This is a genomic window from Marinobacter sp. B-21, assembly GCF_056857895.1.
In genome coordinates, this window is record NZ_JBSXNZ010000070.1 from 1 (window position 1) to 57,671 (window position 57,671).

At 57.2% G+C, this 57,671-nt stretch carries 48 protein-coding genes and 2 tRNA genes (1 of these 50 running past the window's edge); 15 read left to right on the forward strand and 35 right to left on the reverse strand.

All coding sequences use genetic code 11. From position 1 onward, the window contains the following. Window positions 1-167 precede the first annotated feature (167 nt). The 6 genes from AC13C0_RS09205 to AC13C0_RS09230 form a co-directional block, all read right to left on the reverse strand. A complete protein-coding gene (locus AC13C0_RS09205) occupies window positions 168-536 on the reverse strand; it encodes a DUF7352 domain-containing protein (protein ID WP_117616977.1) in 369 nt (122 codons plus the stop codon). A gap of 107 nt (window positions 537-643) precedes the next feature. Further along, window positions 644-1,546 carry a LysR family transcriptional regulator gene (locus AC13C0_RS09210; protein ID WP_482954301.1) on the reverse strand — a complete coding sequence of 301 codons (903 nt, stop codon included), beginning with the start codon at window positions 1,544-1,546 and terminating at the stop codon, window positions 644-646. Window positions 1,547-1,567: 21 nt separating this feature from the next. Beyond that, on the reverse strand, window positions 1,568-2,185 hold the full coding sequence (locus tag AC13C0_RS09215; protein WP_117616975.1) for a flavin reductase family protein: 618 nt from the start codon (window positions 2,183-2,185) through the stop codon (window positions 1,568-1,570). After that, window positions 2,185-3,381, reverse strand: a complete 1,197-nt coding sequence (locus tag AC13C0_RS09220; protein ID WP_482954302.1) for an MFS transporter — start codon at window positions 3,379-3,381, stop codon at window positions 2,185-2,187. Before AC13C0_RS09220 ends, AC13C0_RS09215 begins: the two co-directional genes overlap by 1 nt. A 3-nt stretch (window positions 3,382-3,384) precedes the next feature. Continuing rightward, entirely contained in the window at window positions 3,385-4,212 is an 828-nt protein-coding gene (locus tag AC13C0_RS09225; protein ID WP_117616973.1) for a CheR family methyltransferase, read from the reverse strand. 37 nt (window positions 4,213-4,249) lie between these two features. Next, a complete protein-coding gene (locus AC13C0_RS09230; RefSeq protein WP_117616972.1) occupies window positions 4,250-5,179 on the reverse strand; it encodes a chemotaxis protein CheV in 930 nt (309 codons plus the stop codon). Window positions 5,180-5,380: 201 nt separating this feature from the next. On the opposite strand from AC13C0_RS09230, the gene flgA reads away from it, so the two are divergent. From flgA to AC13C0_RS09245, 3 genes are all read left to right on the forward strand, one after another. Then, complete coding sequence (gene flgA / locus AC13C0_RS09235; protein ID WP_205422246.1) at window positions 5,381-6,082, forward strand: flagellar basal body P-ring formation chaperone FlgA; 702 nt, start codon at window positions 5,381-5,383, stop codon at window positions 6,080-6,082. A gap of 222 nt (window positions 6,083-6,304) precedes the next feature. After that, the gene (flgM, locus tag AC13C0_RS09240) at window positions 6,305-6,631 is read left to right on the forward strand and encodes a flagellar biosynthesis anti-sigma factor FlgM (protein ID WP_117616970.1); all 327 of its coding nucleotides are present in this window, start codon (window positions 6,305-6,307) and stop codon (window positions 6,629-6,631) included. 7 nt (window positions 6,632-6,638) lie between these two features. Beyond that, window positions 6,639-7,109 carry a flagella synthesis protein FlgN gene (locus tag AC13C0_RS09245; RefSeq protein ID WP_341581890.1) on the forward strand — a complete coding sequence of 157 codons (471 nt, stop codon included), beginning with the start codon at window positions 6,639-6,641 and terminating at the stop codon, window positions 7,107-7,109. Between the two features lie 31 nt (window positions 7,110-7,140). Here the strand turns inward: AC13C0_RS09245 and AC13C0_RS09250 are convergent, their stop codons facing one another. Beyond that, complete coding sequence (locus AC13C0_RS09250) at window positions 7,141-7,890, reverse strand: cyclic di-GMP-binding domain-containing protein, MshE-related (RefSeq protein WP_482954303.1); 750 nt, start codon at window positions 7,888-7,890, stop codon at window positions 7,141-7,143. A gap of 220 nt (window positions 7,891-8,110) precedes the next feature. On the opposite strand from AC13C0_RS09250, the gene AC13C0_RS09255 reads away from it, so the two are divergent. The 3 genes from AC13C0_RS09255 to AC13C0_RS09265 all read left to right on the forward strand — a co-directional run bounded on the left by AC13C0_RS09255 (window position 8,111) and on the right by AC13C0_RS09265 (window position 11,327). After that, entirely contained in the window at window positions 8,111-8,731 is a 621-nt protein-coding gene (locus AC13C0_RS09255; protein WP_117616967.1) for a peptidylprolyl isomerase, read from the forward strand. A gap of 4 nt (window positions 8,732-8,735) precedes the next feature. Then, window positions 8,736-10,625, forward strand: a complete 1,890-nt coding sequence (mnmC, locus tag AC13C0_RS09260) for a bifunctional tRNA (5-methylaminomethyl-2-thiouridine)(34)-methyltransferase MnmC2/FAD-dependent 5-carboxymethylaminomethyl-2-thiouridine(34) oxidoreductase MnmC1 (RefSeq protein WP_482954304.1) — start codon at window positions 8,736-8,738, stop codon at window positions 10,623-10,625. Between the two features lie 72 nt (window positions 10,626-10,697). Continuing rightward, entirely contained in the window at window positions 10,698-11,327 is a 630-nt protein-coding gene (locus tag AC13C0_RS09265; protein WP_117616965.1) for a CBS domain-containing protein, read from the forward strand. Window positions 11,328-11,338: 11 nt separating this feature from the next. Here the strand turns inward: AC13C0_RS09265 and AC13C0_RS09270 are convergent, their stop codons facing one another. The 5 genes from AC13C0_RS09270 to AC13C0_RS09290 all read right to left on the reverse strand — a co-directional run bounded on the left by AC13C0_RS09270 (window position 11,339) and on the right by AC13C0_RS09290 (window position 21,740). After that, complete coding sequence (locus AC13C0_RS09270; RefSeq protein ID WP_341581888.1) at window positions 11,339-14,089, reverse strand: hypothetical protein; 2,751 nt, start codon at window positions 14,087-14,089, stop codon at window positions 11,339-11,341. 137 nt (window positions 14,090-14,226) lie between these two features. Further along, window positions 14,227-16,263: an NAD-dependent DNA ligase LigA gene (gene ligA / locus AC13C0_RS09275; RefSeq protein WP_117616963.1), complete on the reverse strand. Its 2,037-nt coding sequence runs from the start codon at window positions 16,261-16,263 to the stop codon at window positions 14,227-14,229. 73 nt (window positions 16,264-16,336) lie between these two features. Next, window positions 16,337-17,434: a cell division protein ZipA gene (zipA, locus tag AC13C0_RS09280; protein ID WP_117616962.1), complete on the reverse strand. Its 1,098-nt coding sequence runs from the start codon at window positions 17,432-17,434 to the stop codon at window positions 16,337-16,339. A gap of 126 nt (window positions 17,435-17,560) precedes the next feature. Next, window positions 17,561-21,055 carry a chromosome segregation protein SMC gene (gene smc, locus AC13C0_RS09285; protein WP_117616961.1) on the reverse strand — a complete coding sequence of 1,165 codons (3,495 nt, stop codon included), beginning with the start codon at window positions 21,053-21,055 and terminating at the stop codon, window positions 17,561-17,563. Between the two features lies 1 nt (window position 21,056). After that, window positions 21,057-21,740 carry a GntR family transcriptional regulator gene (locus tag AC13C0_RS09290; protein WP_117616960.1) on the reverse strand — a complete coding sequence of 228 codons (684 nt, stop codon included), beginning with the start codon at window positions 21,738-21,740 and terminating at the stop codon, window positions 21,057-21,059. Between the two features lie 285 nt (window positions 21,741-22,025). Between AC13C0_RS09290 and AC13C0_RS09295 the strand changes: the two genes are divergently transcribed. Next, window positions 22,026-22,952: a GGDEF domain-containing protein gene (locus AC13C0_RS09295; RefSeq protein ID WP_117616959.1), complete on the forward strand. Its 927-nt coding sequence runs from the start codon at window positions 22,026-22,028 to the stop codon at window positions 22,950-22,952. 3 nt (window positions 22,953-22,955) lie between these two features. Here the strand turns inward: AC13C0_RS09295 and rluB are convergent, their stop codons facing one another. The 13 genes from rluB to sdhC form a co-directional block, all read right to left on the reverse strand. After that, window positions 22,956-23,960 (reverse strand): 23S rRNA pseudouridine(2605) synthase RluB, encoded by a 1,005-nt coding sequence (gene rluB, locus AC13C0_RS09300; RefSeq protein WP_117616958.1) that lies wholly within the window; start codon window positions 23,958-23,960, stop codon window positions 22,956-22,958. Between the two features lie 39 nt (window positions 23,961-23,999). After that, on the reverse strand, window positions 24,000-24,638 hold the full coding sequence (gene scpB, locus AC13C0_RS09305; RefSeq protein WP_117620231.1) for an SMC-Scp complex subunit ScpB: 639 nt from the start codon (window positions 24,636-24,638) through the stop codon (window positions 24,000-24,002). Between the two features lie 43 nt (window positions 24,639-24,681). Beyond that, window positions 24,682-25,515 (reverse strand): segregation and condensation protein A, encoded by an 834-nt coding sequence (locus AC13C0_RS09310; RefSeq protein ID WP_117616957.1) that lies wholly within the window; start codon window positions 25,513-25,515, stop codon window positions 24,682-24,684. Between the two features lie 60 nt (window positions 25,516-25,575). Next, entirely contained in the window at window positions 25,576-26,790 is a 1,215-nt protein-coding gene (locus AC13C0_RS09315) for a tryptophan--tRNA ligase (RefSeq protein ID WP_117616956.1), read from the reverse strand. A gap of 120 nt (window positions 26,791-26,910) precedes the next feature. Beyond that, window positions 26,911-27,783, reverse strand: coding sequence for a succinate--CoA ligase subunit alpha (gene sucD, locus AC13C0_RS09320; protein WP_117616955.1), 873 nt, complete (start codon window positions 27,781-27,783; stop codon window positions 26,911-26,913). Continuing rightward, on the reverse strand, window positions 27,783-28,949 hold the full coding sequence (gene sucC, locus AC13C0_RS09325) for an ADP-forming succinate--CoA ligase subunit beta (RefSeq protein WP_117616954.1): 1,167 nt from the start codon (window positions 28,947-28,949) through the stop codon (window positions 27,783-27,785). Before sucC ends, sucD begins: the two co-directional genes overlap by 1 nt. Window positions 28,950-28,985: 36 nt before the next feature. Then, the gene (gene lpdA / locus AC13C0_RS09330; RefSeq protein WP_117616953.1) at window positions 28,986-30,428 is read right to left on the reverse strand and encodes a dihydrolipoyl dehydrogenase; all 1,443 of its coding nucleotides are present in this window, start codon (window positions 30,426-30,428) and stop codon (window positions 28,986-28,988) included. Between the two features lie 35 nt (window positions 30,429-30,463). After that, window positions 30,464-31,693, reverse strand: a complete 1,230-nt coding sequence (gene odhB, locus AC13C0_RS09335; RefSeq protein WP_482954305.1) for a 2-oxoglutarate dehydrogenase complex dihydrolipoyllysine-residue succinyltransferase — start codon at window positions 31,691-31,693, stop codon at window positions 30,464-30,466. 25 nt (window positions 31,694-31,718) lie between these two features. Next, window positions 31,719-34,556, reverse strand: coding sequence for a 2-oxoglutarate dehydrogenase E1 component (locus tag AC13C0_RS09340; protein ID WP_117616951.1), 2,838 nt, complete (start codon window positions 34,554-34,556; stop codon window positions 31,719-31,721). Window positions 34,557-34,867: 311 nt separating this feature from the next. Next, window positions 34,868-35,572: a succinate dehydrogenase iron-sulfur subunit gene (locus tag AC13C0_RS09345; RefSeq protein WP_117616950.1), complete on the reverse strand. Its 705-nt coding sequence runs from the start codon at window positions 35,570-35,572 to the stop codon at window positions 34,868-34,870. Window positions 35,573-35,586: 14 nt separating this feature from the next. Next, window positions 35,587-37,359, reverse strand: a complete 1,773-nt coding sequence (gene sdhA / locus AC13C0_RS09350) for a succinate dehydrogenase flavoprotein subunit (protein WP_117616949.1) — start codon at window positions 37,357-37,359, stop codon at window positions 35,587-35,589. 3 nt (window positions 37,360-37,362) lie between these two features. Beyond that, window positions 37,363-37,707, reverse strand: coding sequence for a succinate dehydrogenase, hydrophobic membrane anchor protein (gene sdhD / locus AC13C0_RS09355; protein WP_117616948.1), 345 nt, complete (start codon window positions 37,705-37,707; stop codon window positions 37,363-37,365). Next, a complete protein-coding gene (sdhC, locus tag AC13C0_RS09360; protein WP_117616947.1) occupies window positions 37,701-38,075 on the reverse strand; it encodes a succinate dehydrogenase, cytochrome b556 subunit in 375 nt (124 codons plus the stop codon). The genes sdhD and sdhC overlap by 7 nt, the downstream gene beginning before the upstream one ends. A 477-nt stretch (window positions 38,076-38,552) precedes the next feature. Between sdhC and gltA the strand changes: the two genes are divergently transcribed. Beyond that, complete coding sequence (gene gltA / locus AC13C0_RS09365) at window positions 38,553-39,827, forward strand: citrate synthase (RefSeq protein WP_117616946.1); 1,275 nt, start codon at window positions 38,553-38,555, stop codon at window positions 39,825-39,827. Between the two features lie 117 nt (window positions 39,828-39,944). Continuing rightward, entirely contained in the window at window positions 39,945-40,817 is an 873-nt protein-coding gene (locus AC13C0_RS09370; RefSeq protein ID WP_117616945.1) for an NAD(P)-dependent oxidoreductase, read from the forward strand. Window positions 40,818-40,900: 83 nt separating this feature from the next. Here the strand turns inward: AC13C0_RS09370 and topA are convergent, their stop codons facing one another. From topA to fadB, 3 genes are all read right to left on the reverse strand, one after another. Further along, window positions 40,901-43,543 (reverse strand): type I DNA topoisomerase, encoded by a 2,643-nt coding sequence (gene topA, locus AC13C0_RS09375; protein WP_117616944.1) that lies wholly within the window; start codon window positions 43,541-43,543, stop codon window positions 40,901-40,903. A 248-nt stretch (window positions 43,544-43,791) separates the two neighbouring features. Continuing rightward, window positions 43,792-44,967: an acetyl-CoA C-acyltransferase FadA gene (gene fadA, locus AC13C0_RS09380; RefSeq protein ID WP_117616943.1), complete on the reverse strand. Its 1,176-nt coding sequence runs from the start codon at window positions 44,965-44,967 to the stop codon at window positions 43,792-43,794. 26 nt (window positions 44,968-44,993) lie between these two features. After that, window positions 44,994-47,141 (reverse strand): fatty acid oxidation complex subunit alpha FadB, encoded by a 2,148-nt coding sequence (fadB, locus tag AC13C0_RS09385; protein WP_117616942.1) that lies wholly within the window; start codon window positions 47,139-47,141, stop codon window positions 44,994-44,996. Between the two features lie 442 nt (window positions 47,142-47,583). Here fadB and AC13C0_RS09390 point away from each other — a divergent pair, with 442 nt between their 5' ends. After that, window positions 47,584-48,402, forward strand: a complete 819-nt coding sequence (locus tag AC13C0_RS09390; protein ID WP_117616941.1) for a hypothetical protein — start codon at window positions 47,584-47,586, stop codon at window positions 48,400-48,402. Window positions 48,403-48,558: 156 nt separating this feature from the next. Continuing rightward, a complete protein-coding gene (locus tag AC13C0_RS09395; protein ID WP_117616940.1) occupies window positions 48,559-48,990 on the forward strand; it encodes a universal stress protein in 432 nt (143 codons plus the stop codon). 58 nt (window positions 48,991-49,048) lie between these two features. On the opposite strand, the gene AC13C0_RS09400 is transcribed toward AC13C0_RS09395, so the two are convergent. The 6 genes from AC13C0_RS09400 to AC13C0_RS09425 form a co-directional block, all read right to left on the reverse strand. Continuing rightward, window positions 49,049-49,717 (reverse strand): DUF6901 family protein, encoded by a 669-nt coding sequence (locus tag AC13C0_RS09400; RefSeq protein ID WP_117616939.1) that lies wholly within the window; start codon window positions 49,715-49,717, stop codon window positions 49,049-49,051. Continuing rightward, window positions 49,714-51,666 carry an ATP-binding cassette domain-containing protein gene (locus AC13C0_RS09405; RefSeq protein ID WP_482954306.1) on the reverse strand — a complete coding sequence of 651 codons (1,953 nt, stop codon included), beginning with the start codon at window positions 51,664-51,666 and terminating at the stop codon, window positions 49,714-49,716. Before AC13C0_RS09405 ends, AC13C0_RS09400 begins: the two co-directional genes overlap by 4 nt. A gap of 2 nt (window positions 51,667-51,668) precedes the next feature. Further along, window positions 51,669-52,487, reverse strand: coding sequence for an MOSC domain-containing protein (locus tag AC13C0_RS09410; RefSeq protein ID WP_482954307.1), 819 nt, complete (start codon window positions 52,485-52,487; stop codon window positions 51,669-51,671). 136 nt (window positions 52,488-52,623) lie between these two features. Beyond that, window positions 52,624-52,699: transfer RNA gene (locus AC13C0_RS09415), tRNA-Gly, on the reverse strand. Window positions 52,700-52,757: 58 nt separating this feature from the next. Beyond that, window positions 52,758-53,474: a murein L,D-transpeptidase catalytic domain family protein gene (locus AC13C0_RS09420; RefSeq protein WP_117616936.1), complete on the reverse strand. Its 717-nt coding sequence runs from the start codon at window positions 53,472-53,474 to the stop codon at window positions 52,758-52,760. A 183-nt stretch (window positions 53,475-53,657) separates the two neighbouring features. Further along, window positions 53,658-54,260 carry a DUF924 family protein gene (locus AC13C0_RS09425; RefSeq protein WP_117616935.1) on the reverse strand — a complete coding sequence of 201 codons (603 nt, stop codon included), beginning with the start codon at window positions 54,258-54,260 and terminating at the stop codon, window positions 53,658-53,660. Window positions 54,261-54,361: 101 nt separating this feature from the next. On the opposite strand from AC13C0_RS09425, the gene AC13C0_RS09430 reads away from it, so the two are divergent. From AC13C0_RS09430 to AC13C0_RS09440, 3 genes are all read left to right on the forward strand, one after another. Further along, complete coding sequence (locus AC13C0_RS09430; RefSeq protein WP_117616934.1) at window positions 54,362-54,736, forward strand: sirohydrochlorin chelatase; 375 nt, start codon at window positions 54,362-54,364, stop codon at window positions 54,734-54,736. Between the two features lie 54 nt (window positions 54,737-54,790). Next, a complete protein-coding gene (locus tag AC13C0_RS09435) occupies window positions 54,791-55,708 on the forward strand; it encodes a TIGR01777 family oxidoreductase (RefSeq protein WP_117616933.1) in 918 nt (305 codons plus the stop codon). Between the two features lie 167 nt (window positions 55,709-55,875). Continuing rightward, a tRNA-Glu gene (locus AC13C0_RS09440) sits at window positions 55,876-55,951 on the forward strand. 46 nt (window positions 55,952-55,997) lie between these two features. Here the strand turns inward: AC13C0_RS09440 and ccoM are convergent. Continuing rightward, window positions 55,998-56,150: a cytochrome c oxidase subunit CcoM gene (gene ccoM, locus AC13C0_RS09445; protein ID WP_482954308.1), complete on the reverse strand. Its 153-nt coding sequence runs from the start codon at window positions 56,148-56,150 to the stop codon at window positions 55,998-56,000. Window positions 56,151-56,390: 240 nt separating this feature from the next. On the opposite strand from ccoM, the gene AC13C0_RS09450 reads away from it, so the two are divergent. Beyond that, window positions 56,391-57,671 carry the 5' portion of a bifunctional diguanylate cyclase/phosphodiesterase gene (locus AC13C0_RS09450; protein WP_117620230.1) on the forward strand. Its footprint extends 1,131 nt past the window's final position, so 1,281 of the gene's 2,412 nt are visible here — the first part of the coding sequence; it begins with the start codon at window positions 56,391-56,393; its stop codon lies off the right edge, out of view.

Here is a 57,671-nt window from a genome sequence, read left to right on the forward strand (position 1 = left end):
ATCGGCTCACGGTTTACGCTCCACGCTTCCTCTCCACAGTTGGTCGCCCTTCCGCAGTTGCGCTTCACTTCGTTCGCTGTGGCCAGCTTACGGGAGGACTTGCACCTCCAGGAGTGCGCCCATGCCGGGCGCACTAAAAAAGGGCTCCGAAAGGAGCCCAGGTATCGTCAAGAGATCGCTGTGGGTTGCCAGTTACGCCTGGTGAAGGCATCGTTGCTTGCCCCTTCACCCGTAGGACTGAATGTTGCCGAATCCTCGTCGGCCGGAACCGCAAACACGTGGTATGCCTCGGGACCAAACGGATCCAGCGCAGTGTCGACATACTCAAACCTATCCGGCACAGGCTCACCGGAGTACACGACGCGGAATCGCCGTTCCAGGGTCGGAGTGGTGACATTCAAGGGCTGCTCCACCCAGAGGTAGACGGCCTTGTGGGGCACGATGTACTCGCTGCGCACCACCCGATAACCTTCCCGGAGTGAGAGAGTGGTCGGCTCCTTGCCCGGTTCCAGACGGAATTTGTGGATGGTTTTCATAGCTGCTACTCCTCTTCGGGTTGCTGCCTTTCACAATTTCATAGTGGACGGGAACAGAGATCGATAAAATAAACTTTCCTGAGGTTTTTGCATCGCTTTTTTCGAGGTCATTTCAGGCCCTGGAAGTCGGAGTGGGCCTCACAGATAGCTCTAACACCCTCATGCGCAATTTTTCGGCCACGGGTAATTGCGAAAAGCTCATCCACGACGTCATCAATTGAGGCGATTTCCTCAACCTCATACTGTCGGCAGACCTCCTCCCGAATGACTGTCGGTGCCGCAAATACGCCATAGCCCTGGCTTCCGAATACTTTGATCAATGCGCTGTCGTCTACCTGCGCAACAAGCCTCATCCGCACGCCATTGAGGCTAAACCAGTTCATGAGACGTTCGAAGTAAGGTGCATCGGTGGCGTTGGCCAGCAGCGGCTGACCATTGAGGGATTCCGGGAACCCGTCTTTTAACCGGCCCGCCAATGCCGGCGCCGCAAACAGGCTCATGCTTGAGCCCGCCAACGGATGGACGGTGAGATTGCCCTCCTCCTGAAGCTTTGGCATGCGGTCTGTAAGGACCAGATCAAGCTCCTTGCGCTTGAGACTAAGGACCAGGTCCTCAGTGCGCCCTGTCTGGCATTCCAGTTGAATCGACCGCTCAACAGCCATCGCCGGTTGCAGGAGATAATAGGCAATCAGCTTGTGAATCGATGCGGAAATGCCGGCACGAAGCGTGAGGGGGCGCTCGGAAGGATCGAGCCGCAGGGTTTCAGTGAGCTCGCCGGTAAGCGCAAAAATGTCATCGGCATAACCAAGGATTAATCGCCCCAGATCAGTCAGAATCAGTTGTCGCCGTTCCCGTGAAAACAAACGGCCACCAACGGAGGCTTCGAACGTCGCAAGCTGACCGCTAAGGGTCTGTGGCGCCAGCTCCAGAACCTCGCTGGCCCGGGCAATGGAGCCCTCGCGACTGATCACCCAGAAATAATAGAGATGCCTTAGATTAAGCTGTCCCATTGCGACGCCCCTCGCCAGAATTCAGGAAGGCCTCGGAACCTTCAGTACTTCACCGAAGGTGACGTATTCGCTGCCGCCAAGGCGACCAAGCGGATCAATTGCAGAACCGTCAAACGTGAGCCGGCTCTTGTCGTCGTAACGGACCGCATCGTCGCTTACCCACACCCGATTTACCTTGCCGAACACCAGCGATTGCGGGCCGGCACCGATTTCCTTGATGTCATACAGCTCACAGGCAAAAGCGACGTGGCAGTCCTTGAGGCGCGGCAGCCTGCTCCCATCGAAGTCCGTCAACTCGAGGTCGAGATTGTTCAGCTCGGAGTCGCCATGGGGCAAGGTTCTGGATGACTCGGTTACTGCCGCCGCAAGCTCCCGGTGGGCAATATGAACCACGAAATGCTTTCGTTTTTCAATATTGACCCGGGTATCCTTTGAGGCCCTATCCGTGGGTTTTTTGCCGACCGAAATCATCAGCAACGGCGGATTGCTGGTGATGGGCGTAAAAAAGGAAAATGGCGCAAGATTGTAATCACCATCCGGGTTCTCACTCAACACCCAGGCGACGGGGCGTGGAATCACGGTCTGGGTCAGGATGTGATAGGCGTCTTTCGGGTCCATCCCCTCGAAATCGATAAGCATCAGTTTCTCCCGTTAACCGCGGCTTCAGGTGTACGCTCACGGATGAGCCACAGGGTCATAAGGATTCCGTGGAGGATAAGAAATGGCAGGGCGACCATAACAAGCCCGCCCCAGCCCAGCCAGCTCAGGATGGCACCGGCAGAGAGTGCAGCAGTGGCCTGGGAACCGAACACCATGATGTCGTTCAACCCCTGAACCCTGAAACGCTCTGCATCCTGGTACCCCCTGGGAAGTAGCGTTGTGCCACCTACAAAGAGGAAGTTCCAGCCCACACCCAGCAACAACAGGGCCCCAAGATAATGATGGAAACTGATGCCGCTGGCAGCGAGCACGATGCAACCCAGATAAGCGAGAAGCCCTGCCGCCATCATCAGAGGTATACTCACAACACGGGTCAGCCAGCCGCTGATGAGCGAGGGAAAGTACATGGCCATGATATGGAGCTGGATAACACGCTTGGCGTCGTTGAGATTATGCCCGGCCATCTCGGTCATGCTCAGCGGTGTGGCCGTCATGATGAAGCTCATCACCGCATAACCAATAGCAGCAGCGCTGATCGAGGCCCATACCAGTGGATTGGAAAGAATCTCACGCAAAGGGCGGCCACCGCCAGGATGTGTTTCCCGTACCAGTTCACCTTTTGCCCGGTAACCGGCGCCCAGTATAAGCAAGGCCGCGCTCTGCACAACCGTCAGACCAACCCAACTGATCAGAAACGGATACTGCTCAGCCGACCCACTGCCAATAGCGGCGACTTCGGGCCCTAGCCAGGCAGCAACCAACCCGCCAAGCAGCACCCGGGCTGCGGCAGAACCTGCCAGCCCCGGAGGCACAGACTCCATGGCTGCGAAACGGTATTGATGAACTACCGCCAATCCGGTGCCACCAACAACCGTCGCCAGGCACAAAAGCGAAAACAATCCGAGCCAGGATGCCAGTGCACCGAGCAATCCGGCCAGCATCCCCATGGTTGCGCCCAGCAGCATCACCCGCTTGCGGCCGAATCGTTCCATCAGCCAGGTGGCAGGCTTGATGGCCAGTACTGTCCCGACGACAACAAGACCGACAGGAAGTGTGGCGTATTCCGCTGCGGGTGCAAGCATACGGCCCTGGATGCTGCCAATGAAAACAATGAAGGGCGCTGTGCACATCGCCAGCGCCTGAGCCGCAACCAGCACCCAGACATTCATGGGCATGGTTTATTTTTTCCTGTAGATAATTCCGGGGTGGCACTGGACCATCTCGTAAAGGTGGGGCAAACCGTTAAGAGATTCAGAGGCACCAAGAACCAGATAACCTCCCGGATTAAGGGTGGCATGCATCCTGGTCAGGATGTCTTTCTTTGATTCCGCTGAGAAATAAATCAGAACGTTGCGACACATCACAATATCGAATTTGCCGAGCATGTATCGCTCCAGCAGGTTCAGCTCCTTGAACTCTACCATGGTCTTGATCTGCGGCTTGATTTGCCAGCCACCGTTCAGGGACGGCGTAAAGAACTGCTTCTGCCGCTCCGGTGATAACCCGCGACCAATGGCGATCATCTCGTATTCGCCCTTACGGGCAACCTCAAGCACGCTTTTGGAAATATCCGTTGCGGTGATTCTTACATCACGCAATTTGCCTGGCCGGAGCCTTCGGAACTCCTCCACAATCATCGCAATCGAGTAAGGTTCCTGCCCGGTTGAACAAGCGGCAGACCAGATTCGAAGCGGCTGGCTGGAATTGCGCTCGGCAAATTCGGGAAGCAGTTTCTCCTGAAGGATCCGGAACGGATGGTTATCACGGAACCACAGGGTTTCATTGGTGGTCATGGCGTCAATAACAACTTCACGCAAACCACCCCGGCCTGGCCGCTTGAGACGATCAAGGAGCTCACCGAGCGAGTTCAGGCTGTTCTCCTCGAGAATCCGGCGTAACCGGCTTTTCACCAGGTACTGCTTGTTCTCTCCCAGCAAAATCCCACAGGCATCCTGCAGGAACGACTTGAAGGCTTCATATTCCTGTGGCGTTATATCCGCTTTCATTGGATCTCTGTTCTGAGTGAATCTCTGAGCAGCTTCATCAACCCTGGTCGATGATTTCCATTACCCGCTCGGCGAGTTCGTCCGGACTGAACTTTGCCATGAAGTCGTCGGCACCGACCTTCTTGACCATGGCCTGATTAAAGACCCCACTGAGAGAGGTGTGCAGCATGATAAACATGTCGGCGAGGGCCGGATCACCCTTAAGCTTCGTCACCAGCGTATAGCCGTCCATCTCTGGCATTTCAACGTCGGAAATGATCAGGGAGAAATGATCCTTTGCCCGCGAACCGTCGGCAGTCACTTCCTTCAGGTATTGATAAGCCTGTTTGCCGTCATTCCTGGTGACGACTTCCATTCCGATAGCCGTCAGGCAACGCTCTATCTGGCGACGGGCCACGGACGAATCATCCACCACCAGGACGGGCAGGTGGCCGGGCACCCGATCGGCACTCTTGCTCAGCACGGCTTCGGTAACATCCTCACCGAGCGGAGAAACTTCTGCAAGAATCTTCTCTACATCAATGATTTCTACCAGCTTATCATCGATCTTGGTGACAGCGGTAAGGTAAACATCCCTTCCGGCACCCCTGGGCGGTGGCAGAATATCTTCCCAGTTCATGTTCATGATCCGGTCGACACCAGTAACGAGGAAGCCCTGGGTTTTACGGTTGTACTCGGTAATGATGACAAAACTGGTCGCCAGCTCTTCCTGTGGAATTCCGGGCAATCCAATGGACATGCTCAGATCAATAATCGGAATGGTTTCGCCCCGGATATGGGCGACCCCCCTGACGACGTTCCGGCTGTTGGGAATAGATGACAGCCTGGGACATTGCAAAACCTCCTTCACCTTGAAAACGTTAATGCCGTAAATCTGACGCCCTCTCAAGCGGAAAAGAAGGAGCTCAAGGCGATTCTGCCCTACCAGCTGCGTGCGCTGGTTTACGCTGTCCAATACCCCTGCCATTTTGTTTCTCCTGGCTGGCCGGCTTTCCGCCGGCATATATCTTGCTGTTCACTGAATATATCGCCGAATAATCGCCTGATCGACGGGAAACCGTCATCTCAGCGGCGGGTCAGCCAACTTAACGGCCATTTTCCCGGAACCCTTAGCATTGTTCGGGTTTTTCTGCCCTGATATTGACAAGCATAGGACAAACTCATACGTATGCGCATCACCAATTTTGCCCTACTCCTGCTAATGTCCAGCCTGAGCGGCCCATTGCTGGCCCAAACCACTGCCAAACAGATCCGGCAGGCCACCCTGGCGTTTCTGGACGACTTTGCCAACGAACAGGCCAGTGCGGGCTATACGGTTTCCTTTGAACCAGGGTCCATCGATAGCCGCCTCACCCTCGCCGGGTGCGAACGCCCCCTGAGTGTCGGGTTCAGCGGCGACCCCTGGAAGAGTACAAGCCCGTCCCTGCTGGTAGCCTGTGAGGGAAGCCGCCCCTGGCGAATGTTCGTTACGGCCTCCATCTCAATCCGTGGGCCCGCCCTGATTGCAACCCGCCCCCTGACTCGCGGTGAGCGGATTACCCCGGATCTGGTGACGCATCAGTCCGTGGAGATCAATGCCTCAAGGCGCGGAGCGATAACCGAGACCGCACAAGCGGTCGGAATGGAGGTTCGGCGATCCATAAATGCCGGCTCTTTGATCACTCCGGATATACTCTCTGCGCCGGATGCGGTAGAGCGTGGGGATCATGTTATCATTACTGCGAAAACCGGCGGATTTTCAGTGCGTTCCCGAGGTAAGGCTCTGGCCAACGCAGGCATAGGAGAGCAAGTTCTGGTCGAGAATCTGAGCTCCTCACGTACGGTAAAGGCGAACGTTGTTGCCCCCGGCCGTGTTGAGATCCAGATGTAGCCGCGCTTCGGCAGCACTTTGCCGGCACGGCAAGATTCTGCCAGGCCCGGTGACAGTAGTAGCGGGAGCAGTAGTGGTTGGGGGTGAAAAAATTTACCGGGTAAAAATATGTTAATCCGGAAGGCAAAAAGTTTCTAAAGGTTTCTGCGGTTCCGCCGTTAAGAAGACATAAACTCGAGTAAGCGCCGCAAACGTGTGCGCATCAGGCAAGCAGGTATCGATATGTCAGTTGACTTCAATGGAATTGGCCCCGGCCAGGTCAACACCCAGAGAACCACGGCCGACAAGGGCGCTGGCGCTCAGAGCAGCCAGCCGGCGACCAACGAGCAGGCAAAAACTCAGACCCGGGGAGCCCGGGGTGAAAACGTGAGCCTGAGCAGTCAGGCCAGGAATCTCAAACAGCTGGAACAGAAGCTGGGTGATTATCCTGAGATGGATGATGACCGTATTGAGCAGATCCGTTCCGCTCTCGAAAACGGGACCTACAAAATTGACGCCGAAAAACTGGCCCAGAAAATGCTTGAGATGGATGAAAGCATTTTCGGGTGAGTAAATCATGGCAGCAATCGATGATCTGAAGGCTCTTCTATCCCAGGATGTCAGCCAGCTGGACACACTCGCTGACATTCTCGGCAGGGAAAAAACCTGCCTTGCCACCTCCGATCTCCAGGCTCTGAACGAATTGACCAGAGAGAAAAACGATCTTCTCGGGGCCATTCGTGAGCGGGCAAAGCAGAAAATCCGGACGCTGGTTCAGATGGGCTATCGCCCCGAGAGCGGAGAGCCCTCCCGCTTTATTCGCAGTGCGGGCCTTTCTGAGCTTTATCAGCTCTGGCAGGAAGCGGACCAGAAACTGCGAGCCTGTCAGACCCTGAACCAGAACAACGGTCGGGTGATCACCCATCTGCAAAAACGCCTGACCCGGCTGGCCGACATTTTCCGGGGCGCCAATAGCCAGCAGAAGCTCTACGGAGCACGTGGTGAGCACACGACAGTTTCAAGCCGGACAGTGCTCGCAAGCGCCTGAAAACCGCGCTGGCCTTGGCCCATAACCGTTTCTATCGGGTGTAAATGGTCATCCGGGAGTCCGGGTGGAACCGGATATCCTGAATGGTCACGTTGCCCATTGACGCGCCCTGGCCTCCGGTAACACGGATATTGTCCATGCGGATTTCTTCAATACGTTCCGGAAAGGCCAGCATCAGCGCCCCGTCTTCCCGAACCGCGTAACGGGGCTCATCCTCCCGGTAGTGAACGCCGGAAATGGTAAGGTCTGAATCCAGGAAGTTCAGAACCGGCACGAAGATATTTGCCGTCAGTTTCATCCCCTCAATAACGTCAGCCGCCGGGCTTCCTCCCTGGCTGTCGCCACCGGCCGGATTCTCTGCCATCGCCCCGACCAGTCCGATCCGGTCTAGCAGGGTCGGATCACCCTGCCCCGATACGGCCGCCAGCTCGGTCTCGGTCAGCGGCGCAAGATTCCCTCTCTCATAGAGTTCGCCGGCTTCCAACGCCGACTGGGAGGTATCTGCACTGTTACTGGCCGCAAACGTCACCAGCGGCTGGAACGGAAGCGTAACCATGGTCACCAGGGCCGCCGCGTTACGATAGCGGGACTGGTGCTTGAGAACCCGGTGAAGTTCCTTATCCGTGATCCAACCGGCCTGAATGAGCACTTCACCGAGGCGTTGGCCGGTTTCGCGCTGAATTCTCAGGCCTTCATCCAGCTGGCCTTCAGACAGATACCCGCGATTGACAAGTAATCGCCCAAGGCGTGACTTTTCTTCAAATCCCTGGCGGATTCTCACCCAGTTTCTCCTTATTCAACAGTGAAAACCGTACAACCCTGCCCGGCGAATGTGATGCACTCATTCCTGCATCCGAAAAGGTTAGCTGATCACAATCAAATGTGCGTGGATACAGTCCCCGTTTTACAATCACGTTCTGCTAAGATCACGCACCGGAAAACAGAATTCACTGAATTGTCGCAGGAAAAGCCCCTGCGAATAACACAGAGAGCGGCCGAAAATGACAAATCTGGTAAAACCCTTGAAAAGTGTGACTCCCGTACTGTTGATACTTCTCTCTTTGCTTTTGCCCGCTGGCACTGCTCTGGCCCAGAGCAGTGGCCAACCAGCCGATGAACCGCTTCCGAAAGTCCGGATGGTGACCAGTGAAGGTGCCCTTGAACTGCAGCTCCGCCCGGATGTTGCCCCTGCAACCGTTGCCAACTTTCTGGAGTACGCACGGGCCGGATTCTTCGACGACACCATCTTTCATCGGGTCATTCCCGGCTTCATGATCCAAGGTGGCGGGTTTACCGATGACCTCTCCCGCAAACCGACCCGCGCCCCCATCAAGAACGAAGCCAGATCCACACTTCCCAACCTCCGTGGAACCATTGCCATGGCCCGGACCAGCTCTCCGGATTCCGCCACCTCACAGTTCTTCATCAATCTGTCAGACAACGATTTCCTCAATGCCGGCGTCCGTGGCCCTGGCTATGCCGTCTTCGGCAAGGTGACCGAGGGCATGGGTGCCGTTGATGCTATCGCCCGCAAGCAGACGACCCGGAAGCGGGGCATGGCCGATGTTCCGGTTGAAGCCGTGATCATTAAGAAGGTAACCGTGCTGGATACTGCTGACTGACACCATGCGCTCACCAATGCTGCCTCCCGGAATCGAGCCCGCAGAGCTGGCCTGGCGCGAGGGTGTGCCAGAGTCTGTCCGGTTTGGTGATGTCTACTTCAACCGTGACAACGGGCTGGAGGAAACGCGCCATGTGTTTCTTCGGCACAACAATTTGCCGGAGCGGTTTGCCAGTGTCGCCCAGGGCAGCCACTTTGTTATCGCGGAGAACGGGTTCGGGACCGGCCTGAATTTTCTGGCAGCGTGGCAGGCCTGGCAAAACCACGGCCCGGCGCATCAGGCAACCCTCCACTTTGTATCCGTTGAGCGATTCCCCCTGATCCGGGAGGATCTCACCCGCGCGCTGGCACTGTGGCCGGAGTTGCACCCCCTGGCTCGGGAGCTCATTCGAAAATACCCGCCACTGGTCCGGGGCGTCCACCGCCTGGTACTGGCACAGGGGCGGGTCCGCCTCACCCTCTGTTTCGGCGATATCGCCGACGCCTGGCAATCTCTCGATTTTCTTGCCGACGCCTGGTTCATGGACGGCTTTGCCCCTGCCCGCAATCCATCCATGTGGCTGGACGAGACGATCGACCAGGTCCGCGCCCACAGCAAGCCCGGCACCACCCTGGCGACCTTTACCTCCGTTGGCAGGGTTCGGCGCGCCCTGGCAGCGGCCGGATTCGACGTGCGGAAGACGCCCGGCTTTGGCCGCAAGCGGGATATGCTCCGGGGCGTGTTACCGGCAGACGGACAAACCGAAGTAAACCGGCCCGGTTCCATTGCAATCATCGGAGCGGGTATTGCGGGGTGCACCCTGGCAAGAAACCTGGCCGAACGGGGGGTCCCGGTTACCCTGTTTGATTCCGCCAACGGACCCGGCACCGAAGCCTCGGGCAATGTTCAGGGCGCCATGTACGTGAAGCTTGGTGTCGAGTTCAATGATCAGACCGAACTGGCATTGCAGGCGCTGACCTTTGCCCAGCGGTTCTACGAAACCTGGCGCGGAGAATACTGGCATCCGACTGGCCTGCTCCAGCTCGCTCAGACAGCCCAGGAAGCAGACCGGCAGCATCGGTTCCTACGGCGCAATCTCTACCCACGGGAGGTTCTGTATCCGGTGAACAGAGAGCAAGCCAGCGAGCTTTCCGGTGTGCCTACGGAATCTGGAGGCCTCTGGTTCCCCGGCAATGGCTGGCTCGAGCCAAAGAGGCTGTGCCAGGCGCTGGCCGACCATCCGATGATAACCCACGCGTGGGGTGTCAATGTAGACCGGTTGCTGCCCTGCAGTGGGAAATGGCACATCTCGGGTGCCGACGGAACGACCATCGTTGCCGACCGCGTAGTGATCTGCGCCGGACACCTCAGTGCCGGACTCATTCCGGTCGAGGGGAGATTCCGACTTAAAAGCATCCGGGGCCAGGTAACACACCTGCCGAAGACTGGCCTCCGGAATCCGCGGGTGGTCATTTGTGGCAACCGGTATATGAACCCTGCCTTGGGGCAAATCGCAGTAACCGGAGCCACCTTTGATCTGCATGATGCAAACCCTTTAACCACGAGCGAGAGCCATCAGGAAAATATCCGTGAACTCACGGCGATGTTGCCGGCCGTTCTGAAGCGAAAAGATGCTGAAAAACTGGACACCTCCAACCTGGATGGCCGGGTAGCCTTTCGCTGCACAACCCACGATTATCAGCCTGTGGCCGGCCCGGTTTTTAATGGACAGGACGATGAACTTGAGGACCTGTTTTTGTTGACAGGCCTTGGCAGCAAGGGTTTGACCTACGCCCCCTTACTGGCCGAATACCTGGCCGACCGACTGACGGGGCAGCCCGCGTGTCTGTCGGCAAGGCTCGAGCGGCGCCTGGAAACCCGACGCCTGTACCAGACGGATGTGGTGATTTCGTAATAAACCTGGTCTGGAGATTTCGGTCTGACTGCCGATAACCGATGATGATAAGGTGTTGTCAGGGAGAACCACATGTCCATTTTTGTCAGCGAACCCGGCCGGCCGCTCGGAACCCGGCTACCGGAAGCATTCCGGGCCCGGCGCGTGGGCGATGTCACCGAGCTGGCAGAAACCCAGGCTACGAATCCAGGCCGAAGTGAACCAACAGATTCGGAGTTTCAGCTCGCCGCCAATGCAGGCCGGCACAGAGCCCTTGAGGAATATGGCGCTGCCGCCGGAGAGCAACGGGAAGACCGCCCTTACCTTCCGGTATCGAGGATTTCTTCTCCTGCGCTCTATTCGGTGCCCGCTACTGCAACCATTTCCGAGGCGTTATCAGTGATGGACGAGCACCAGGTCAGTCACCTGGTGATTACGTCGGGAGACAACATTGCAGGCCTTGTGGATCTTCGCTGGCTGCTTGGCTGGCTCCGCGAACAGGAAGCCAATGCCATGAGCGAGAGCCTGCTGTATATCGAACTTCCTGCTTTCCTCACCGCGTCACCGGAGACAGACGCCCATCAGCTTGCGAGGCTGATGCTCGCCCACCAACTGAATGCCGCTCTGGTCGTCAACGCCAAGGGCGCCGCCGCCGGTATAGTCACCAGCACCGACTACCTTCGCCTGTACGCCAACGCAGGCCGGCACGAGGGAATCGTCTAGTTCCTGCCCGGCTAGTTCAGCGGTGTCAGGAGTTCGCCTTCAGGGCTGAACAACAACACGAACCAGTCGCTCCCCACCCGGGACAGGGCAACCACCTCGTCGTCCCGGAAATTCTCCAGATCCAGAATTTCCGAGTTATCCCCATCAAGCTGGTAACGCCAGTTATTCCTGAAGGTAGTGTCTTCGGTGTCGCTGCCTGCCTCCGGAACCAGCGATACCCGGGCCAAAATGCCCTGAGTTGTGCCGGAAACAACACCATCGTTGGCAAAATCGCCATCGGTGGAACCGGCAACGACCATGTCGCCATCAAACCCGGTAAGCCCCGAAAGCCGCACGTTCGCCTGATCATTCTCATCATTGAGGGAAAACACCCTGCCCGGGGTGCCGGTGGAGGAGTAGCCAAGAAGGAAACCGGCCGTGCTGGACAGTGGATCCCTCTCAAGAACGGGATCCTCTTCTTCCCGTTCCAGAACCGAGTAAAGACCATCACTGCTGCCGATCAGCCACAGAGCGCCGGCAAAAAACAGCCCGCCGGAGACGACCTCGTCGCCTTCTGTGCCAACCTGGTACACATTGAGTTCAGCGTTCGCACCGAAGGTATTGTAGAAGAAGGCATCAATACCTCCGATAACCGGAGCTCCTTCCACCGACCCGGCAGCGGAGCCGAACAGCAGCGGCATCACTGAATCGGCGCTGCCCCCGGCAACACTGTCGTCGGCTGCGGATCCGGCCTGGCGGGTCCAGGCCACAGCAGGAAGCTGGCTGTTGCCGTCAAGCTCGGTGTCGATCCTCTGGAGGAAACTGTCCCGGCCCCCCGATCCCTGCTGGCCATCGAAAACGCCATTGGTTTCGCCCGCCAGCAACACATAACCGGCGTCCCTGCTGATTCCGGCCCACCGGACCTGATCTTCTGCAGCGGTGCCTGTGCGGATGCTCCAGGACGAGACATACTCACCACCGTTGCTGGCAACGTCAAACCAGTAAAGAGATGTCACGATGTCCTCTGCCCCGAGCGCGTTTGTCCCTGCAACCGGCTGGTCGGTACTGTAGGAAACAACGAACTCGAAACGGTCGACTTTGATGTTGCCCTGGGAAACCTTACGCTGAACGACGTTGATCACAGGATTCGGTGTCACCAGGCTATCGCCGGCGGCAGACACCGCCACTTGCTGCAGCAGGTTACCCCGCTGGTCAAAAATCCTTACCTGCACCCGATCGTTGTCCTGACCATCATAACCGGAAACAAACACTCGGCCCTCGTGTCCCACGGCCATATCAGTGGCCACAAACCCGTCAGCCCCATTCAGAGCGAGCGGTGTTGTCAGTTCGTTGAGACTGACCCGGATCAGGTTGTCGCTTTCACCCCGGGCATAATCCTCTCTGCCAGCCTGAAAGTCCTGGTTGACTCCCAGCAGTATGAACCGGTCACTGAACGCGGGATTCGTATAGCCGGCTGCAGGAACGCGGATCCGGAACGGCACCTCGTCCGTCCCGTTCGGAAAAACCAGTTCATCGTTTTCAACCCAGTTACCGTCTTCCAGGCGCTCAATCACAAATTCGGTACCAAGCCGGGCTGTCGAGCCTTCGGTGTGGGTCAGTTTGGCGAAGATATCCCGGTCACGCTCACCCGGGAGTCTGGCCAGGTACTCCCGCACATCGCCAACATTAAGGGTATCCCGGGAGCCACCTTTGACGGTCTCAATCGAAAGAACCGGCTCGTTGTCCTGAATTGACAGATTGGAAACCACGCCGCCGTTGCCACTGCCCAGGCCCGCCAGACCAGAGCGCACCTCGGTCAATGCCAGCCTGAGTGACTCTGCAGGTTCGGGAAAGCTGTCTTCAACAACCTCCAGGGGAAGATAACACTCGGTAATGCCGGGCTCGAGCGTGATGACGCCACGGGTAAAGAAACCCTCTTCATCCAGTTCATAGTCGATGTAGCTGAGCTCATTTTCTCCGGACTCGTCCCGCGGCATGGGGCTGTTGCTTCCAAGCCCGACAATATCCTTGCCCGGAGTGGCATCGCCCACATTGGAATTACTCTGCTCGCAATTCTGGTGCGGGGGCGAAAAGCCGGCATCGCAACTGGTCGCGTCGTAATCCGACTGTAACTCAAAGGCAACTGCAACCCGGGTCACGGAAGGTTGGTCCAGATTCACCTTCACGAAGACCCTGCGTGTTGGCAGAGTCAGCTCGCGGGTGCCGGACACAGAACCATCATCGTTATACAGGTTGACCGTAAAACTGTGTTCGCCCTCTGTTTCCAGGTCCGGCAAGGCACACTGTTCCCGGTTGCTTCCCGGGATTTCAGGGCTTTCACCTTCGGTAAAGGGCTCAGATTCCAGGGACATCACGTTGTACTTGACATCAACCCCAAAGGGCTGAACGCCTGACATCTGCCCGTCTGTTGTCACCAGATTGATGCCTTCGGTCTTGCCAAGATCCGCCTCACCCCGGTTGCCCCCCGTTAAACCCGGAACGCCCCGCAGGATAATACCCTGCCGGGCCTTGTTGCTGATGTCTTCCAGGGCCAGCCAGGAAGGCGCGTTGGTCAGGGAGTAATCAAGTATACCCTCTCCCCCGTAGGCGCCGAAGTTGTAGGAATACTCCACTCCCAGATAGGCAGACACCGGGGGCACACCCAGAACCGTGGGTTGATCGGCGTCTTTCTCGGTTTTGCAGGCGGAGAGCCCCCAAAAAAACAGACCAAGAATGGCAATGCGAACGACGGGATGAATGCGGGAGTAAAAATCGGCGCCCATGAAAAAATCCGTTTAAACCGTTGTTGTTATGGCTGCGACGCCCGATGGAAACACCGGGCGATTTACACACCGTTACAGAACAACACCATGGTAGCCAATTTGATCTGCAGGGGATCTGCGCGAGTTCTCAGATTCAGTCAGCCCGGCTCCAGGCCATGTTCTTTCAACAACGCCAGCAAACCCGCTTCATCCAGGACCGGCACTTCCAGTTGCTCGGCCCTGGCCAGTTTGGAGCCGGCGGCTTCACCGGCCACAACGCAAGCCGTTTTCCTGGATACGCTTCCGGCCACCCTGGCGCCAAGGGACTCCAGTCTTTCCCTGGCCTCATCCCGGGTCATTTCCGAGAGCGTTCCCGTCAGCACCCAGGTCTGGCCCTTGAGGGGCTGATCGCCCTGTTGTATCGGTTCTTCCTGCCAGTTAACGCCCGCTTCCCGGAGCGCATCCAGCGTCTCCCGGTTGTGGGTCTGATCAAAGAAACTCCGGATATGCCCCGCCACAATGGGACCGACATCCGGGACCGTTTGCAGGGTTTCCTCGTCTGCGGCGGCAATGGCTTCCAGGGTTCCAAAATGGGAAGCCAGGGCTTTTGCCGTAGCCTCTCCGACCTCCCGGATTCCGAGCGCGTAGAGGAACCGCCAGAGTACTGGGTTTCTGGCGCGGTCGATGGCATCCACAAGATTCGAGGCAGATTTCTCGCCCATCCGTTCCAGGCGCATCAGATCGTCGGCGGTCAGGCGATACAGGTCCGCAACGGTCTCAACCATGCCCCGATCGACCAGAATATCGATCCACTTGTCCCCTAACCCTTCGATATCGAGGGCCTTGCGGGAGGCGTAGTGCCGGATCGCCTCTTTGCGCTGGGCCGGGCAGAACAGGCCGCCGGAGCAACGGGCCACGGCCTCCCCTTCAATCTGGATAACATCGGAATCACAAACCGGACACGTTGCCGGCAGCTCAACCTGCCGGGCGTTTACCGGCCTCTTTTCCGTAACGACCTTGACCACTTGAGGAATAACGTCACCAGCCCTGCGGATAAACACGGTGTCGCCAATGTGAACATCGAGACGGCGGATTTCGTCCATGTTATGCAGGGTGGCATTGCTCACTGTGACACCGCCTACAAATACCGGCTTCAGCCGCGCCACAGGGGTTACCGCGCCGGTCCGGCCAACCTGGAATTCAACGTCCTCAACGACGGTCAGCTCTTCCTGGGCCGGGAATTTTTGGGCGATGGCCCAGCGCGGCGCCCGGGACACAAATCCCAGCGCTTTCTGCTGATCCAGGCGGTTGACCTTGAACACAATGCCATCAATTTCGTAGGGCAAGGTGTCCCGTTTTGCCATCAGTTCGTTATAGGCCTCAAGACACTCATCCACACCCCGCGCCTTGCGCATCTCCGGATTGATCCGGAACCCCCAGCTGCGGACCCGCTGAAGACCATCCCACTGGGTCTCCGGAAGCAGGCTTTCATCCGTAACTGCCACACTGTAGGCGCACATTTCCAGAGGACGCTTGGCGGTGACCGTGGATTTTTTCTGTCTCAGGCTACCAGCCGCCGCGTTTCGGGGATTTACAAAGGTTTTCTCGCCGCGGTCGGCAAGCCGGCGATTGAGCTGCTCAAAGCCCTCCCTGGGCATGTAGACTTCGCCCCGCACCTCGACAAGCTCTGGCACATCGTCACCACGCAGTTTGAGCGGAACCGACGGAATGGTCCGGATGTTGGCGGTGATATCTTCACCGGAATAGCCGTCGCCACGGGTTGCGGCGGTTGTCAGCGAGCCATTTTCGTAATGCAGGCTGACTGCCAGCCCGTCCAGCTTGGGCTCACAGACGTATTCCACTTCCTCGCTGACGCCCAGCCGATCCCGCACGCGCCGGTCAAAATCCCGGAGTTCATCGTCACTGAACGCGTTGTCCAGAGACAGCATGGGCAACCGGTGAACCACTTCCTCGAAACTGGTTTCCACGGCACTGCCAACCCGGCGGGTTGGTGAATTGTCCGATGCCAGCTCCGGGTAATCCGATTCCAGCCTCTGCAATTCCCGGAACAGACGGTCGTACTCCGCATCCGGAATACGGGGATCGTCGAGGACGTAGTAATGGTAATTGTGGTCGTCGATAACCGAACGGAGTTCTTCAACACGCTGGATGGTCTCGGGCGTGGCTTTGCTCATGGACTGGCACTCTCGTCTGTCAAAAAAATGCCCGGATCAAACCGGGCATTACTCAGTCTTGTTTCGCCTGGCTTCAGGTCCGTTGGGAGCGCTGTTTGCGCTCAAACTCCCGGATCCGTTGGCGGCAGTGCTCTATGGTTTGCGGGGTCATGACACTCCGGCGCTCATCCTTCAGTTCTCCCCCCAGGTTCCGAACCACGCATTGGGCGGTCTCAAGCATAAAATCAAAGGCCTGCAACGCGTTGGAGGGCCCTGGCATACTCATGAAGAAACTGATGCCCGGGGTCGCCAGTGCCGGCATGTCCCGAGGTTTGAACGTGCCGGGCTCCACGGCATTGGCAACACTGAACTGGACCGGGCTGGTGGTATCTGACTGTTCATGACGGTGGTAAATGTCCATGTCGCCATGCTCAAGGCCGCAGGCTTCAAACAGCTTTTTCAGAGCCGGCCCCTTAAACTCTTCGCCGTTACGGGCAAGCACATTGATAACCACCACTTCCCGGGCCTCCGGGCGATTGGCTCCCGCCAAAGGCTGGCCACTGTCGGGGCGGGAAGGCTCGCGCCGGGCCGTGTCTTCTTCCACTTCCGTGGTGACGGTCGGCGGTACCGCTCCGGTGTCGTCATGTCCGGCTTCGGGCTCACCGGCGGCCGTGTCCGGCTCGGAAAGCTGTTCCGACCGGATTACCCGCGGCTCTCCGACTACTTCATCATCCGGCTCAATCTCATCCTCCGTGGCACCCCAGCCGGAATCCGGCTCCATCCCGGCGGACTCGTGGTCGAAGGGCTCGTGGCTGGACAGACCATAGTCCAGATCGGTGTCGGACAAATCGTGTCCGGATTCAGGGGCAGCACCCTGCTCTGGAGATTTGTTACTGGCCGCTGTGACGGGACGGGTCGGTTTGGGCTTGGGGGAACCGAATCGGCTCGATTTCTCACGTTTGACGTAGCCACGCTCTTCAAGCGTATCCCGGGAGATGGTCCGTGCGCCGCCGTTTGGCAACTCGGGATTGAATTCGTCATCCAGTGGCGAGTCCTTGAGCTCATCTGCGCCCATCCCCGATGAAATCGCCATGGATTCCTTTCGGGCACGCCGCATGCGGCGGACTCCGTCAATAACAATGCCGATGATAACCAGGGTACCGATGGCAATTAACCATTCCCTAAGTGACATAGTGCTGCTGTCCTGTTTGCAGATCCCGTAACATTGTTACTCTAAGAAAAGCCCGTAATGAATACAACGCACACCCGGGCCAGATGGCCGTTTTGTCATGCTCGCCGGTTTTGTAGCCAGCCGGCCTCAGGCCTCCGCCAGGGCTGCGGCCTCGTCCACATCCACGGATACCAGCCGCGAACAGCCCGGCTCATGCATGGTCACACCCATCAGCTGGTCTGCCATTTCCATGGCAATCTTGTTGTGGGTAATGTAGATGAACTGGACCTGTTTCGACATCTCTTTAACCATATTGGCATAGCGACCAACGTTGGCATCATCCAGCGGAGCGTCCACTTCATCCAGCATACAGAAAGGCGCCGGGTTCAGCTGGAAAATGGAGAACACCAGGGCGATGGCCGTCAGTGCCTTTTCGCCACCGGATAACAGATGGATGGTGCTGTTCTTCTTGCCCGGAGGGCGTGCCATGATCGCCACGCCGGTCTCCAGCAGATCCTCGCCGGTGAGCTCGAGATAGGCGTTACCGCCACCGAAGACCTTCGGGAACAGAGCCTGGAGCCCGCCATTGACCTGATCAAAGGTTTCCTTGAAGCGTTGCCGGGTCTCCCGGTCAATCTTGCGGATGGCGGTGTCCAGCGTTTCCAGCGCTTCCATCAGGTCTTCGTGCTGGGAATCCAGGTAGCTTTTCCGTTCGCTCTGGACCTGGTACTCCTCGATGGCCGCGAGGTTGATGGCACCAAGGCGCTGTATCCGGTTACCGATCCGTTCGAGCTCCTCCGCCCAGTCTTCCTCGCTGGCTCCCTCCGGCAACTGCTGCAGGATATCCTGCAGCTTAACATCCAGCTCCCTGAGCTGGTCGATGTGGTTGCCGGAACGGATTTCGAGGGCCTGGGATTCCATTTTCAGCTTCTCCAGCCGGGACCGGACATCCTGGATTCGGTGATCGGTGCCGCTTCGGCCCTGCTCCTTTTCCCGCACTTCCCGGTCTATCTCCTCAAGCGCGTCGCGGGCCGCGCCGAGCTTTTCTTCCTCTGCCAGACGCCGGTCCAGCAGGCCTTCGAGCTGCATCTGCAGATCCTCGATCGGCTCCTCGGCACTCTCCCGGGATTCCCGCAGAATCTCCAGGTGCTCATCAATGCGTTCCTTCTGCATCTGCATCCGGTCGATGGTCTGCCGCAGGCCTTCGCGCTGGCTGTGCAGTGACTGCAACTGGAGTTGCAACTGGTGGGCATGATCCCTGTCGTGCCGGGCTTCCTGACGAAGACGGTCAAGGTTCTCGCGGAGGCTGTCCCGCTGCTCAAGCAGTCGTTCTTTCTCTTCGTCGCTGTCTTCGGTGGAAGCCAGGGCCTGCTGCCACTCCTCACGGGCGTCCTGCAGGCACTCCTGCTGGCCTTCAAGATTCCCGGCAATATCCGAGACATCTTCCCGGATTCGCTGCAGCCGGGCGTCAATCTGTTCGGCGCGGGCACGCAGACCACTGACCCGGGATGACAGGGCACTCAGTTCCCGGTCGGCCTCGCTCAGACGGGCCTGGGCTTCGTCCCGGGCCGATTCGGACCGCTCGGCACGCTCCTGGAGGCTGTCCATGTGCTCACAGGCGGATTCCAGGGTTTCCTCGGCCTCCGCCAGTTGCGAGGTCAGTTCCGTGACTTTCTTCTGCCTTTCGATAGCACCGACCTGGCCGGCGTCTGAATCCGGCATCAGTACCCAGTCCCGGGACACCCAGACCCCCTCTGGAGTGATCACACTCTGGCCATCCTGCAGTCCGGATCGCATGCCCATGGCATCGGAGAGAGTCTCTATCGCATCAATACCCCGAAGCAAAGCAGCAACGGCCGGAACTCCGGACACTTTTTCCGCCAGCCCGGCGGTCATGTCGCCGGCAGGAACTCCGGAATCAACCAGAGCCAGGCCCTTGGGCGCGTCCTTCATGGCCAGTGAGAGCTGATCGATGCCCGGAAGGCACAAGCCTTGGGTAAACCGCCCGATCACCTGCTCAACCGCAAACTCCCAGCCATCATCAATCTGCAACTGGCTGGCAACACGGGGCATATCGCTCAACGAATTCTCTGACAGCCAGGTTTGCAGGACATCGTCCTGGGACCCCATCTGCTCATCCAGCAGCGCCTGCTGCGATTCCAGTGACGCCCGCAGGCTCTGGACCCGCTGGCGCTCTTCAGACACGGATTGCTCGGCATCACGCTGGCTCTGGCGGGCTTCATAGAGCTCATCCTGAATTCCGGCGATCCGTTCGGCAGCCTCTTCCCGTTGCAGCTCCAGGGTTTCCTGCTGTTCCAGCAATTCTTCCAGCTCAGCCCGGTCCATCTGGCCTTCCAGCACTTCCCGTTCATCCTGGAGTTTGCGCTGGCGATTCAGCAATTGCTCAATGGCATCCTCGAGGGACCGGATCCGGGACTGGGCGAGTTCGGCCTGGCGGCGGGCATCCGAGGAGCGAGCGCTGAAATCTTCCCATTTGTGCTGCCAGTCGCCCATGGCATCTTCGGCCTGCTGCAATTTCTCGCCGGATTCCTCGGAGCGTATGGTGAGCGCCTCCTGTTCAGGCTCCACCATGTCCAGCTCTTCCTGGATACCGGCCAGCTTGTCCTGGTCCTGTTCCAGTTCCCGGGCCAGTTCGCGCTGGTTCGCCAGGGCCTGATCAAGCTCCGTGGCCATCTGGCGGCTGCGCTCCCTTTGGTGCTCGAGACTTTGTTCAATACGGGCAATATCGGCGCCAGCCTCATAATAACGGGCCTGGGCGCGATTGAAGTGTTCGGTGCGATCCTGGTGGCTGTCTCGCAGGGATTCCAGCGACGTTTCCAGGCTGACCCGCTCGGTCAGATACTTCTCCAACTCGAGTTCGGTGTCGCGGATTTTACCCCGCCAGGTCTGGAGGTCGTTGTCCAGGGATTGCCAGCGGAGAACTGCCAGCTCGGCCTTTTTCTGGCGCTCTTCCTGTTTGTAGGCCTTGTACTTTTCCGCTGCAGCTGCCTGGCGTTCAAGATGCTGGAGCTGGCGCCCAAGTTCTTCACGCAGATCCGTCAGGCGCTCCAGATTCTCCTGGGTCCTGCGTATCCGGTTTTCCGTTTCCCGGCGACGCTCCTTGTACTTGGAGATGCCGGCGGCTTCCTCAATGTAGATTCGGAGCTCTTCGGGCTTTGCCTCAATCAGCCGGGAAATCATGCCCTGCTCAATGATGGCATAACTGCGGGGCCCGAGGCCGGTACCGAGGAACAGGTCAGTGATGTCCCGGCGCCGACACTTGGAACCGTTCAGAAAATATTCGGACTGGCCTTCACGGGACACCCGGCGGCGAACTGAAATTTCGTTGAACCGGACAAATTCACCGGGGGCGGAGCCGTCGCTGTTATCAAACACCAGCTCAATGGACGCCTGACCCACCGGCTTCCGGGCGCTTGAACCATTGAAGATCACGTCGGTCATGGACTCGCCGCGCAGGTATTTCGCGGAGCTTTCGCCCATCACCCAACGGACCGCGTCAATAATGTTGGATTTACCGCACCCGTTAGGCCCGACGACGGCGGTCATATTCGATGGAAACGGCACGGTCGTCGGATCGACGAACGATTTGAAACCGGACAGTTTGATGGACTTCAGACGCATATCAGGCGCTCTCCTCCTGTCGGAGAATGGTCAGGACCTGCTGTCGCTGATGTTCTCCGAATGCCTGGATAACTGCCTGTAAGCGCTCGGCATCGTCGCTGACCGCGGCGTCTTCCAGTTGCCGGAAGAAGGTCGCCGTTTCCCCGGTTTCATCCCGGAAATGTTCGAGTGCCACAAAATAGGTGCGACTGATGGCGGGACGGAAATTCTCGAGGGTTTCCTCAAGAAACGGGTTCTCAACCAGACCATAGGCATAGCGCATCACACCGAAGCCGGCGTCAATCACCTGCTCGGCCGCATCTGCCCTGGTGGCATTCAGGGCGTCAATTACCGCCTGCAGTTCGCGCACCTGCCCCATTACCCCGCCAAGCTCCTTACCGGACCAGCGCTCCAGGACCTTGCGCCCGAGCATGCACAACAAATCAATGTAGATATCGTACAGGCTGTTAACGCTTTCGGGGGTCAGGCTTGAGACCACCGCTCCCCGGCGGGGGAAGATCTCTATCAGGTGGCGTCTTTCGAGAATGAGCAACGCCTCGCGGACCGAACCACGACTGACATTCAGCTCCCCCGCCACTTTCAGTTCCTGAATGCGCTCTCCGGGTTTGAGATCTCGCGTGATAATCCGCTGCCCGAGATGCTGGGCAATTTGTTCGGATAGACTTTCCGGGGCCTGAAACCTCATAAAGTTGGTCGCTCACTTCTGCAGACAGCTCAATTACAAGCGCAGAAGTTTACCACACGCACTATTCAGCCCCATCCCCTTGTCTGATATTTTGCTAAGGCGTTGAAGAAGCAGCGGCAAAACGCTGCCGGTTTTTTGACGACGGCGTGTGTATTAAGCTCCACTACCTGGCCCCAATTCTTGGACACCATCCTTACTAACTGTTTTTGTTACTTTTTTATCCTTCCGGAATGGTTTCTGCAGAAAATTAGAACACTGTAAACTTCTGCGACAGAGTGAGCTGTAGTGAAAAACATACCGTCAATCCACAAGTCGGGTTCTCAGCCCCAGAAACTGGCTGCGCTGCGCCAGGCTCATCAGGATTGGAATAGTACCCCGGATGTCCTCACCAGGCTGACCCGTCGCCTGTCTACCACACTTTCCCTGGAACAGCAGCTTGCGATTCTGGCCGACGAGCTGGGCGCGATTGTGCCCTTCGACACGCTCAATTACCGTCACAGAATCGGAAACCAGGATTTCATTTACGCCACCGGCATGGGCGGCCCCCACCGTTGCGAATACCGTTTGGGACTTGAGGGAACGAATTACGGAACTCTGGTATTGCACCGCCGGCAGAGGTTCTCCGAACAGGAGCTTGAGGGTGTCGAGATGATTCTCAGTGCCGCCATCTGCCCGATTCGGAATGCTTGCCAGTACATTGCCATAGAACAGGCCTCCCTGACTGATTCACTGACCGGCATCCCCAACAAGCGTGCAATGGACGACGCCTTGCGGCGTGCCAGCCTGTTATCCGAACGGCATAGTGAGCCCTACTCACTCATCCTGTGCGATCTGGACCATTTCAAGGCCGTCAACGACACCCACGGGCATGTGGTCGGCGACCATCTTCTCCAGATTACTGCCGCAGAACTTGAAAAGGCCGTGCGAACGTCCGACAGCGTCTACCGGTTTGGCGGCGAGGAGTTTGCCATTCTCCTGCCTCACACTGCTGAGCAGGATGCCAAAGACGTAGCCGAACGGGTTCGCGAGGCAATTGCGGCGATTCGGATTGATGGGGGCGAAAAAGAACTTCGGGTAACAACCAGCTGCGGGGTGGCCACCTTCCTGCCCAAAGAATCGGCCCAGGAGTGGCTGGCGCGGGCCGACGAGGCCCTTTACCGCGCCAAACACCAGGGCCGGAACTGCACCCGGGTGTTTGCCACCATTTCCTGAGCCTCAGCTCCGGGGCGTTTTGCTCCGCGGCCGATCGGATTTTGAGGCTCGGCCGGCAGGTTTGGCCGGCCTGGTATCACTGACCGCCCATTTGTTGCCTGACGTCTTCTTGCCGGATCGCCCCGGACTCTTCCGGCGCGAGCGATCATGGGCCGCCTTCTCATCCGGCGTCTTCTGTGGGATATCAACGGTATCGAGCCCGACGCTGCGGCTGAGGGTATCCACAGCCCTCTGGTCGAGTTCCTCCCACTTACCCACTGTCAGGCGACTGGGCAGGAAAACCGGTCCGTAGCGCACCCGCTTCAGTCGGCTGACCCGAACGCCCTGGGATTCCCAGAGACGACGGACTTCCCGGTTACGACCTTCCAGCAAGGTAACGTGGAACCAGCGATTCATGCCACTGCCACCCGCCGGCGAAAGGTCGGTGAACTTAGCCATACCGTCTTCGAGCAAAACACCCTGAAGCAGGCGCTCAATCATGGCATCGTCCACTTCCCCGAAGATACGCACCGCATATTCCCGGTCAATCTGGCTGGAGGGATGCATTAGCCGGTTAGCAAGCTCTCCGTCTGTGGTGAAAAGCACCAGACCGGTGGTGTTGATGTCGAGCCGGCCGATGGAAATCCAGCGGTGTTCCTTCAGCCTTGGCAGGCGATCAAATACCGTCGGCCTGCCCTCCGGATCCTTTCGGGTAGTTACTTCGCCTTCGGGCTTGTTGTAGATCAGCACACGACGCAGCACTTCCGAGGCGCCGGAAACCTCGAGACGTTTGCCGTCAAGTTCAAAACGGTCTTCCACGGTGGCTTTCTGGCCCGGAGCAACGGCCAGGCCGTTTACCGTCAGGCGGCCGGCTTCCATCCAGCCTTCAATTTCCCGGCGTGAACCGATACCCGCCCTGGCAAGCAGCTTCTGGATGCGTTCGGGGCCCTCATGGGTAACCTTGTCTTTTGCGTGTTTAGCTGGGTTTTTCGCCGCTCTGGCGGGTTTTTCGGGGCGCTCTGCCGCCATGAAATCAATCCTTAGTCTCTGACTGATACCCGAATGGCATCAGTGAAGTGTCTGACCCGGAGACTCGTCATCGTTCTCCGCGGCGGGCGACTCAAATTCGATCTCCGCCTGCATGTTCTTTTCGATTTCCCGGCCAATTTCTTCGAGATCCCGGACGTCAGACAGAGGCGGCATCTGATCCAGCCCCGTCAGGTTGAAATAGTCCAGAAACTGCCTGGTGGTCGCGTACATGGCCGGCCGGCCGGGAACATCACGATGGCCGACAACGCGCACCCACTCTCGCTCAAGCAGGGTACGAATGATATTGCTGCTTACCGTAACACCCCGAATATCTTCAATTTCGCCCCGGGTAACCGGTTGCCGATAGGCGATCAGCGCGAGGGTTTCCAGCAATGCCCGGGAATAACGCTGGGGCTTCTCCTCGAACAGGCGGCCAACCCAGGGTGCATACTCCTGCCGGACCTGAAGACGGTAACCGCTGGCCACCCTTTTCAGCTCGAACCCACGGCCCTCGCAGGCACTTTCCAGCAGCACCATGACGTGCTCCATAACCTGCCGGGCCGGCCGCTCCTGTTCAGGAAACAACTCCCGCAACTGGTCAAGAGACAACGGCTTGCCGGCCGCCAGCAGGGCGGCTTCGGCAATCGCCTGGATTCTCAGCAGATGTTCTTCGTTCATGATGATTATCCGTGTTTCCGTGCTTTCGGCCTTGAACAGGACGCTAACTGACCGCCCGGGCGCGTACATGAATCGGCCCCAGGACCTCGGCCTGCACAACCTCAATCAATTGCTCTTTCACCAGCTCAAGCGTGGCCAGGAACGTCACAACAACACCAAGGCGTCCCTCTTCCGCGGTGAACAGGCTTTCGAACGTCACAAAGTGGTCATCCTGCAAAGCAGACAGAATGGCGGACATACGCTCGCGGGTCGACAGCCGCTCCCGTTCCACATGGTGGCTGGTAAACAGGTCCGCCCGCCTCAGTACACCCTGCAGGGCGAGCAGCATTTCCCTCAGATCCACATCCGGATGGGGCTGACTTGAGGGCATTCCCGGCAAAGCCGCAGAGGCGGCAAAGGAATCCCGTTCCAGACGGGGCAACGCGTCAATATCCTCGGCCGCCTGCTTGAACCGCTCATACTGCTGCAGCCGGCGAATCAGCTCGGCCCTCGGATCGACCTCCTCGTCATCGTCGCTCTCCTGCCTGGGGAGAAGCATTCTGGACTTGATCTCTGCCAGGGTTGCTGCCATCACCAGGTACTCTGCCGCCAACTCGAAGCGCATGGCTTCCACGGCGCCGATGTAGTCCATGTACTGCCGGGTGATCTCGCTGACGTCGATATCCAGAATGTTCATGTTCTGGCGGCGGATGAGATAAAGCAGAAGATCCAGGGGCCCCTCAAAGGCCTCCAGGAAAACCGCCAGGGCATCTGGCGGAATGTAGAGATCCCTGGGAAGATCCACCACCGGTTTGCCGGAAACCCGGGCCAGCGGCGACGGATCGGGTGTCGCTTCCTGCCCTTCTGGCGTTACCGGATTAGTGGATTCTTCCGTCATAACCTCTCCCTCCGGACCGGGACTGCATCGTGCAGCACCGGATGGCCGGCCTGTACGGATTCAGCGGTGATGAAGCCCCATGGCCGCCCGGACTTCCTCAAGGGTATCCCGGGCGGCATCACGGGCGTGCTCACGGCCTTCCTGCAGAATCGAATGGACCAGATCCGGGTTGCCCTCATACTCACGCGCACGCTCGTGCAAAGGCCGCTGCTCCTCGACAATGGCGTCGATCACGGGCTTCTTGCAGTCAAGGCAGCCAATACCGGCGCTCCGGCAGCCATTCTGGACCCATTCCTGGGTGTCGGCGTCCGAATAGATCTTGTGCATACCCCAGACAGGGCACTTCTCGGGCTCGCCCGGGTCGGTGCGACGAACCCGCTGAGGATCCGTCTGCATGGTGCGGACCTTCCGGGCAACACTGTCCGGCTCTTCGCGCAGGCCAATGTAGTTGTTGTAGGACTTGGACATTTTCTGCCCGTCCAGCCCGGGCAACCTGGATTCTGGCGTCAGCAACGGCTGCGGTTCGGGCAGAATCACCTTGCCACCACCTTCGATGTAGCCATACAGGCGCTCACGATCGCCCAGGGAGATGTTCTGCTGCTCTTTCAGCAGAGCGCGGGCGGTTTCCAGCGCTTCCATATCGCCCTCTTCCTGATAGCGTTTCTTGAGGGCGCGATACAGTTTGGCGTTCTTCTTGCCCATCTTGACGATGGCGCCTTCCGCCTGTTCCTCAAACCCTGGCTCACGGCCGTAGATATGATTGAACCGACGGGCAATCTCACGGGTAATCTCAACATGGGACACCTGATCAGCACCCACCGGCACCTTGCCTGCCCGGTACACCAGGATATCGGCACTTTGCAGCAGCGGATAACCCAGGAAACCGTAGGTAGCCAGATCTTTTTCCCGCAACTTCTCCTGCTGGTCCTTGAAGGTCGGGATACGTTCCAGCCAGCCAAGAGGCGTGATCATGGACAACAGCAGATGCAATTCAGCATGCTCGGGCACCTGGGACTGAATGAACATGGTGGAGGAGCCAGGGTTCACACCGGCCGCCAGCCAATCAATAACCATATCCCACACACTCTGCTCAATCCCCGAGGGATCGTCGTAGTTCGTGGTAAGCGCATGCCAGTCTGCCACAAAAAAGAAGCACTCGAATTCGTGCTGGAGTTTCACCCAGTTTTTCAGCACACCATGATAGTGGCCAAGGTGAAGCTTGCCGGTCGGACGCATGCCGGACAAAACCCTTTGCTGGGAATCTACAGAACTCAAAGCACGAACTCCTTATTTGGTATCGGAACCGCCATCATAGTTCAGGCGACCCGGCATTATAAATAAAAAACCCCCGCTCTGCAGGGCAGAAACGGGGGTTTTTACTGAAAGAAGGCCAGCTTACCAGCCAGTCACTTCCTTCAGGGCCTTGCCGATCTCGGCCAGGCTGCGGACAGTGCGCACACCGGCGTCTTCCAGGGCTGCAAACTTCTCGTCTGCCGTACCCTTACCACCGGAGATGATGGCGCCAGCGTGGCCCATGCGCTTGCCCGGAGGCGCAGTAACACCCGCGATGTAGGAGACCACCGGCTTGGTGACGTTCTGCTTGATGTAGGCCGCCGCTTCTTCCTCGGCGGTACCGCCGATCTCGCCGATCATCACAATGGCTTCGGTTTCAGGATCTTCCTGAAGCAGCGCCAGGATGTCGATGAAGTTGGAGCCGGGGATCGGGTCACCACCGATACCGATACAGGTGGACTGACCGTAACCGAAGTCCGTGGTCTGCTTGACCGCTTCGTACGTCAGGGTGCCTGAACGGGACACGATACCAACCTTGCCCTTCTTGTGGATGTGGCCAGGCATGATGCCGATCTTGCACTCGTCCGGAGTGATAACCCCCGGGCAGTTGGGACCAATCATGCGAACGCCCTTGCGATCCACATATTCCTTGGCGTACAGCATATCGATGGTCGGGATGCCTTCAGTGATACAGACGATCAGCTGAATACCGGCATCGGCCGCTTCGATGATGGCGTCTTTACAGAACGGCGCCGGAACGTAGATAACGGTCGCTTCGGCACCGGTTTTCTCAACCGCGTCACGCACGGTGTTGAACACCGGCAGTCCCAGATGCTCAGTGCCGCCCTTGCCGGGGCTTACACCGCCAACCATCTTTGTGCCGTAGGCAATCGCCTGCTCTGAGTGGAAGGTGCCCTGCGCGCCGGTAAAGCCCTGACAGATAACCTTGGTGTCTTTGTTGATCAGGATGCTCATTATTTACCCCCTGCGGCTTTAACGACTTGCTCTGCCGCATTCGACAGACTGGTGGCGGCAATGATATTCAGGCCGCTTTCGGCGAGTACCTTGATGCCTACTTCGGCGTTATTGCCTTCAAGGCGAACCACCACAGGAACCTTAACGCCCACTTCCTTGACGGCACCGATAATGCCCTCTGCGATCATGTCGCAGCGAACGATACCACCGAAGATGTTGACCAGAACCGCCTGGACATTGTCGTCAGACAGGATGATCTTGAACGCTTCGGAAACGCGCTCTTTGGTCGCACCGCCCCCAACATCCAGGAAGTTGGCAGGCTGGCCACCGGACAGCTTGATGATGTCCATGGTACCCATGGCCAGGCCGGCACCGTTAACCATACAACCGATGTTGCCTTCCAGGGCTACGTAGTTGAGTTCCCACTTGGCCGCTTCCGCTTCACGGGAATCTTCCTGGGAAGGATCGTGCATCTCGTGGATTTTCTTTTGACGGTACAACGCGTTACCGTCGACACCGATCTTGGCGTCCAGGCAGTGCAGATCACCGGCCGGCGTGATCACCAGCGGGTTGATCTCAACCAGTGCCAGATCGCACTCTTCAAACAGCTTGGCCAGACCCAGGAAAATCTTGGTGAACTGTCCGATCTGCTTGCCTTCGAGACCCAGCTTGAACGCCAGTTCGCGGCCCTGGTAAGGCTGCGCGCCGACCAGCGGATCGATTTCCGCTTTCAGGATCTTCTCGGGGGTTTCCTCGGCAACCTTCTCGATCTCAACACCGCCTTCGGTGGAGGCCATGAACACGATACGGCGGGTGCCACGGTCTACAACGGCTCCGAGGTACAGTTCCTGGTCGATGTCAGTGAGGGATTCAACCAGAATCTTGCTGACCGGCTGGCCATTTTCGTCAGTCTGATAGGTTACCAGCTTCTTGCCCAGCCAGTTCTCGGCAAACTCACGGATCTCGTCTTTGCTCTTGACCAGCTTGACACCGCCAGCCTTACCACGGCCACCCGCGTGCACCTGAGCCTTGACCACCCATGCGTCACCGCCGATTTCACCGGCTGCGTCGACTGCTTCTTTCGGAGTATCACAGGCAATGCCCTTGGATACTGGCAGGCCATATTCAGCGAAAAGCTGCTTGCCCTGATATTCATGCAAATTCATAGTTAATGTCCCGAATTAAAAAATTCCTGGTTTGCGTTACTTCTTCTTGCGGCGGTTGGCAATATGAATCGCGCCACCACCGACGGCCAGAGCTGCCTCATGCACGGACTCGGACAGAGTCGGATGTGCGAAGCAGGTCAGGGCCAGATCTTCGGCACTGGAACCGAATTCCATGGCGATTACGCCCTGGGCAACGATCTCTGAAGCCTGGGGACCAACCACATGGAACCCGACGATACGGTCGGTTTTCGCATCAGCAATGATCTTGACCAGGCCGGATGCCGAGTTTGCAGCCATGGCACGGCCATTGGCGGCAAACGGGAAGGTACCCACGTTGTATTCCTCACCTTCGGCCTTGAGCTGCTCTTCAGTCTTGCCGACCCAGGCCACTTCCGGCGCGGTGTAGATCACGTTCGGGATGCAGTCGTAATTGACCTGAGGCTTGTGCCCGGCAATACGCTCGGCAACCATAATGCCTTCTTCAGAAGCCTTGTGAGCCAGCATCGGGCCACGAACCACGTCACCTATAGCCCAGACACCCGGCGCTTCGGTTTTGCAGTTATCATCCACGAAGATAAAGCCACGCTCGTCCATCTGGACACCGGCATCCTCAGACAGCAGGTTGTCGGTGTAAGGACGACGACCAACGGCAACAATCAGCTTATCGAACTTGGCTTCGTGCTTGCCCTTGGAATCCTCATAGGTCACGTTCACCAGCTTGCGCTTCACTTCCGCGCCAGTCATTCGCGCGCCCATGACAATGTTCAGCCCCTGTTTCTGGAACTGCTTCATTGCGTCCTTCGCAACCTGCTGGTCCACCACCGGCAGGAAGGTGTCCTGGGCTTCCAGGACGGTTACTTCAGAACCCAGACGGGCCCATACACTGCCGAGCTCGAGGCCGATAACACCGGCGCCGATAACACCAAGACGCTTGGGTACTTCGCTGAACTCCAGAGCACCCTCAGAATCGACGATGTAGTCGCCATCAAATGGCGCAGGCGGAATCTGGATCGGCTTGGAGCCGGTCGCCAGAATCACGTTTTCGGCTTCGTAGGTCTTGGCCTTGCCGTCTTTGTCGGTTACTTCCACCTTTCGGTTTGCCAGCAGTTTGCCGTGACCGTGGATGGATGTCACACCGTTGGACTTGAACAGACCCGCGATCCCGCCGGTCAGCTGCTTAACGATGCCACTCTTGCGCTCCATCATCTTCGAGATGTCCATTTTGACATCCTTCGCGATGATGCCCTGCATCTCGTAGTCGTGGTTGGCCTCCTCAAACTTGTGAGAAATCTCCAGCAGCGCCTTGGAGGGAATGCAACCAACATTCAGACAGGTGCCGCCAAGCACCTGCGCTTTGCCGTCTTCTGCGGTCCAGGATTCAACACACGCGGTCTTGAGACCGAGCTGCGCCGCTTTGATGGCGGCCACGTAGCCCCCCGGGCCTGCACCAATGACAATGACGTCGTACTTATCAGACATAATTAATCCCGTTTTCCGATTCGTTAAGTGTCGGCTCAGACGTCCAGCAGAATACGTGCCGGGTCTTCAAGCATTTCCTTGATCGCAACAAGGAACTGAACTGCTTCCTTGCCATCAATCATACGGTGGTCGTAGGAAAGCGCCAGATACATCATTGGCTGGATTTCCACCTTCCCGTTTACTGCCATCGGACGCTCCTGAATCTTGTGCATACCCAGAATAGCGGTTTGCGGCGGATTCAGGATTGGCGTGGAAATCAGGGAACCGAAAATACCACCGTTAGTAATGGTGAAGGTTCCGCCAGTCATATCCTCAATGGCAAGCTTGCCCTCTTTGGCCTTGGTGCCGTACTCGACAATCTTTTTCTCGATGTCGGCCAGACCCATGGCGTCGGAATCGCGAAGTACCGGAACGACGAGACCACGATCGGTGGATACCGCCACACCAATATCCTGATAACCGTGGTAAACCATGTCGTTACCGTCAATAGACGCGTTTACCGCAGGGAAGCGCTTCAGGGCTTCGGTCGCCGCCTTGGTAAAGAAGGACATGAAGCCCAGCTTGATACCGTGGCGTTTGACGAAGCTGTCCTGGTATTGCTTGCGCAGCTCCATGATCGGTGCCATGTTGACTTCGTTGAAGGTTGTCAGCATGGCAGCGCTCTGCTGCGCGTTAACCAGTCGCTTGGCGATGCTGGCACGCAGGCGGGTCATCGGGACACGCTTCTCCGGCCGTTCGCCGGAGGACACACTCACCTCTGGCATATCGGCAGCCGGCTTGGGCACTGCTGCACCGCTGGAAGACTTCGCGCTTTCCACGTGGCTCTGAACGTCTTCCTTGGTTACACGGCCATCTTTGCCGGTACCCTTGACCGCGTTCGGGTCAACGTTGTTTTCTTCGGCCAGCTTACGGGCCGCCGGGCTCAGGATGGCATCGCCGGAAGCGGCATCGCTCTTGGCCCCTTCCTTCGGAGCCTCTTCCCTGCTCTCTTCTTTCTTGCTTTCCGCAGGCTTGGATTCGCCCACTGCGCCTGCCTTGAACTTGCCGACGACTTCACCGCTTTCAACGGTATCGCCTTCGTTCTTGAGAATTTCTTCAATAACGCCATCAGCAGGCGCTACAACTTCAAGAACGACCTTGTCGGTTTCGATATCGACAATCAGTTCGTCGCGTGAACAGGCTTCACCCGGCTGCTTGTGCCAGGTCGCGACAGTACCCTCTGCGACCGACTCCGGGAAAACGGGGGCTTTAATCTCAGTTGACATTACAGATCCTTAGTTCGGTAGCTCGTCAAATTTCAAACGCGTCGTTAACCAGTTTCTTCTGCTCTTCAATGTGCGCAGACATATGCCCACAGGCAGGCGCAGCGGAAGCATCACGACCGGCATACTGAAGGTACAGCTTGGGATTCTTGCGATGCAGGGCATTACGCATGTGATGCTGGCTGCAGTACCAGGCACCCTGGTTCATCGGCTCTTCCTGGCACCAGACAACGTGCTTGAGCTTGCTGTAATGGCTCAGGAGTTCATCAAGATCATCACCCGGGAACGGATAGAGCTGCTCGATGCGAACGATGGCGACGTCGTCGCGCTCGGCGGCTTTCTTTTTCTCCAGGAGATCGAAATACACCTTGCCGCTGCACATGATCAGGCGCGTCACTTTCTTCGGGTCCGACGGCTCCTTCTCGGGAAGTACCGTCTGGAAGGTGCCGCTGGTCAGATCATCCAGATCAGACGTAGCTTCCTTGTGCCGCAACAGGCTCTTCGGCGTAATTGCGACCAATGGCTTGCGCAGTGGGCGCTTGACCTGACGACGAAGCATGTGGAACACCTGGGACGGCGTTGTCGGCACACATACCTGGATGTTGTGTTCGGCAGACAGCTGCAGGAACCGCTCAAGACGTGCCGAACTGTGCTCTGGCCCCTGACCTTCGTAGCCGTGCGGCAGCAGCAGGGTCAAACCACAGAGGCGCCCCCACTTGTGCTCACCACTGGTCAGGAACTGGTCGATCACCACCTGGGCGCCGTTGGCAAAGTCACCGAATTGCGCTTCCCAGACCACAAGGCCGTCCGGCGCGGTGGTTGAATAGCCGTACTCGAACGCCATGACGGCTTCTTCAGAGAGCAGTGAGTCGTAGAGCTCGAACTTCGGCTGGTCTTCGGACAGTTGCTCAAGCGCAATGTGCGTTGAACCATCTTTCTGATTATGCAACACCGCGTGACGATGGGAGAACGTACCCCGGCCGACGTCCTGACCCGTAATACGAATCGGATGGCCCTCGTTTATCAGCGTTGCATAAGCCATAACCTCGCCATAACCCCAGTTAATGGGCAAGGCACCTGCCGTCATCTTCTCGCGATCTGAAACAATCTTGGAAACCTGACGCTGGATACTGAACCCCTCCGGAACCGAGGTCAGCTTCTTACCGAGCTTCTGGATCGTCTTCAGGGCCACACTGGATTTGCACTTGGCGGTCCACTCGTGACCGAGGTACGGCGTCCAGTCGACATAGAGCTCCTTGTTGGGCTCCTTGACCAGCGACTTGACCACGTGCTCGCCGTTATCCAGCGCATCACGGTAGTCGTTCTCCATCTGCTTGGCTTCGTTCTCGCTGATCACACCAGCCTCCATCAGCTGGTCAGCATAGAGGTTGCGGGTCGTTTTCAGCTTGCGGATCTTCCCATACATGACCGGCTGGGTCGCTGCAGGCTCATCCGCTTCGTTATGACCGCGGCGGCGGTAGCACACCAGATCAATAACCACGTCGTTTTTGAACTCGTTGCGGTAATCCATGGCCATCTGGGTAACGAACATAACCGCTTCAGGATCGTCCGCATTCACGTGCAGGATCGGTGCCTGGATCATCTTGGCGACGTCGGTACAGTATTCCGTAGACCGCGCGTCTTCCTGCTTGCTGGTGGTGAAGCCGACCTGGTTGTTGATGACGATATGGATGGTGCCGCCAACACCGAAACCACGGGTCTGGGACATCTGGAAAGTCTCCATCACCACGCCCTGACCGGCAAAGGCCGCATCGCCGTGCATGATGATCGGAACGACCTTGCTGCCTTCATTGTCATTGCGACGGGTCTGGCGGGCGCGAACAGAACCTTCAACCACCGGAGACACGATCTCCAGGTGAGACGGGTTAAAGGCCATGGCAAGGTGAACCTCACCGCCGGGGGTCATCACGTTGGATGAGAAGCCCTGATGGTATTTCACGTCACCGGAACCGGAAGCAGCCAGCTTCTTGCCTTCAAACTCGTCGAACAGTTCTTTCGGGTTTTTGCCGAGGGTGTTCACCAGAACGTTCAGGCGGCCACGGTGTGCCATACCAAGAACAATCTCTTTGGCGCCGTATGAGCCTGCACGCTGGATCAGCTCATCCAGGCAGGGAATCAGACTCTCGCCACCTTCAAGGCCAAAACGCTTCACGCCCGGATAACGGGAGCCCAGGTATTTCTCCAGACCCTCGGCGGCGGTCAGGCGCTCCAGGATATGCTTGCGGGTCTTCGCCTCGTACTCCGGCCGTGAGCGAACCGGTTCCATACGCTGCTGAAACCAACGCTTGATGCGGGTATCGACGACGTGCATGTATTCCGCGCCGATACTCTCGCAATAAGTCTGACGCAGCCCCTTAACGATGTCTCCGAGCTTCATGGTCTCGGAGCCAAGATTCAGGGAGCCGGTATGGAATTCGAGATCGTTATCGGAATCCGAAAGTTCGTGAAACGACGGATCCAGATCCTCTACCTGAGGACGCTGCCATACGCCGAGCGGATCCAGCTTTGCTTCCTGATGACCACGGAAACGGAAGGCGTTGATCAGCTGGAGAACACGAATCTGCTTTTTGTCTGCGTCGGACGTAGCACTGGCGGGAACACCGCCGCTGGTGAGAAAGCGCTGATTGCGAGAGATGTGTTCAAACTGTTCGCGGATGGAAGAGTGCGCAATGTCACGGCCCTGATAGCCATCGACACTGGGAAGCTTGTCAAAATAGCTTCGCCATTCTTCAGGAACGGCATTGGGGTCTGTCAGGTAGGTTTCAAAAAGCTGTTCAACATAGGCGAGATTACCACCCTGCAGGTGGGAAGTCTGCCATAACTGCTCCATTATGCTTTCGTGCATCTTGAATAGCTCACCTTGGGCTGGTGCGGGGAGCCCGGTATGGTCGGCCAGGGGTAATTCTCAGTCAATACGGGTTTTTACGGGATCGACTTTGGCCACCACACCCGACATGGATGTTTTCCGTTCCCCGGTGGTTTTTGTACTCAGCAAAGCGGGGTGAAAACTTGATAAGTTCCCGCCACGGCTTGCGTAGTGTGCACCCGGGTAAGACTTTTGACTATAAGCCTTTGGTTGAAGGCCCCGCAAATTGCGGGGCCTTCCGGGTACTAACCTTGTCAGAACAGTATAGCGTCTGTCTGAACTCCTGCCGCTTAAGTGGCCCGTTGCAGCAGAAGATTCCGAATGTGGCCGATAGCCCTTGTGGGGTTCAGGCCCTTCGGGCAGACACTGACACAGTTCATGATGCCCCGGCAGCGGAAAACACTGAACGGGTCATCCAGATTGGCAAGACGCTCTGCCTGAGCGGTGTCGCGGCTATCTGCGAGGAAGCGGTAAGCCTGCAGCAGCCCTGCCGGGCCGATAAACTTGTCCGGATTCCACCAGAACGACGGGCAGGCTGTGGAACAGCAGGCACAGAGAATACACTCGTACAGACCGTCCAGCTTTTCCCGGTCCTCGGGAGACTGAAGGCGTTCGATGGCTGGCGCCGGCTTGTCGTTCACCAGGTACGGCATGACCTTTTCGTACTGCTTGTAGAAGAGGCTCATATCGACCACCAGATCACGAATGACAGGCAGACCCGGCAGCGGCCGTAGCACCAGCTTGTCATTCTTCACAACCTGGGAAACGGGCGTGATGCAGGCCAGGCCGTTCCTGCCGTTCATGTTCATGCCATCCGAGCCACAAACGCCTTCACGGCAGGAACGGCGGTAGGCCATCGAGGGATCACGCTCCTTGATGAGGTTCAGAACATCGAGGACCATCAGATCCTTACCTGCCGGAATCTCGACATCCACGTCCTGCATATAAGGCGCATTGTCGGTTTCCGGGTTATAACGATAAAGGCTTACTAACATTTTCAACGTCCCCCTTAGTAAGTCCGGATCTTCGGCTCAAACGTGTCTACGGTCTTCGGCGCAAAATTCACATCACGCTTACCAACACGCTTGTCCAGCGGGAAGTACATGGAGTGCTTCAGCCAGTTTTCATCGTCACGTTCGGTGAAGTCATTCCGGGCATGGGCACCCCGGCTTTCCTTACGCTCAATGGCTGAAATGGCGGTAGCCAAAGCCACTTCGTACAGGTTGTCCAACTCCAGCGCTTCAATGCGGGCAGTGTTAAAGGCGTTGCTGGTATCTGCCAGTCTGGTGTTACGAACACGCTCACCGATGGCTTCCAGCTTTTTCAGACCCTCTTCCATGCTCTTACCGTCACGGAATACACCAAAATACAGCTGCATGCAGTTCTGGAGATCCTTGCGAACCTCGGCCACACTTTCACCCTCAGAGGCATTGCTCAGACGGTCGAGGCGAGCCATGGCACGCTTGATGTCCTCCTCGCTGGCGCCGTCTACCTCGAATCCGCCACGCAGCTGCTCTTCGATGTGCAGACCAGCTGCGCGACCAAACACAACCAGATCCAGAAGGGAGTTACCGCCCAAACGGTTGGCACCGTGTACCGATACACAGGCCGCCTCACCACACGCGAACAGCCCGGGAATTGCCTTGTCATTACCATTTTCGTCCTGGGTCAGGGCCTGACCACCGACGTTGGTCGGGATGCCGCCCATCATGTAGTGACAGGTCGGAACCACCGGAATCGGCTCTTTCACCGGATCCACATGGGCAAAGGTACGGGACAGCTCGCAGATGCCTGGCAGACGCAGATTCAGGGTTTCTTCACCCAGATGGTCCAGCTTCAGCAGAACGTGGTCCTTCTCGGGTCCACAACCGCGCCCCTCCAGAATCTCGATGACCATCGCCCGGGCGACAACATCACGGCCCGCCAGATCTTTTGCGTTCGGAGCATAGCGCTCCATGAAGCGTTCACCTTCAGCGTTGATCAGGTAACCGCCCTCACCCCGACAACCTTCCGTTACCAGCGTACCGGCACCGTAGATACCAGTCGGGTGGAACTGCCACATCTCCATATCCTGCATCGGGAAACCGGCGCGCAGCGCCATGCCGGCTCCATCACCAGTATTAATCAGGGCATTCGTTGTCGATGCGTAAATACGGCCTGCACCGCCTGTCGCCAGAACCGTCGCCTTGGACTTGATGTAAACCACTTCACCGGTTTCAACCTCAATGGCAACAACACCAACAACCTCATCCTTGCTGTTCTTGACGAGATCTACCGCATACCACTCATTAAGGAAGGTGGTCCCACCCTTGATGTTGGCTTGATAGAGAGTGTGCAGAAGCGCATGACCGGTACGGTCGGCCGCGGCACAGGTACGCGCCGCCTGAGTCGGGTTATCCGGACCCTTGGACTGGCCACCAAACGGACGCTGATAGATACGACCCTGTTCGGTACGGGAGAACGGCAGCCCCATGTGCTCCAGCTCAAAGACGGCCTGAGGGCCGACCGAGCACATATATTCAACGGCGTCCTGGTCGGCGATGTAGTCCGAACCTTTCACCGTGTCATACATGTGCCAGCGCCAGTCGTCGTTGGGATCGGCACTTGCGATCGCGCAGGTAATCCCGCCCTGGGCAGACACCGTGTGCGAGCGGGTCGGGAATACCTTGGTAATACATGCAGTATTGACACCAGACTCTGTCAGCTGCAGCGCAGCACGCATTCCAGAACCGCCACCACCGATAACGATCGCGTCGTAAGACATGGTCTTGATATTAGCCATCAATTAAAGCCCCCAAAGAATCTGAATGCCCCAGACCACATATACAAACATGGTCAGACCACAAGCTGCCTGCACTATAAACCTCGGGCCCACGGCCTTGATGTAGTCAGTGGTTACCGTCCAGAGACCTACCCAAGCGTGCGCACCGATAGAAAGCAGTGCCAGCAGGGTAAAGATACGGAACCAGGTCTGATCAAACAGGGCCGACCAGGTGTCGTAGTTGACATCAGAGGTCAGCAGAAAGCCGAACAGGAAAATTGTATACAAAGCAAGTACGTAGGCAGTTACCCGCTGGATCAGCCAGTCGAAAACACCACTGCGACCCAGGTTCGTGACGCTGTTTACCATACCCAGACTCCTGCCAGAACGATGAGAATAACGGAAACCACAATCGTGATCTTCGAGGCGAGGCGGCCGCTCTCGAGCTCTTCACCAATGCCCATATCCATGAACAGGTGTTTGATACCTGCAACCAGGTGGTACAACAGAGCAGACAAGATGCCCCAGGTGATCAGCCTGGCAAGGAAGCTGTCCAGCAGTTCACTTACGCGGCTGAAGCCCTCTTCCCCGGACAGGGAAAGCTGGAGTCCGTATAGCATGAACGCAACACCAACAAAAATGATGATGCCGGTGATGCGGTGCAATATGGACGTAATGGCTGGCAGCGGAAAATGAAACTTGCTGAGATCGAGATTTACTGGTCGTTTGCTATTCACAGCGCTCTCACACTCTCTCTTGGATCCGCGGGACCGGAAAACCGGGTGCGGATGGTTGGTATGTAAGGATCAGCGTGCAGATACGAAACCGGCACACGATTGGCTCAGGAGGGAGGAAGTCTCGCCGGCAACCCGCCAATTACAGGCACCGTAAAAAGATTTATCCCCGATTCCGGGCTAGGGATTATAAGGAGTACCCTAAGCAATTACAAACCTGCAACGTCGCACAGGCCGGGTATTTCAGGGGGTTAAGCAAGCCTTATGGATGATTGACAAATTTTTTTCCTGCCCGGATCCGCTGCTATTCGGGATATCCCTCATTTACATCCGCCGTCAAATTCCGGCTTTTCCTGACTCTTCCATTGACAAAAAAAGCCAACGCCCTATATTTTGCCGCCAGTTTTGCGATAATACGCGCCTTCTAGCGCATCTATAAATGTAGATAAAGCTGTCAAAGCTGATAAATAGGAGAGCACCATGACCGACAGGAAAGCCACGCTCTCGGTGGGGGACAAGTCCATTGAGCTACCGGTTTATTCCGGCACCGTCGGCCCTGACGTTATCGACGTACGAGGCCTAGTCCAGGAAGGCGTTTTCACATACGATCCGGGATTCGTATCCACAGCAGCCTGCGAATCGGCCATTACTTACATTGACGGTGAAAACGGTGTTCTCCTGCACCGCGGCTACCCGATTGAACAGCTGGCCGAGCACTCGGACTACCTTGAGGTCTGCTATCTCCTGCTCCATGGCGAGCTGCCCAGCGCCGAAGAGAACAAGCAGTTCCACGACACCATCAAGAACCACACCATGCTGCACGACCAGATGCGGAACTTCTTCCAGGGTTTCCGCCGTGACGCGCACCCGATGGCCATCATGTGTGGTGTTGTGGGTGCATTGTCGGCGTTCTACCACGACCAGATGGATGTGACCGACGAGAAACAGCGCCAGATTACGGCCCATCGCCTGATCGCGAAAATGCCGACCATCGCTGCCTGGTGCTACAAGTACAGCCTCGGCCAGCCATTCATGTATCCGCGCAATGATCTGTCCTACTCCGAGAACTTCCTGCAGATGATGTTTGGCGTGCCCTGCGCGGAGTACAAGCCAAATCCGATCCTGTCCAAGGCCATGGACAAGATCTTCATCCTGCACGCGGATCACGAGCAGAACGCGTCCACGTCCACCGTACGCCTTGCCGGATCTACCGGCGCCAACCCCTACGCCTGCATTGCGTCCGGCATTGCAGCCCTCTGGGGGCCGGCTCACGGCGGCGCTAACGAAGCCGTTCTGGACATGCTGGCGGAAATCGGCGACGAATCCAATATCGAGAAGTTCATTGCCAAAGCCAAGGACAAGGACGACCCGTTCCGGCTGATGGGCTTCGGTCACCGCGTTTACAAGAACTTCGACCCGCGCGCCAAGGTCATGGCCGAAACCGCTCGCGAAGTCCTGACCGAACTGGGCCTGGAGAACGATCCGCAGTTGAAGATCGCCCGGCGCCTCGAGAAAATTGCGCTGGAAGACGAGTATTTCGTCCAGCGCAAACTTTACCCGAACGTGGACTTCTACTCCGGCCTGATTCTCAAGGCTATTGGCATCCCCACATCCATGTTCACCGTTATCTTTGCCATGTCGCGGACCATCGGCTGGTTCTCGCACTGGAACGAGATGGTCAGCGGCGATTACCGCATCGGCCGTCCGCGCCAGCTGTATACCGGCTCAGACAAGCGGGACTACCCGAAAACATAAATCCGGCCCACCGGATTCGCCATGCAAAGGCCGCTGATTCAGCGGCCTTTTTTATTCACCGCCTGCCCCACTCTTCTATGATAAGTTAACCCGACAAAAACACAGGAGGAGAAAGCAATGTCTACAGCAGCATTTATCGGCCTGGGGGTCATGGGGTATCCGATGGCGGGTCACCTGGCCAAAGCCGGGCTCACCGTCAGGGTCTGGAACCGGACATCCGCCAAATCCGGGCAATGGGCCAATGATTACCCCGGAACCAGCTGCGCCACCATTGCTGAGGCGGTTAAAGGCGCGGATATCGTCCTGACCTGCGTTGGCGCCGATACCGACCTGAAGGCCGTGTACGAAGGCGATGAAGGCATTCTTGCCAATGCCCCCGAGGGCGCTGTCCTGGTCGACCACACCACGGCCTCCGCCAGCATTGCCGAACACCTCGCCGAGGCCGCCCGCCGCAACGGGATGGGTTTTGTCGATGCGCCGGTTTCCGGTGGCCAGCAGGGCGCTGAAAACGGCAAACTGACCATCATGTGCGGCGGTTCCGAAGCAGACTACGCCAAAGCCGAACCCGTCATGAAACACTACGCCCGTGCGCTCAACCTGATGGGCCCTGCCGGCAGCGGCCAGAAAACCAAGATGGTGAACCAGATTGCCATTGCCGGCCTGGTACAGGGCCTGTCAGAGGCACTGCATTTTGCCGAACAGGCGGAACTGGATGTCGCCAAAGTGGTGAACGTCATTTCCAAAGGCGCCGCCCAATCCTGGCAAATGGAAAACCGCTCCGGCACCATGATTGCCGGGGAGTTTGAACATGGCTTCGCGGTGGACTGGATGCGGAAGGATCTGGGGATCTGCCTGGAGGAGGCGCGCAAGGTGAACGCGTCGCTGCCGGTGACCGCTCTGGTGGATCAGTTCTACGCCGATGTACAGTCGATGGGCGGAAAACGCTGGGATACGTCGTCGCTCATTCAGAGGTTGAGGAAGTTCCGGTAAAGGCTGAAAACGGGGTCAGATGAAACGGGGTCAGATGAAAGTTTCATCTGACCCCGTTTCATCTGACCCCATGTTCAACCGAACTACTTTTTCTTGTCCTGCGGCTGCCATTTCCCGTTTACATACCACGCAGACCAGCCCGTCGCCTTGCCGTCCTTCTCGGACATGACGTACTGCTCCCTGGTCTTTCGGCTGTAGCGGATCACCGTCGGATTGCCTTCCGGATCATGCTCGGGCGCATCCATCAGGTAGTCGTATTTCGGGTCGATCTCCTTCCGGTGCGGTTTGATCTCCATCACCAGCGGCGGCCGGGTTTCCCGGTTTTTCGGGAATTTGCTGGCCGCGAGGAACAAGCCTGAGGCGCCATCCCGGAGTACATAAGTGTCATCCACCTTCTGGCACTGCAACTCCGGCATCGGCACCGGATCCATCTTGGGCGGTGCCGGCTCCCCGCTTTTCAGTAGCTTACGAGTATTCTTGCACTCAGTGTTGGTGCAGCCAAAATACTTGCCGAACCGGCCTGTTTTAAGCTGCATTTCGGAACCGCACTTGTCGCACTCGAGTGTCGGACCGTCGTAACCCTTAATGCGGAAGGTGCCCTTTTCCACTTCGTAGCCTGAACAATCCGGGTTGTTACCACACACGTGCAATTTTCGGGTTTCGTCAATGAGGTAGCTGTCCATGGCAGTACCGCATTTCGGACAACGCCGTTTCTTCCGAAGCAGGCGGGTTTCACCTTCACCCTCGACATCATCATCCGCACTGACCACTTCATCACCTGAAACCAGGTTAATGGTGGTTTTACAACGCTCTTTCGGAGGCAATGAATACCCAGAACAGCCCAGGAACACGCCCGTGCTGGCGACCCGGATCTGCATGTTGCGACCACAGCTGGGGCATGGAATATCGGTTTCTGTAGGCGTGTTGGCGCGCATGCCGCCATCTTCCGCACTTTCGGCCTTTTCCAGCTGTTGCCGGAAACGGCCATAAAAATCATTCAGTACCTTTTTCCACTGGACCTCACCTTCGGCAATCTCATCCAGCTCGTCCTCCATCTTCGCGGTGAAGTCGAAATCCATCAGGTTCGGGAACGACTCCGACAGTCGCTCGGTAACGATTTCGCCCATCTTTTCGGCATAGAACCGGCGGTTCTGTAACCGCACATAGCCACGATCCTGGATGGTGGAAATGATGGAGGCATAAGTCGAAGGACGGCCAATACCCTGCTTTTCAAGCTCTTTAACCAGACTGGCTTCCGTGTACCTGGGTGCAGGCTTGGTAAAGTGCTGGCTCGGGTCCAGTTTTTTCAGATCCAGAACGTCGTCCACCTGAATATCCGGCAACGAGACGTCCTCGTCTTTTTTGGCAGCCTGGGGGGCCGCCTTGAGAAAACCGTCAAACCTGATGATCCGGCCACGGGTACGCAGCTCGTAATCTCCATTCGCCACCACAATGGATGTACTCAGGAACTCGGCATCCGACATCTGGCAGGCAATAAACTGTCGCCAGATCAGGTCGTAAAGCTTCTCTGCATCCTTCTCAAGGCCGCTGATATCCGCCGGGCGACGACTGACTTCGGTTGGGCGAATCGCCTCGTGGGCCTCCTGGGCACCCTCCTTGCTGCCGTAAACCCGCGGCTTCTCTGGCAGGTACTTGCCCCCGAACTGCTTTTGAATGAAATCCCGGCAACCGTTGACCGCGTCCTGACTCAGGTTGGTGGAGTCGGTACGCATGTAGGTAATGAAGCCAGCTTCGTACAAGCGCTGTGCCAGCATCATCGTTTTCTTGACACTGAACCCCATGCGGTTGCTTGCAGCCTGCTGCAGCGTAGAGGTAATAAAGGGTGCCGACGGCCGGGACCGGGTCGGTTTGTCCTCGCGCCTGGCAACCTTGAAGTCGCCGGCCTTCAGGCGATTAACGTGCTCGGTGCTTTGTTGCTCGTTAACGGGCCGGTAGGGCTTGTCATCATAGCGGGTTACTTCAAACCGAACCGGTTGGTCAGCTCTTTCGGACGCGAGGTCGGCATGGAGCTGCCAGAACTCCTCCGGTACAAATTTCCGGATCTCCCGTTCCCGCTCCGCAATCATCCGCACTGCGACCGACTGAACCCGGCCCGCCGACAAGCCACGGGCAATCTTGGCCCACAACAGCGGAGATACCATATAGCCCACGACACGGTCCAGGAACCGCCTTGCCTGCTGGGCATTCACACGGTTTGTGTCGAGATTGCCGGGGTCCTTGAACGCTTCCTGAATGGCGCGCTTGGTGATCTCGTTGAACACCACGCGCCGGTATTTTTCCGGCTCACCACCAATCGCTTCCTGCAAGTGCCAGGCGATGGCCTCCCCTTCACGGTCCAAATCCGTTGCCAGATAGATATGGTCTGCAGACTTCGCCAGGCGCTTGAGTTCGCTGACCACCTTTTCCTTGCCGGGAAGAATCTCATAACGGGCACTCCAGTCCTGATCCGGATCCACACCCATCCGCGCGACCAGCTGTTCCCGGGCCTTACGCTTCTTGTGCGTGGCCTTCTCGTCCGGGCTCATCTTCCGGGTGGCCGCAGCCTGTCTGGCCCGCTCCTTGGGATCGGACTGCGACCCGCTACCACTGACGGGGAGATCACGAATATGCCCGACGCTCGACTTGACGATGAAGTCGGAGCCCAGGTATTTGTTGATGGTCTTCGCTTTCGCTGGCGACTCGACAATAACGAGACTTTTACCCATATCAGAGATCTGTGTCCTTGGCGATAATCGGTTAAAAAATCAGCAAACCGTAAACTCGCTGTAAAATCAGTCGGCTAGAAAACACTCAATAGCCGCCACATTGGTATAGGTGCATTGTTTTACAGGGTCAAGAAAAGCAAGACAACCCATTCTTCTGTTTATGACCGGCTTTTTTACACGGTCAGAGACAGGAAAGCCCGGCATTTGCCGGGCCTCCTGAGAGCTTGTTTCCAATTCAGCTTACCGAATCAGAGCCGCTCCCACACAGTCGCAATGCCCTGACCAAGGCCGATACACATGGTGGATACACCAAGCTTACCGCCTTTGGCCTGCATGACGTTCAGCAGGGTTGTGGAGATACGTGCACCAGAGCAGCCCAGCGGATGGCCCAGGGCAATCGCACCGCCGTTCAGGTTCACTTTCTCCTCCATGACACCCAGCAGCTTCAGGTCTTTCAGCACCGGCAGGGACTGACCAGCGAAGGCTTCGTTCAGTTCCCAGAAGTCGATATCCTCAACCTTCAGGCCTGCACGCTTGAGCGCCTTCTTGGTAGCCGGAACCGGGCCGTAGCCCATGATTGCGGGATCACAACCGGCAACGGCCATGCCGCGGATTCTGGCAACCGGTTTCAGGCCCAGGGCTTCAGCACGTTCTGCCGACATGAGAACCATGGCGGCAGCGCCGTCGGTCAACTGGGAAGAAGTACCGGCAGTCACCGTGCCGTTCTTCGGGTCGAAAGCCGGCTTCAACTGGCCAAGCGACTCGGCAGTTGTTTCCGGACGAATGGTCTCGTCTTCTTCGATCAGCTTCACAAAACCATTTTCGTCGTGACCCTGAATGGGCACGATTTCGTTCTTGAAGCGGCCTTCTACGGTCGCTTCGTGGGCCAGGCGGTGAGACCGGGCGCCGAACTCATCCTGCTGCTCACGGGTGATGCCGTGCATCTTTGCCAACATCTCCGCGGTCAGGCCCATCATGTTGGACGCCTTGGCGGAGTATTTGGACGCCGCCGGGTTGTGGTCGAAACCTTCGGTCATGGGTACGTGCCCCATGTGCTCGACACCACCAACAACGAACACATCGCCGTTGCCGGTCATGATGGCCTGGGCAGCGGTATGGATCGCGCTCATGGCAGAACCACACAGACGATTCACGGTCTGGGCCGCGGACTCGTGGGGAATGCGGGTCAGCAGGGAAATCTGGCGCGCCACGTTGAAGCCCTGTTCCTTGGTCTGGTTCACACAGCCCCAGATCACATCTTCAACTTCTTTCGGGTCGAGCTTCGGGTTGCGCTCAAACAGCGCTTCAATCAGAGCGGCGGACAGGGTTTCTGCGCGCACGTTCCGGAAACAGCCGTTTTTGGCACGACCCATCGGAGTCCGCACGCAATCGACGACGACAACGTCTCTCGGATTAAGGCTCATAGATCTTTCTCCGTTCGGAATCAGGGTTAGCCAAAGAACTTTTTGCCAGTTTTGGCCATTTCACGCAGTTTCTCAGTCGGATGATACAGAGGACCGAGATCTGCAAACTTGTCTGCCAGTTCGACGAACTTGTCTACACCCATGTCATCGATGTAGCGCAGGGCACCACCACGGAACGGCGGGAAGCCGATACCGAAAATCAGGCCCATATCAGCATCTGCCGGATCTTCGACAATGCCGTCTTCCAGGCAGCGAACGGTTTCCATGCACAGAGGAATCATCATGCGGGCGATGATATCTTCCTCACTGAACTCGTTTTTACCCTGAACAACCGGCTCGAGCAGCTTGTAGGTCTCTTCGTCGACGACCTTCTTCTGCTTGCCCTTGCGGTCCAGTTCGTACTTGTAGAAGCCCTTCTCGTTCTTCTGTCCGTAACGGTTGTTGTCGAACATCACGTCAATGGCGGTTGTGCCTTCGTGCTTCATCCGGTCCGGGAAGCCTTCGGCCATCACTTCGCCGGCGTGCTTGCCGGTATCCATGCCAACAACGTCCAACAGGTACGCAGGACCCATCGGCCAGCCGAACTTTTCCATCACCTTGTCAACATGCTGGAAGTCAGCACCGTCACGCACCAGGCCAATAAAGCCACCGAAGTACGGGAACAGAACGCGGTTAACCAGGAAGCCCGGGCAATCATTAACAACGATCGGAGTCTTGCCCATGGCTTTGGCGTAGGCCACGGTGGTCGCGATGGCGCGATCACTGGTCTTCTCGCCGCGAATAACCTCAACCAGCGGCATCATGTGTACCGGGTTGAAGAAGTGCATGCCACAGAAGTTTTCCGGCCGCTTCAGGTTCTTGGCCAGCAGGTCGATGGAAATGGTAGAGGTGTTCGAGGTCAGGATGGCGTCGTCGCGAACCGCATCTTCGGTCTCACGCAGAACAGCATCTTTTACTTTCGGGTTCTCGACAACAGCCTCAACAACCAGGTCTACGTTCTTGAAATCACCATAGTTCAGGGTTGGCGTGATGCTGTTGAGTACATCGGCCATCTGGTCAGGTTTCATCTTGCCTTTTTCAACCCGCTTGACCAGAAGCTTCTTGGCTTCCTTCAGACCCAGTGCGATACCGTCCTGGTTGATGTCCTTCATGATGATCGGGGTGCCCTTCAGGGCAGACTGGAATGCGACACCACCACCCATGATGCCGGCGCCGAGGACGGCAGCCAGGTTCACGTCATTGGCTTCCTTCTCCCAGGCCTTGGCCTTCTTCTTGAGCTCCTGATCGTTCAGGAACAGGCCAACCAGGCAAGCCGCAACGTTGGTTTTGGCCATCTTGGCGAAGCCTTTGGCTTCCACTTCGATCGCCTTGTCGCGGGTCATGCCGGCGTGTTTCTGCATCACCTTGATGGCTTCAACGGGCGCCGGGTAGTTCTTGCCAGCCTTGCCGGCAACAAACGCCTTGGATATCTCGAATGCCATCATGCTTTCCATGGCATTGAGTTTGATCTTGCCCTTCTTCTCTTCACGACGGGCTTCGTTGTCCAGCTTGCCTTCGTTGCACTGGCTAATGATGGCAACGGCGGCTTCGACCAGCTTGTCGGACTCAACCACGGCGTCAACGGCACCAACCTTCAGTGCCGCATCCGCGCGGTTCTCAGTGCCGCCACTGATCCACTCAACCGCGTTGTCGACACCCACCAGACGGGACAGACGCACAGTACCGCCGAAGCCCGGGAAGATCCCCAGCTTCACTTCCGGAAGACCAACCCTGGCCGTCTTGTCCATAACCCGATAGTCGGTCGCAAGGCACATCTCGAAACCGCCACCCAGGGCCATACCATTTATAGCGGTAACGGTCGGGAACGGCAGGTCTTCAACGGCGCTGAAGACTTCATTGGCCTTGAGGTTGTTGGCTACCAGATCCTCTTCCGAACCGGCAAACAGCTCGGTGAATTCGGTAATGTCGGCACCAACAATGAAGCTGTCCTTGGAGCTGGTAACCACCAGACCCTTCAGGTTCTTTTTCACTTTCAATGCGTCAGTCGCGGCGCGGAGCTCTTCAATAGTGAGACGGTTGAACTTGTTTACGGACTCGCCCTGCAAGTCGAAGTTCAACTGAGCGATCCCGCCTTCGATCTCTTTAACCGTGATGGCTTTACCTTCGTAAATCATCAACTGATCTCCAGTCTGTGTTTGGAACTGCTTCCAGCCAGGTGGCGCTGTCAGTTCGCCAGCGCGGCCGGCTGTTTGTGCAGCGAGATTTCGGTCACTGCCCGGTCATTCGATTCAAAAAATTCATACAGTCGTTTGAATCGTGAGGGCACACGATGAAAAAAAACGGCGCGTTTGTCAATTTGTTTCTTTCGGACGGGCTGCAAAAGTCCCCGAAAAGCTGGAGGCAGCCGAAGAAAAACGCAGCAGAATTGTTATGATTCAGTTAACTGGAAGCCACTTCTAAGAAAAAACCGGAACTTCATCACGCAAATTTCAAAGTTGTTTACATTTACAGACACCGAGGCCGCCAAAACTGCTTGATTGGCCGGCGCAGTTACTTTACCTTCGATCTACGACTTTGGTCCACAATAATAAAACAGCATGTACGGAGACCCATCCGATGAAAGACGCTAACCTGCGGATACGCTCTCTTGTAGCCGCGCTTATTCTCCTTGCACTGACTTCCCTGGGTGCCCGCGCCCAGGATGGCGCCGACGGATTCCTCTCCGACCTCCATAATTTCCGGGTCAGCAATTACATGGCCCTGGACGCCTACTACCGTTTCAGTGGAACCGGCGATACCGATACCCTGAACGAGATTGTGCAGGGCATCAACTCAGCCAACGACTCCATGAATTCTATCGCCGGCAGTAATTCCGGGGTGCTGTCTGCCGAAGATATTGAAGGGCTGAACCAGGAGTTCGACAAGTTCAAGAACCTGATGCGCAGCAACATCAATGATGTGCGTAACCAGGGCTATCCGGACTTGCGGCTGGTTTCCGATATGGCGAACCAGGCCCTCACCATGAACGAGAAGGCGACCGGGTTATATCGGGTAGCCCAGGAAAGCTCCCAGACGGCTACAAGCCCCCGGGTCGAGGCGGCGCGTTCTGCCGCTGTAAAAATGGCCCAGATGATGGCCAAGTATTCGGTACGCACCAACTCCTCGGTTTCCCAGACCTTCCAGGGCTCCTCTACCGAAACACCGCTCGACGAGCAAGCCAGGGAACTGGATGCATTGCTGGAATCTGTTATGCAGGGCCAGGGCTCGCCGGAATTAAACGCGGCACTTAACAGCATCTCATCCAAGTGGCAGTTTATCCGCGGCTCTTATATCAACTATAACGAGAAGAATGTGGGCTTCGTGATCGACCGGTATTCCAAGGGTATCCTGAAGGGGCTGGCCAACATCATAGAGCTCTTACAAGGCAACGTCTGACCCTCTCCTCTTTTTCTGGCGGGCCTAATTGCCTGCCAGAAAAGCGCTTTTCCGCCGTCTTTATTGATACCTGTCAGTTTCCCGCTACACTTTTCCGATTAGATTTAAAGTACTATCCTCAAGACAATATCACCCCGCGCGCGAAGGAGCGATGCCATGTCCGCCTACAAGAAAATGCTTGTTGCCATTGACCTGACGGAAGAAGCCCCACAGGTGCTCAACAAGGCGAAAGCCATGAGCGAGGCCCATGGGGCGGAGCTGATGCTGGTTCATGTGGTTGAGCCCGTTGGCTACGCCTATGGCGGTGATATACCGATGGACCTGACCGAACTTCAGGATCAGCTCGACAAAGCCGCCCGTGAGCAACTGGGCACCTACGGTGACCAATACGGAGTTTCCAGGACAAACCAGGTAGTTACGGTCGGGCGCCCGGAATCAGAAATTCACAGGCTTGCCAAAGAGCAGGACGTGGACCTCGTGATTGTTGGCAGCCATGGGCGAAAGGGCTTCCAGCTTTTGTTGGGCTCAACTGCCAACGGTGTTCTGCACGGTACTGAGTGCGACGTTCTGGCCATCAGGATTCACTAAGGGTTCCGGAACCGAAAGCCCGGGCGTTGTCCCGGGCCTGGTCTGTCGCCCGGGACTGCTACCCCCCTTCCCCGCCCATTTTTGCCTCGAGCTTCCGAAGCTGGCTTTCCAGGGAGAAGCTGACGCTCGACGCCATCGAAAAGAAGTTCAGTAACGCTTTCAGATTACTGTCGCCCTTGCAGACCGAATGAATACGCTGCCAAAGGGCCTGATTGACCAGCTGCAACCTCTGGTTCCTTTCAACAAGCCCCGTCAGATCCCAGTCCGGCGCCTGGTGATTGCGCTTGGCGAAGTACTGCTGCAGCAGATAATGGGACACACTGCGCATAATAAATTCATCGGTATTGGCAAAAGGCAGGTGGTGCACAGCCATCGGCTTGAGCTCTGACAGTACCGGGCACCCGCTGGTTGCCATTTTCAGCCCGAGCAAAGACCTGAGGGCTTCTTCCAGGGCAGTCTGTTTCAGGTAGCTGCGCCGCTCATCAGTAACCTTCACCTCAACCTTCTGGTAGGCATCTTCCGCCTGAAATGCTTCGACAACAGGCAGCATTTCAGTGGCTGCAGGGCAATAAGGCGTATCTGAAGCCTTCAACGGGCAGTTACTGCACTGACAATGCCCGAGTTTGGTCCACGAGGGCAAAGGCCCGGACGCCGGTGACGGTCGATCAGTGACTGTAAACTCGACGGTACGCCCGTCCTGAAACCTGAAATCGTAATTGATATTCATTGGCTTGCCTGTTCTTCCAGCTCCATCCACCGCTCGATAACCTTCTCCAGACGGTTTTCCTTTTCCGTCAATGCTTCCAGAGTGGCCGAGACTTCGTTCGGTGGGCCTGAGTAAAAATCAGCCGAGGAAATCTTTTCCTTCAGGCCGGCGACTTCCTGCTCCAGCGCCCCGATCTGCCCGGGCAGCTGTTCGAGCTCCAGTTTGAGTTTATAGCTCAGCTTGACAGGCTTGCTCTTTTCCGAGGGCGCTGCCTGTCTTGCGCTTCCTGGCACCTTTTGTTCACGTTCTTTGGCGGTTTCCTTACCGGATTTTCTGGCTTTGTCCTGTTTGTCCGGCCTATTACCCGTCGCTTCCGAGGGGAAACGCCCGCCCTGCCGGCGCCAGTCGGTGTAACCACCGACAAACTCCCGCACTTTGCCCGATCCATCCAGGAAAACCGTTTCAGTGATCACATTATCAAGAAACTCCCGGTCGTGACTGATCACGATCACTGTTCCGGCAAATTCCGCCAACTGTTCTTCCAGCAGTTCCAGGGTTTCCACATCCAGATCGTTGGTCGGTTCATCAAGCACCAGAATGTTCGCTGGCTTGCTGAACAGCTTGGCAAGAAGCAGCCTCGCACGTTCACCACCAGAGAACACACTGACCGGTGACCTGGCCCGCTCCGGTGTGAACAGGAACTCCTGCAAATAACCAAGCACGTGCTTGCTCTGACCGTTAATATCAATGAATTCCCGACCCTCGGAAAGGTTATCCAGGGCATTCCGGGTCAGATCCAGCTCCCCGCGAAGCTGATCGAAATAGGCCACTTGCAGATTGGTACCCAGACGCACCGACCCTTCAGTTGGTTCCAGGTCTCCGAGCAAAAGCCGAACCAAAGTCGTTTTGCCGGTTCCGTTTTCCCCCACAAGGCCGATCTTGTCACCCCTGAGGATAGTCAGGTTCATATCGCTGATCACCGGCGTACCATCAGGATAGGCGAAGCCTGCATCCCGGGTTTCAACAACCAGTTTGCCGGAACGGGCTGCATCCTCCACCGCGAAGCTTGCGGTACCGCCACGGACTCTCCGTTGCCGGTGTTCCTCGCGCATGGCCCGGAGGGCGCGCACCCGGCCCATGTTGCGAGTTCTGCGTGCCTTGATACCCTGGCGAATCCAGGCTTCTTCCTGCTTAAGCCGCTTGTCGAACAGCGCGTTCTGACGCTCTTCCTCTTCCAGCGCTTTTTCCTTCAGTTCAAGGTAGCGGTCATAGGTGGCGGCAAAGCTCACGAGCCTGCCCCGATCCAGCTCAACAATCCGGGTGGCCATGCGCCGGATAAACGCCCGGTCGTGGCTGACAAACAGCATGGCGCCACGGAACTGGCCCAGAGCCTCTTCCAGCCAGGCGATGGCAGGCACATCGAGGTGGTTGGTGGGTTCATCCAGCAACAGGATGTCCGGATCCGCAACCAGGGCTTTTGCCAGCAACACACGGCGTTGCCAGCCGCCGGACAGCGTGTTCAGTGTCTGATCGGGATCGACACCGTACTGACCGAGAATGGTGGTTACCTTCTGATCCAGCCGCCAGCCATCCAGGGCTTCCAGACGCTCCTGGACTTTCATCAGGCGGTCCAGGCTGGACTCATCCGCATGCTGGGAAAGCTGATGGAATTCCGCCAGCAAGGTTCCGGTTTCCGGAAACGCACCGGCAACCACTTCATAGGCTGTGCGGGAATCCTCCGATGGCAGGTTCTGCGGCAGCACTGCAAGCACTGCGCCGTCCTCCAGGCGCACCACCCCGCCATCAGGCACCACTTCCCCAGTGACAATCCTGAGCAGGGTCGACTTGCCTTCGCCATTGCGTCCCAACAGGCACACACGCTCTCCGGCGTCGATTACCAGCGATGCCTGGTCCAGCAGCGGGTGCATTCCAAAAGCCAGGGAGACTGAGTCCAGCGTTAACAAAGGCACGTTTATTTTGACTCCGATTTGTTGATGGTAACAGGATCACCAACCCGGATACTTCCCGGTGATTCATGAATGGCGTTCTGGCCGAAGATCACGCCGTCCGGCGTCCTGCGATAGCCTGACAGGGTTCTGAGCGGCTGCAAGGCGGCGTCCTTTTTGCCCGTTGCGGGATCCACGGTGGTCACCACACAGCGGGAACAGGGCTTCACAACACTCAGACGGTTGTTGCCAATGGTCAGCTGCTGCCAGCTGTCCTCATCCCAGGGCTGCGCACCCTCCACCACGATGTTGGGCCGGAACCTGCGCATCTCTACCGGAGCATCGAGGCGCCCGTTCAGCTCCATCAGCGAAGCGGTATTGGTAATCAGGAACGGAAAACCGTCAGCAAAGCCTACACGCCGGTATTCATCCACCCGTCCGGCATCAACACGGCGAAATGAACTGTCCGGCATATAGACAAACCGGAGAGACTTGCCGCAGAACCGGCTTAACGCCTCGCCGGCTTCAGGCTGTCCCATAACGGCCTTGACCCAGTCACGCCAGACCAGGACCCGAACCTCTGCGCCGACCGCATCTGTCTCATCAATAGCCATCAGGGGAAACGCACCCTCACCCGGAATGTCGACAACCACATTGCCACCCTCCAGCGCGGTAGCAACCAGCGCCAGCTCCGGATGCTCCCTCTGGGTCACAAAACGGCGGTCATCGTCGACAATCATCCAGCGTCTGTCGGCGACCGGGCCGAAATCATCAGTGTCAAAGCTGCTTACCTCAATGCCGGACAGGGACTTGACGGGGTATATAAACAGTGAATGTACCTTCATGGCGGACATGCCTCCCCCACAGAATCAGGATATGAAACAGGCTGCCGAGTATACCTGACCACGAGCCATGGCGCCGGGTTTGTGGTGGTTGAATACGAAAAAACCCGGCCTTTTTCAAGACCGGGTTTTCTGAATCTGGAGCGGGAAACGAGATTCGAACTCGCGACCCCAACCTTGGCAAGGTTGTGCTCTACCAACTGAGCTATTCCCGCAATGCTGATCGGCTGTTACCGACAACGGAGGCGTATTCTACGGATCCAACCGGCGCCGTCAACCACTTTTTTCCAGGTTTTTTCCCGCCAGAGTTGTGTTGTCGCACTTGAGGAAACCTGAACTGTGCAGCCACTCCTGATCGGGATAGTACTTGAAAACAAGCTGACCACCCTTGAGATTATCAACCACCTGGCGGATGGCCTGATTGTCCACCGCAGGACAACCGTGGCTTCGGCCTATCCGGCCGTATTTGCTGACCCAGCTGTCACTCACATAGTCCGCACCGTGAATAACAATCGCGCGCTGCCGGGCGTGATCGTTGATGCCAGGTTCAAGTCCATCGAGCCGGACGGCATATCCATGTTTTCCGTAGTAGGACTCTCGCGCCTGAAAGAGACCGATACTGGACTGATGGCTGCCTTCGACGTTGGAGAACTCGGTCGGCTCGAAATTCCCGGAATTCTTACCATGGGCCACAAGATCCCGGAGCAGCAGCTCGCCTTTCTCCAGATCAAAAATCCACAACCGCTCTTCACTGGAGGGTAACGAAAAATCGATAACCGCCAGCCGCTGTGGCATCTCGACACCACTGGAAACAGCACAGCGTGATGCCTTAAACGCCGTCTTGAGCACAGTCCTGTCGAGCTTTGGGGCTGCGCCACTCAATTGGTCCAGCAGCTTATCGTCGAGAGAAGCAGCAAACGATGAAACAGGAAGCACAGCCCATACGGCCGCAAAAAGCCCGGCGGGCAGGGAACGCCGCGAGTTCACCATCACAAATCCCCGATAGAATACGTGCAGGTGGCGGCGAAACGCCGCGCACCCGGTTCAAAGTAAGTGTTGCGTATTCTATCAGGCAAAATAGCCAACCCCGTCAGAATGTACATTTTTCATACAAAACCTTAAGGAAGCCGCCAATTCCGTCATCTGGCCAATCAGGGCTGACAAAAAGCAGCTCTATTGGCCAAATCGCCGGCCAATCTGTAAGTAAACCTCTTCTTCTGCCGTAGACGCACGCCCCAGAGCCTTGTTCCGGTGTGGGAAACGGCCAAACCTGATGGTAATGTCGCGGTGATCCCGGGCGGACTGAAGAAAGCTACCCATAAAATCTGCCAGGAGCCCCTGGGTACTCCGGGCAAGCTGCTCGTAGCATTCCACAGATGTGTCCTGGTCTTCCTTACGCTCGGAGTGCTGCAGGGGCATATATAGGAAAGCCCTCTGAACCGGAGGAAGCAGCATATCCTGCCCCTTCCGCATGGCCTGCCTGCAGAGTTTCCGGGCCTGCCGATCCTGATCAAATGCCATAGCGCCGCCCCGGAAGATGTTTCTGGAAAACTGATCAAGCAGCAGAATCTCTGCCAGTATGCCACCGGCTTCCCGCCGCCAATGCTCCAGCCCCTGCTCCGAAGCGAACAGCACCAGGGAAAGAAAGCGGCGGCGGATCTCCTGATCGAACCTACGGTCTGACCGGAACCATTTGTTTCTGTGGTCACTGTCTGGCAACCCGTGCTCATCCAGTTCACCAAACCAGAAATCCAGAATCTCTTTCCAATCGAACATTCTGTGTCACCCTGTTACTTTAGATTCTGTTATACCCGCTTCCGGGGCTGACGCTCCGGACTTACGACAGGCCCCATCAAACTGACCACTCAGGAGAGGCAATGAACAGCCCCCGCATTATTCTGTTGGCACACGGAAGCAGTGACAAGCGCTGGTGTGAAACCTTCGAACAGCTTGCCGGACCCACACTCAAGGCTGTCGATAATGCCCGGATTGCCTACATGGAACTGGCCGATCCATCCATGGACACTGTCATTGCAGAAGGAGTCGCGGAAGGGGCCAAAAGCTTTACCATCGTTCCCCTGTTCCTGGCGGCCGGGCGCCATCTGCGCAAGGATGTTCCCGCGATGATCGAAGAACTCGAGCGCGCCCATGGCACCAACATCCACCTGGCGCCGCCGATCGGCGAAAATCCACTTCTCGGACAGGCCATCCGGGATGCTGTTATGCTTGAACTGGAACAGACACCGTCCTGAACCGGACGCTTGGAAAGCACGCGTGTCGACCAGACCGCGACGGGAGGGAACATCATGACAAAGAGGATTCTGATTACCGGCGGTACCGGATTTATCGGGCACGTACTGTGCCGTGAACTGCTGGCGCGCGGCCATGAACTGACCGTTTTCAGCCGGCAACCGTCAGAAACCGTCAAGGCCTGCTGCGGCCGGGTTGAAGCCGTCCGTGATTTGCAACAACTCCGTTCCCACCCCGGGTTCGATTCCGTCATCAACCTGGCTGGTGAAGGCATTGCTGACAAACGCTGGTCCAAAGCTCGCAAACAGCAACTCCGGGACAGCCGGATCAATGTCACCGAAACACTCGTTGACGTGATACGCAGCTGGAAACAGGCTCCCGAGGTCATGGTCTCGGGCTCGGCGGTCGGTTTTTATGGAGACCAGGGCCCGGCCATGGTAACGGAAGAGACCAACCCACATGATGAGTTTACCCACCGCCTTTGCCGGGACTGGGAAAATGCCGCGCTCCGCCTTGCCGACAACGGCGTAAGAGTGTGCCTGTCGCGAACAGGTGTCGTGGCCGGCCCCGGAGGCGGCTTTCTGGAGCGCATGATTCTGCCCTTCAAACTTGGCCTCGGTGGCCGGCTGGGCAGTGGCACGCAGTATATGCCATGGGTCCACCGGGACGACGTTGTCGAAGCCCTGATCTGGATGGTCGAGAACACCAGCGCTTCAGGACCGTTCAACGTGGTCAGCCCCAACCCGGTGACCAACGCCGAATTCACCCGTTGCCTCGGCAAGGTTCTGCACCGCCCCGCTCTGTTGCCCGCACCGGCACCGGTGCTCAAGGTCGCACTGGGGGAAATGGCGCGTCTCCTCCTGACCGGCCAGCAGGCCATTCCGGCAAGACTCACCAAGGCAGGATTCCAGTTCCAGTATCCCGAACTGGAGAAGGCGCTGGCCCATTCCGTTAATCCGGGGGCGGCAAGGTGACAGTAGCCCGCGTATGGACCGACGCCTCACAGCTGCCGGCCGCGGCCTTCAGTTGGGGCATTTCACCAGTCAACGCCCGTAACTTTTCAAAAAAAGGCGTTGACACTCCCCGGAGCCTTACTTAATATACGCGCCACCTCGACGAGGCAAGGTATTGAAAACGTTGCGTCCCCTTCGTCTAGTGGCCTAGGACTCCGCCCTTTCACGGCGGCAACAGGGGTTCGAACCCCCTAGGGGACGCCAATTTTCCTAACCTGATGCTCCGGCAGCTCTTACTTGCCCGGCAAGGTCAAACCGGTTTCTGGCCGTGCTCGCCTTCTTTTCTGCCCTCATGTCCGTGCGCCTTCTGTTCCCTCATCACGAAGATGCCAACACCAACGAAAAACCCAACCACCAGCAATACAGTCGCAATACCTGCGATAACAACGGCGTCCATATACATTTTTCTTCTCCTTCCTGCAGTAAACTTGATTAAACTCAGATTACGCCCGGTACGCCTGCATGTTATTGATCCAGGTCAACAGAGTACTTTCAGGTTGTGTACGCTTTAGTACTGAATCACAACAAATTTCTCCCCATTTTTCCTGCATTTGCAAGGCATTCGAAAGAAACTGCTGCTATAGTCGCAATCAAAGGTAATTCTCCGATCTCCTAACCGGTTTGGGTGGCTGAAGTTTACGACATGCCAAAACTGTCGACGCGTCTCCAACGTTTTCGCACAGGCTCTCCCCTGTCCTTCAGGCTGCTGGCCTGGATTCTTTTGTTCAGCTCCGCCTTCACCCTGGTCGCTTCAGCCCTGCAGATCTATTCCGATTACCGCAAGGAACTTTCCCAGATTGACAACCGTATGCAAATCATCGAATCCGGTTATGCATCCAGCCTGGCGCGGAGTCTGTGGGCCCTGGACCAAAAACTGCTGCAGACCCAGATGGAAGGCATTCTCAGCCTCCCCTACGTGATCCACCTGCGACTGCGGATCGAACCGGATTCCGAGCTGATAATGGGTGACATTCCCCGGGGAGCAAAAACCACGTCCCACAGTTTCAGCCTGGCTCACCAGGGCGATGAAATGTTCAAACTGGGCGAGCTTACCGTCACAGCGGGCCTTGACCCGGTCTACGATGAGCTGCAGCGCAAAGTAGGGGTCATCCTGTTCACTCAGTTCCTGAAAACCTTCTTTGTTTCCATACTGATTATCTGGATCTTCCAGCATTTCGTGGTACGCCACCTGACAACGATGGCCAACTATGCCCGCGACTTTTCACTGAAAACCACCTCGAAACCTCTCACTCTTGACCGGCCGAACACCCCAGCAAACCGTCATGATGAGCTCGGGCGGGTTACCGATGCCATCAATCAGATGCGCGAACGTCTCAACGTGGATATGGAACGGCAGCAAAAAGATGCGGCTGAAATCCGAAAATTTTCCAAGGCCATTGAACAAAGCCCTTCCTCCGTTCTGATCTGTGACCGGCAGTGGCGTATTGAATTTGCCAACCAGAAATTCACCCAACTGACCGGTTACGAAGCCCGATCCATTCTCGGCAAGCATCCCGGCGCACTGGGTGAGAACGATATTGAAAACCGGCAAAACCGGCACCTGTGGCAGTCCATTCGACTGCAGGTGCAACGTGTCGGAGTGTGGCAGGGGGAAATAAACAGCGTTCGGCGCAACGGCGAACGATTCTGGGAACAGCTGATTGTTACCCCCATCAAGGATGAGTCAGGCGGCACGACCGGCTACCTGATCCTCGGCGAAGACATCAGCATCAGAAAACGGTATGAGCAGCAACTGCTGCGCCAGGCCAACTACGACATCCTGACCGGCCTGCCCAACCGGATGCTGGCCCTGGATCGCCTGAAGCTGGCGCTGGCCCAGGCTCGACGCGAGAGCACCCTGGTGGGTGTGATGTTCCTGGACCTGGACAACTTCAAGCACATCAACGACACCCTTGGCCACGAC

Coding starts and splice junctions, on each gene's coding strand:
- AC13C0_RS09205 (WP_117616977.1), bottom strand. CDS start 536: ATGAAAACCATCCACAAATTCCGTCTGGAACCGGGCAAGGAGCCGACC.
- AC13C0_RS09210 (WP_482954301.1), bottom strand. CDS start 1,546: ATGGGACAGCTTAATCTAAGGCATCTCTATTATTTCTGGGTGATCAGT.
- AC13C0_RS09215 (WP_117616975.1), bottom strand. CDS start 2,185: ATGCTTATCGATTTCGAGGGGATGGACCCGAAAGACGCCTATCACATC.
- AC13C0_RS09220 (WP_482954302.1), bottom strand. CDS start 3,381: ATGCCCATGAATGTCTGGGTGCTGGTTGCGGCTCAGGCGCTGGCGATG.
- AC13C0_RS09225 (WP_117616973.1), bottom strand. CDS start 4,212: ATGAAAGCGGATATAACGCCACAGGAATATGAAGCCTTCAAGTCGTTC.
- AC13C0_RS09230 (WP_117616972.1), bottom strand. CDS start 5,179: ATGGCAGGGGTATTGGACAGCGTAAACCAGCGCACGCAGCTGGTAGGG.
- flgA (WP_205422246.1), top strand. CDS start 5,381: ATGCGCATCACCAATTTTGCCCTACTCCTGCTAATGTCCAGCCTGAGC.
- flgM (WP_117616970.1), top strand. CDS start 6,305: ATGTCAGTTGACTTCAATGGAATTGGCCCCGGCCAGGTCAACACCCAG.
- AC13C0_RS09245 (WP_341581890.1), top strand. CDS start 6,639: ATGGCAGCAATCGATGATCTGAAGGCTCTTCTATCCCAGGATGTCAGC.
- AC13C0_RS09255 (WP_117616967.1), top strand. CDS start 8,111: ATGACAAATCTGGTAAAACCCTTGAAAAGTGTGACTCCCGTACTGTTG.
- mnmC (WP_482954304.1), top strand. CDS start 8,736: ATGCGCTCACCAATGCTGCCTCCCGGAATCGAGCCCGCAGAGCTGGCC.
- AC13C0_RS09265 (WP_117616965.1), top strand. CDS start 10,698: ATGTCCATTTTTGTCAGCGAACCCGGCCGGCCGCTCGGAACCCGGCTA.
- AC13C0_RS09270 (WP_341581888.1), bottom strand. CDS start 14,089: ATGGGCGCCGATTTTTACTCCCGCATTCATCCCGTCGTTCGCATTGCC.
- ligA (WP_117616963.1), bottom strand. CDS start 16,263: ATGAGCAAAGCCACGCCCGAGACCATCCAGCGTGTTGAAGAACTCCGT.
- zipA (WP_117616962.1), bottom strand. CDS start 17,434: ATGTCACTTAGGGAATGGTTAATTGCCATCGGTACCCTGGTTATCATC.
- smc (WP_117616961.1), bottom strand. CDS start 21,055: ATGCGTCTGAAGTCCATCAAACTGTCCGGTTTCAAATCGTTCGTCGAT.
- AC13C0_RS09290 (WP_117616960.1), bottom strand. CDS start 21,740: ATGAGGTTTCAGGCCCCGGAAAGTCTATCCGAACAAATTGCCCAGCAT.
- rluB (WP_117616958.1), bottom strand. CDS start 23,960: ATGGCGGCAGAGCGCCCCGAAAAACCCGCCAGAGCGGCGAAAAACCCA.
- scpB (WP_117620231.1), bottom strand. CDS start 24,638: ATGAACGAAGAACATCTGCTGAGAATCCAGGCGATTGCCGAAGCCGCC.
- AC13C0_RS09310 (WP_117616957.1), bottom strand. CDS start 25,515: ATGACGGAAGAATCCACTAATCCGGTAACGCCAGAAGGGCAGGAAGCG.
- sucD (WP_117616955.1), bottom strand. CDS start 27,783: ATGAGCATCCTGATCAACAAAGACACCAAGGTTATCTGTCAGGGCTTT.
- sucC (WP_117616954.1), bottom strand. CDS start 28,949: ATGAATTTGCATGAATATCAGGGCAAGCAGCTTTTCGCTGAATATGGC.
- lpdA (WP_117616953.1), bottom strand. CDS start 30,428: ATGTCTGATAAGTACGACGTCATTGTCATTGGTGCAGGCCCGGGGGGC.
- odhB (WP_482954305.1), bottom strand. CDS start 31,693: ATGTCAACTGAGATTAAAGCCCCCGTTTTCCCGGAGTCGGTCGCAGAG.
- AC13C0_RS09340 (WP_117616951.1), bottom strand. CDS start 34,556: ATGCACGAAAGCATAATGGAGCAGTTATGGCAGACTTCCCACCTGCAG.
- AC13C0_RS09345 (WP_117616950.1), bottom strand. CDS start 35,572: ATGTTAGTAAGCCTTTATCGTTATAACCCGGAAACCGACAATGCGCCT.
- sdhA (WP_117616949.1), bottom strand. CDS start 37,359: ATGGCTAATATCAAGACCATGTCTTACGACGCGATCGTTATCGGTGGT.
- sdhD (WP_117616948.1), bottom strand. CDS start 37,707: ATGGTAAACAGCGTCACGAACCTGGGTCGCAGTGGTGTTTTCGACTGG.
- gltA (WP_117616946.1), top strand. CDS start 38,553: ATGACCGACAGGAAAGCCACGCTCTCGGTGGGGGACAAGTCCATTGAG.
- AC13C0_RS09370 (WP_117616945.1), top strand. CDS start 39,945: ATGTCTACAGCAGCATTTATCGGCCTGGGGGTCATGGGGTATCCGATG.
- topA (WP_117616944.1), bottom strand. CDS start 43,543: ATGGGTAAAAGTCTCGTTATTGTCGAGTCGCCAGCGAAAGCGAAGACC.
- fadA (WP_117616943.1), bottom strand. CDS start 44,967: ATGAGCCTTAATCCGAGAGACGTTGTCGTCGTCGATTGCGTGCGGACT.
- fadB (WP_117616942.1), bottom strand. CDS start 47,141: ATGATTTACGAAGGTAAAGCCATCACGGTTAAAGAGATCGAAGGCGGG.
- AC13C0_RS09390 (WP_117616941.1), top strand. CDS start 47,584: ATGAAAGACGCTAACCTGCGGATACGCTCTCTTGTAGCCGCGCTTATT.
- AC13C0_RS09395 (WP_117616940.1), top strand. CDS start 48,559: ATGTCCGCCTACAAGAAAATGCTTGTTGCCATTGACCTGACGGAAGAA.
- AC13C0_RS09400 (WP_117616939.1), bottom strand. CDS start 49,717: ATGAATATCAATTACGATTTCAGGTTTCAGGACGGGCGTACCGTCGAG.
- AC13C0_RS09410 (WP_482954307.1), bottom strand. CDS start 52,487: ATGAAGGTACATTCACTGTTTATATACCCCGTCAAGTCCCTGTCCGGC.
- AC13C0_RS09420 (WP_117616936.1), bottom strand. CDS start 53,474: ATGGTGAACTCGCGGCGTTCCCTGCCCGCCGGGCTTTTTGCGGCCGTA.
- AC13C0_RS09425 (WP_117616935.1), bottom strand. CDS start 54,260: ATGTTCGATTGGAAAGAGATTCTGGATTTCTGGTTTGGTGAACTGGAT.
- AC13C0_RS09430 (WP_117616934.1), top strand. CDS start 54,362: ATGAACAGCCCCCGCATTATTCTGTTGGCACACGGAAGCAGTGACAAG.
- AC13C0_RS09435 (WP_117616933.1), top strand. CDS start 54,791: ATGACAAAGAGGATTCTGATTACCGGCGGTACCGGATTTATCGGGCAC.
- ccoM (WP_482954308.1), bottom strand. CDS start 56,150: ATGTATATGGACGCCGTTGTTATCGCAGGTATTGCGACTGTATTGCTG.